Source organism: Ignavibacteriota bacterium (assembly GCA_016212665.1).
Classification (GTDB): Bacteria; Bacteroidota; Ignavibacteria; order UBA10030; family SZUA-254; genus FW602-bin19.
In genome coordinates, this window is record JACREZ010000011.1 from 1 (window position 1) to 57,671 (window position 57,671).

Here is a 57,671-nt window from a genome sequence, read left to right on the forward strand (position 1 = left end):
AATTGGGATACAGACGCACGACGCGAGCAATACCGTCAACTACGTGTTCAAAGCGATGAAATCTATAACAATGCAAATTTTGTTATTGCCGCAATTGTGGTGAACCATGTTGTCAGCGCGATCAATGCCGCACGTACGACTGTCAGTCACAACGAAGCGCTTGACCAAACCGGCTCGCTAAAATTTCAGGCACGTCCGCTCGGAACACTTGCCCATCCGAATGGAATTATGTTTTCCGCTTCCTACCAATTTTAATTTTTTCATTCCCATTCGCGTGGAGTATTCTACGCAAATAGAACAGTGAGCATACAATTGTGAATCGCTTAGTTTCAGTTACAAAATCGGAAGATATTTTCCCGATGTATAGGGAAACTCCTATCGGTCGTTTGCTCGAGTATCATAATCTTGCACGGGCACACGATGAATATTCGAAGGCGGAACTGCTCGTCGGGATGTGCATGGATAATAGAAAGCAATTACATATTCCCGATAATTTCGCATTCATCATTCGCACAGGCGGCGCAAATCTCCGGTACAGTGAATTCAAAGTTTCATTTGCAATTGCAGTTGGCGGAGTAAGTGCGCTTGCTTTAATCGGTCACACGCAGTGCGGAATGGTAAATCTCATCGCACGCAAAGAACAATTTGTAGATGGATTAGTTGAAAAAGCAGGATGGCAGTCCGACTCAGCGGAAGAACATTTTTATCATTACGCGCCCATGTTTGAGATCGGAAATGAAATTGATTTTGTGTTGAGTGAAGCGAAACGAATTCGTTTACGATACCCGAAAATACTCGTCGCGCCGATGTTGTATCGGGTGGAGGATAATTTGTTGTATCTTCTTGATGAATCGAAGTGACCAATGCGTAACATCATACTTACAATTGAATACGACGGTGAGCAGTACGTCGGATGGCAGAGACAGTTGAACGGAAAAAGTATTCAGGGCGAAATTGAAAACGCACTGAAGACAATTCTTCAGGAACAGGTGAATGTCATTGGCGCGGGAAGAACAGACGCGGGTGTTCATGCTCGCGGACAGGTTGCAAATTTTCAAACAAATACTTCGCTTGAATTGTATCAAATCAAATCGGCATTGAACAGTTCGTTGTCGGATGATATTGTTGTTCATGATGCAGTTGATGTGGAAGAAGATTTTCACGCACGGTACAACGCAAAACAACGCGTGTATAAATATTTCATCCGTCAAAATGAAAGCGCGCTGGAAAGAAAGTATTCGTGGTTTGTACGATACGAGTTGGACATCGAACGAATGAGAGAAGTCGCACAGACGATTCTCGGTGAACACGATTTTGAAGGATTCGCGAAAGTCGGTTCTGATGTGAAGCATTTTGTCTGTCATGTTTCGATGTCGGAATGGCAAGTAGGCGAGAAGCGATTAACATACACAATCTCGGCAGACAGATTTTTACGCGGAATGGTTCGCGCTCTCGTCGGAACAATGATTGATGTCGGTCGGGGATTTCTTTCGCCTGATATTTTCAAAGAGCGGCTCGATAACCGATTGAAGTATGAACCGCGTTCAGCCGCCCCCGCGCACGGTTTGGTTTTGGAACAGGTATTTTATTGATTACAATTTGTATAGCCCACACCTTCAGGTGTGGGTGGCAAAAACTCGTAGAGCGGTTTCAAATAATACAAATGAATTTTATTAACAATTACAGGAATCTATGAAGCGTTATTTACAACTTCGATATTTCATTTTTACATTTACATTATTGTTTGTCATCGGGTGCGGCGTTGCACTGAACATGTACACCGACTCGGATGAAATCAAGTTAGGACAACAACTCGACCAACAAATTAAAAGTAACCCGAAAGAATATCCGATTCTTCAGGGACGACCGGAAGTGAAACAATACGTGATGAACATCGGAAATCAGGTGCTTGCTTCATCGGAAGTGAAGAAGCGTGGTGTGTATGCGTATCAATACGAAATCATTCACGATGACAAAACGATTAACGCGTTCTGCACTCCCGGCGGATACATTTACGTTTATACCGGCTTGTTGAAATTTCTCGATAACGAAGCCGCGCTCGCCGGAGTGCTTGGGCATGAAATCGCACATGCTGAACGAAAGCACGCGACGAATCGAATGACGAAGGCGTACGGTATTCAATTTATCCTTGCTATCGCATTGGGTGAAAAACCTTCACAGATAGTTGAAATCGGGGCAAACTTATTTAGCGGACTCGCGTTGCTTGCAAACAGCCGTGCCGATGAAACCGAATCGGATGAGTTTTCGATGAAGTATCTTTCTTCGACAAAATATTATCCCGGAGGTGTAACATATTTCTTTGAGAAGATTCAAAAAGAGCAGGGGAGAAGCGGCGGCGCGCTTGAACGATTACTCTCAACGCATCCGCTGCCGCAAGACCGCGTTGACCATGTAAACGAACTTCTTCGCAACATGGGAAATCCTCAGCCGACGGAAAACAATACTTTTTCCAAATCCTATCAGGAATTCAAAAAGAAACTTCCGTAACATGACAACGTTCTGTTTGAGTAATATTTTTCATAACAAAAATTGATATGTCTGAACTCATTGGAAATTTTGTTTTCGTTTTATTACTTGTGTTGGCGAACGCTTTCTTTGTTGCGGCAGAGTTTGCGATTGTAAAAGTTCGTTCATCTCAGATTATCGAACGACTTCGTAAGGGGCATAAACAAGCCGAATTAGCAAAGCATATTATTGATAATTTAGACGCATATCTTTCTGCAACTCAACTTGGAATAACACTCGCAAGTTTAGGACTTGGTTGGGCAGGCGAACCCTTACTTGCCGATATGATTCAGAAGCCGTTGATGTCCATAGGAATCGTTGATGAAAAAATTCTGCATGGAATTGCCTTTGGAATAAGTTTTTCAATTATTACGTTTCTCCACATCATTCTGGGGGAATTAGCGCCAAAATCATTAGCAATCCAATATCCTGAATCAACAACTCTCATTATTTCATTTCCGCTACAATTATTTTATCGGATTTTCAAACCGTTCATTTGGCTCTTGAATACTGTTGCAAACCTTCTTTTGCGCGGATTCGGTATTCAACCTTCTTCAACAAGTGAATTGTTACATACATCTGAAGAGTTAGAAATCATTGTTACGGAGGGAGCAAAGAGTGGCGCTCTGACAAAAACCGAGCAGGAACTGCTTTCAAGTATTTTTGAATTCACTACGACAACGGCAAAAGAAATCATGGTGCCACGAACAGAAATGATTGCGCTCGATATTGATTTGCCGCGCGAACAACTGATTCGTAAAGTTATCGAAGAAGGTTATTCACGTATGCCCGTTTTTAAAGATTCGCTCGATAACATTGTCGGAATTATCTACTCGAAAGATTTGATTACGATGATGGAACATCGTGACCTGATTATCCTTCAAGATATTATGCACACGGTCCATGTTGTTCCCGGAACGGTGAAAATCAGTGAACTGATGCGCGACCTGCAACAGCGAAAACTGCACATGGCAATTGTTGTGGATGAATTCGGCGGCACACAGGGACTCATCACGATGGAAGATATTCTCGAAGAAATCGTTGGCGAGATTCACGACGAGTACGATGAAGTGCTGAAAGAAGTAGAGCACTCGACGGATGGTTCGGCATTAGTTGACGCGAAAATCTCCATCTCGGATTTCAATGATAAATTCTCTGCAGAGATTCCTGAGGATTCCGAATATGAAACTCTGAACGGATTTTTATACAAGCAATCGGGCAAAGTGTTGAATCAGAATGATGAAATATCATTTAAAAATCTTCATTTCCGTGTGATGAAAACGAGCCAACGAAGAATTCGTCAGGTGAAAGTGAAGAAAGTTTCCGGTATTCAACATGCTCAGACAACAAGCGAGTGATGTTGAGAAAATTTATAACTGAACTCAAACGCGAAAGCGAACACCTGAATTGGGGAAGGGAAATTGTCGTTGAGTTCGCTTCCAACTACGAACAGTTTGCTGCAACCAATTCCTTTTTTCATGTTCTTGAAACCAAAGGCGCAAACTTCTATCCGTTTCCTGTTTCCATAGCAAAAATTCTTAGCAATATATTTCCTTCCATGTCGGTGGGATTATTTTTTTGTTTGAGGAGAACACAAAAACAGGGAGCGTTCGTTGAAGTGTTGCAACAGAATTTCTTCCAAACCAATTACTTTGACGGAACCACTCGCTGAACGATGTCGCCGGATGTTTCCATAATTATTGTCACGTACAACTCGGCGTCGTATATCGAACAATGTATTCATTCAATACACGAGCATTCACAACAAACTTCTTTTGAAATAATAATTGTTGATAATTGTTCATTAGATACTACCGTTCAAATTATAGAAAGTAAATTCCCTCAGGCCAAAATATTCCAAAACCAACATAATGTCGGATTTGCATCAGCGAACAATCAAGGCATCGAAGCAAGCGAGGGAAAGTATATTCTTCTCCTCAATCCCGACACAGAGTTCAAATCAAATCTCTTACAGGAAAGTTTGACGTTTCTGAAACATCATCCTGATGTTGGTTGCGTGGGTCCACAGATTCTGAACGTTGACGGAAGTATACAACGAACCGGAGTTAGTTTTCCGTCTCTGTGGAATAGTTTTGTTGAAATATTTTTCCTCGAGCAACTTTTTCCATCTACTCGAATCTTTGGTCGTCATCGCCGCTTGTTTGATAATCCAAATGAAGAACATATTGTGGATTATCTTCAAGGTTCTTGCCTGATGTTCCCCAAACAAGTATTACAGAAACTTGCTGGGATGGACGAACGATTCTTTCTCTATTTCGAAGAGACGGATTTGTGCTACCGTTTGAAACAGGAAGGATGGAAGACGGTCTATGTTCCGCAAGCAAAACTACTACACTACGGCGGAAGCGGGAGCGAGTATTACAATGAGTTTCGACTTTTGAACTATCACAAAAGTTTTCTGTTGTTTCACTCGAAACATTATTCACAGACAAAACAGATTGTCTTTCGTTTGATTCTGTTTGCGCGAGCGTTCGTTCGGGGGTGTACATTTGTCGTACTTTCATTTCGTCCGAATTATGTTGAACGCGCTGTTGCCTATTTCAAAACAGCGCTGTACTTATCGGGAGTGAAGAAATGAGTTCATCGGTTTTCTTCTCAGTCATCATCCCTACATTTAACCGCAAAGAAAAGTTGATTGAATGTTTGCAATCATTGGATGCTCAAACATTTCCTAAAGAACGATTTGAAGTGTTAATAGTTGATGATGGTTCGACTGATGGGACGGAAGAGGCGGTTCATCAGTTCACGGGCAAATCAAAATTATCCATTCAATATTTACGGCAGAATAATTTAGGTCCCGGCTCGGCACGAAATACTGCCGCCCATAAAGCAAGCGGAGAAATTCTTGCGTTCACCGAAGATGATGTAGTCATAGAAAACAATTGGCTCGAACGAGCATCAACATATTTTCATGAAGAATCGCTTGCCGGATGCGAAGGACGGACGACGATTCAAAACTCAACGCGTCCGCTCAGAATTATGGAACAGCACGGACATCTCGGTTTTCTTCCTTGCAATTTATTTGTTCGAAAAAATGCATTTCTTGAAATAGGCGGTTATTCAACGGAGTACTTTGACCAAAATACCAAACTCTATTTCCGCGAAGATGCTGATTTCGGTTTCCGACTGATTGAGCGAGGTTTAAAATTCGTCTATGCAGATGATGTTGTTGTAGCCCATCCGCCGCAATTCACAACGTGGCAATCTCCGTTTCGTCACGTCAAACGGTTCTTCTTTGATGCTCTCTTAATGAAACGACACCCGAAATTATTTCGTGAAACATTGGAGGTGAAACGAATTGGTTCATTAAAGATTCACCGTCCGTTTCATTATTTATCGTTATCGTTTTTCGTTTTCTGTCTCTTCTTTTTTGTTTCGATTTTCAGCGAAGGTAACTTTGCGTTTCTTCTCTTCATCGGGATGGTTATTTCAATCAGTGGAATGAGTTTGCGATACATCCAAAACGACACGCCGTTAGTACTCAGGATTCAGATATTGCTTTCCATACCATTCGTTTCTTTTTCCTACTTGTATTGGTTTGTGAAAGGATGTTTTCGTTTCAAAAACTTTCGAGCGTTGCTCTGATAGTGAATGCGCACGATGAACGAAAGTTTGCTGTGAAACAAATTCTTGTTTTTTAACTCAAAGCTTTCTATTATCAAAGAGAAAAAACAACGAGAAAATTTTTTTATGTATGTTCGAAATAAAAAAGCATTGGTGATATTCTCGAAAGCGCCTGAACTTGCTCATCGCGCTCCCGATGAACCATACGCAGGTTTGCCGTGGACAGACCTTGATGCTCTTTATTCTGCAATGTTTGATGATGTTCTTGAAACAGCGCTCACCTTGCCTTCGATTGATGTTTATATCTTAAAAAATGACCCGGAATTTTCCAACGAATTTCTCATCCGCCTCAATCCTAAAGTTCAAATTTTAGAACACCCGAATACTGCACTACATGAACGTGTGCACTATGCATTTGAAACATTGTTTTCATTGAAGTATGAACAAGTTGTTCTTTTGCTGGAACCCAATCCGCTTATGACAAAAGCAGATTTACGGAATACATTCGAACTGCTTCATTATGACGATGATTCTGTCGTCGTCGGACAAAATAGTAACGGGAAATGTTTCCTTCTTGCTTTGAAATCTGACCATTCTGATTTGTTTGAAGCGATGGGAGATACGGATGTATTTTCCAATGAACAATGTTTTTTTGAACGGATTTGTGAACGCGAATTAATGGTGTTTCCTATTCCGCCTAAATATCCGCTTGATACAGGTTCATCGCTTCATCGCTTGAAAGTCGAATTGGAAGAGTTGGCTGGCGGAAACGGGTTTTCTCAACACACGCGGACAATGTTTCGCTCCATTGATAAAAAATACAGGCTTCGTAAGTTCCGTTGAAACGTTTCGGAATTTATGGTGGCACCTTTAACCCGCCACATCTCGGGCATCTTATCGTGACGGAAAGTGTTCAAGACCAGTTGCAGTTTGATAACGTGTTGTTTATTCCTGCTGCAATTCCGCCGCATAAAATCGAGAGTCAAATTGCCCCGGTTCGCGCCCGGCTCGAAATGACAGCGCTCGCGATTTCCAAGAACAGGTCGTTTGAAGTTTCAGATATTGAAATTACCCGGACGGGTTTTTCTTACACAATTGATACAGTGAATCAGTTAAAAGAATTGTATCCACACACGAATTTTTCTCTCATCATCGGCGCGGATAATTTTCTTGAAATTGAATCATGGAAATCCCCCGAAAAAATTCTTGAGCAGGTTGAACTTATCGTGATGAATCGTTTTGGATTTGAACCGGCGCTGATGAACTCGAAGTTTATGAAAGAAGCAAGGTTTGTTACGGTTCCTAACATAGGAATTTCGAGCACGGAAATACGCAGACTGGTGAAGCAAGAACGTTCCATCCGTTATCTCGTTCCTCCAGAAGTGGAACAATATATCTACGTCAATGGTTTGTACAGAACGTAGAGCAATTTTCGATCAACAATAACTAACACAGGTACATTATGTTATCTCTCAAAAATATTCTTTGCAGTATTGCACTTGTATGTTTTTTTCAGGTTTCTGCATTCGCATCGAATTCTTTTCAAGTCAGTAAATCATCCAATCCAAGACCTTCGCTTTTCAGCAAGACGAAGGAGAATAGTCATTATTTACATGATAGAATTATTATCAAACTGAAAAGCACCGTGACGCTTTCAAAAGGAGCGAAAATATTCGGGCTTTCAAATGTAGATAAAGTATTGTCAGAATTTTCAACCACCTCGGTTGAAAAAATGTTTGAGGAAACGAATTTGTCCCAAGCGAAAGAATCGCCGCTTACCGGAGTATTTGTGGCAAAGTTCACCGCCCCGGTGGATGCGTTTGAACTTGCAAGCGAAGTCTCACAACTTCCTGAAGTTGAATATGCGGAACCATGGTTTATTTATCCTGTTGGCGCTGATTCCATCTTTCGTCCTAATGACACGCTTTATACCAAAGGAAGCCAATGGGGATTGGGAAAAATAAAGGCTGACTCCGCATGGTATCATGCAAAGGGTGATGCTTCGGTCGTGATTGGTATAATAGATACAGGAGTGGAGTGGGACCATCCGGATTTGTATGGAAATATTTGGTTAAATCCCGGAGAAGATGCCTGGTCTAATCCGAACGACCCTTCAACCGGAAACGGAGTTGATGACGATGGGAACGGATTCGTAGATGATTGGCGCGGCTGGGATTTCGGAGGGGCGTCGTACCAAAATCCTGTTGCAGATAACAATCCAAATGCAAAAACCGGGAATATCGGGCATGGAACACATGTTGCCGGAATTGCATCTGCCTCGACAAATAACACAACAGGAGTTGCAGGAATAGGATTTAGTTGTAAAGTACTTCCAATCAAAACAGCTTCGGATAACGATGCTCGCGGTACGGGTGGAAATGCGTTTATTGTGTTTGGATTCCAGGGAATAAAATACGCGGCAGATGTTCACGCTGACGTTGTCAATTGCAGTTGGGGCGGCGCAGGGTATTCTCAATTCGAGCAAGATGTTGTTGATTACGCAACTGAGCGAGGAACGGTAGTCGTTGCCGCCGCAGGAAATTCAGGGTTAAGAGAAGCGCAGTATCCTGCAGCGTATCGAGGTGTTTTTTCCGTCGGGGCAAGAGTAAATGCAGGGACCGGCTATGAACTGAAAGCCGGTTACTCAACGTATCACACAAGTGTAGATGTAACTGCACCCGGAGGAAGCGGTTCGGGAATTAGCGAGATGATTCTCAGTACGTATGTTGATAGTTCGTATGCGTATATGTCCGGTACCTCCATGGCGGCGCCGTTCGTTGCAGGATTGATTGGACTAACAAAAGCCAAATATCCTGATTTGAATTCTGAACAAGCGGCAGAGCAAGTACGAGTTACTTCAGACCCGAAAGAAAACACTCCTAATTATAGATACTTGCTCGGGAAAGGAAGAATCAATGCGTACCGTGCTGTGAAAGATAGTTCACCTGTTTTTCCTTCAGTTCGATTACTCTCCTACGCGCTTGATGATGAATCCGGAGGCAATGGGAATGGAATTCCTGATCCAGGTGAAACTATAAATTTACTCTGCACATTTAAAAATTATTTACGTGAAACTTCTCCAACCGCATCCGTAACACTGGTGTCTACCGATGCGAATAAAATTCAAGTGATTAACAATTCATTTACTCTTGGGAGTATCACTACGCTTGGAACAGTAAATAACTTTTCTATTCCGTTTACAATAAAAATAGGAAGTTCTGTTGCAACAAATCTCCTTCATGAATTGAGGTTTGATTTTAAGGATGGTACTACGTACTCAGATTTTCAGTGGATTGAGTTGCTTCTGAATCCTCTTTTTATTACACATAAAGTCGGAAATGTTGCATTTTCAGTATCAAATTTCGGCTCACTTGGGTATTTTGATTACGCACAAGGTTCTGGTGTTTCGTACGGCGATGGTTTCCAGTATCCAATCGGCGACCCGTCATCACTCTTCCATGCTTCGCTGATGGTTGCAACCGATTCAAACCACGTTGTTGATAATGCATTCGGAAATCCCAGCAATTCAAGTGCAGTTGATTGGAAAGTAGCATATGATGGTAAATTCAGTTTACCTCAAATACCAGGTACAGACCAATTAATACAAGCCGCTTATACTGATTCAAGTGCTGGAACAAGCAGAATAGGTTTAAAAGTAAGACAAAGATCTTATGCTTACTCAACTTTTCCTGATAACGACTATATCATTATCCAATTCGATATAAAGAATATTCGTACAGATACTATCAAAAATGCTCTTGTAGGCATCTATGCCGATTGGGATATTGGCGATGTAAATGAAAATAAAGTACGTTATGATGGAACAAAGAATTTAGGATACATGTGGGATTCAACAGGTTCAAATTATTTTGGCATTTCATTGTTGACTTCAACTGTCGCTTCTTCCTTCAGAGCAGTTAATAATCCGATTTATGTTTATAATGGTTTTACTGAAGGAAACAAATATCGGTTTTTAAATGAAGGTTTTGTGTTGACTGAAGGTACTCCGATAGGAGATTGGTCATTTGTTATTAGTGCGGGACCATTTACAATTCCTCCAGGAGATAGTAACAAAGTAGCATTTGCATTTCTAGGCGGTGATAATTTGAGTGATTTGAAAGCGAATGTCGATGCGGCAAAAAATAATTGGTTAGCTTTAACGAGTGGATTAGCCATTCCAGAACTCATTTCGCCTGAAAACGATTCTGCATTTTTAAATCCTTCTCCGACATTATCTTGGGAATCAACTTCACTTGCAACAGAGTATATTTGTCAGGTTTCAACTGACCGTCTTTTCTTTCATAAAGTTGTAGATACAACAGTAACAGATACCACTCTTCAAATCGGGCCACTTACTGATAGTACGAGGTATTTCTGGAGAACCCGTGCAAAAAATTCAACGAGCGTAAGTCTTTGGTCTGAAATTCGAAGTTTCGTTTTATCTGTTCCGTTACAAAAACCTCAGATAACCATTTCGGTACTACAAAATCCTGTTCTAACTAAATATTTTGATGTAATAATTAGTTCTCACATGGAATTAATTCAAAATCCATTAGTACAGACAGTCTCTGCTAATGAACGAGATACAATTGATATGACTGAAATTTCACCCCAACTTTATAAAGGTAGTTCTGTTTTTAAGGCTACTGGTAGCTTAACTTTGCTCGTTTATGTTAAGGCAACCAATGGACAAGATTCTGCTGCCTCAAAGACCATCAATGTAGGATTAGTTAAAAAAGGAGAGATTACAGAAATTGCTAGTGTTGATGGCGATGCAAGAGTAATTTTCCGTGAGAATACAGTTACTGAAGATATATATGTCGTTGTTTCAAAGGAAACCCCAATTAAATCAGAGAAAATTGTTTCTGCTCTATTTACCGTAAGCCCAGATAGAAAATTTTCAAAAGATTTATCAGTAGAATTTGATTATTCAAGACTTATTATCCCCAAAGAGAAAGTTCCCCATCTTTGTGTCTATCAAAAGAAAGAGAATGAGCTTGTACAACTCGAGTCGTGGATAGACCATAAGTCAAAAAAAATCATTGGTAAAACTCAGCAGACAGGAACTTTCTTTCTTGGATTAAGTGCTATTAATGTAGCACAAATATTGCCAGAGAATTATCAATTGTATCAGAATTATCCTAACCCATTTAATCCTTCTACCAAAATTTCATTTGATGTGGTTCAGCCCTCGCATGTGAACATAAAAATATATAATTATCTCGGACAATTAGTGAGCACACTAGTAGACGAGGATTTTATGTCTGGAAACTATAATGTGGTTTGGAATAGTAAAAATGAAGGAGGTATTTCTATGGCTAGCGGAGTATATTTTTGCAAAATGGTAGCAGTTAATCTCCAAACTGCTACTGTTGAATATCAACAAACAATTTCAATGACAATTATTAAATAAGGTAAAGAATCATGGTGCGAGAGTATTTTATTATAATATTAATTTGTTGTGCTTTAATAGCATGTAATGAAGAGGGAACGACACCTCCAACAGAAAAAACTGCTTCCCAACTGATTCAAGAAGGATGGACAGCGTATATCAATAAAAATTATCAGATTGCGATAAAAAGATTTGTTGAGGCTATTCAAAAGGACGGAACTATCTCAGATGCGTATAATGGGACGGGTTGGACATTGAGCAGGATGGATAGTCTTGCCCAATCCGTTACGGCATTTCAGAATGCTTTAACAATAAATGGGAATAATTATGAAGCACAATCCGGACTTGCCTTCGATTTGAATGCCCTGAAACAATATAATCAATCGAACTATTATGCTCTTGAAGTACTTAATCAAAATGGTAACTGGACATTTAGTCATGATACCACGATAAATAAAAAAGATTTACACATTGTGATTGCCCAAAATTATTTTGCACAGGCAAAATTTGATTCCTCGCTCAGTCGAGTTCAAATTATTGAAGGAAGTTTTAATGCGGATATTTCAACCCTCAATGGGCAGAAACAATTGGCTGCAAAAATTGAGGAACTGTTCGAAGAATAGATAAGTAAGAAAATTTGAGACATCCACATCGTGTCAATTATAAGCAGTATGAAGTTTAACACTGCCTTTGGCACACCGTGAACATCTTTCATTAAAAGTCTATGACATGCTTGGGAAAGAAGTTGCAGAAGTTGTGAATGAAGAACAGACAGCCGGGCTTCATGAACTAAGTTTTAATGGCGCCGACTTAGCATGCGGTGTGTATTATTATCGTTTAATCAGCGGGAGTTTCGTTGATACGAAAAAGTTCTTGCTGGTGAAATAAAGAATTCTTTTTCAAGTGTGGCCCCGCCTGATAATTTTCAGTGCGGGGCTTTTTTATTCGATAATTCGGTGGAAGGTGAACAAGCAGGACTTGGAAAAAGTACAATCCGAATATCTATTTCTTCTGTTCCTCATACCACTTCATCCACGCATCATATTCTCCGCCAAAATTATTCGAAGTGATTTTAACCAACGAGCGAGTGGCTTCGCGGCGAACATCCATGCTTGGGTCTTTCAGCGCGGAGATGAGCGGCTTCACTGCTTCGGAACTTCCAATCATGCCAAGAGCAATTGCGGCACTTTGGCGGACTTGAGCGGATTGTTCTTTTATCCAATCGAAATCTAACACTTCCTGCAGGCTACGCACTAACGCGTCAACTGCATTTGCATCTTTGTATTTGCCAAGCGCAAGCGCGGCGCGTTGTCGAACAGTAAAATTATTGTCTCGCAACAAACTCATCACTCCGTTGAATGTTGGTTGTATTTTCAAATCGCCGCAGACTTCAATCGCGGCGGAGCGAACATCTTCGTCGTTATCATGAAGCATGGATGATAACGCTGAAGCGCCATACAACTTGTACATGAGTTCGATGAGTTTCGGAATGTACGAGCCGTTCGCTTTGAATACCTTTGCAAACGGTGCGGAAGTACCATTCGTCGAGTTCTGAACGGGCGAAGACAATTGAGGCGGTTCAATAGTGCGTGCAAATACTCGTTTGAACGAAGGATACCCCGGCAAATCGAACGATAATTTGCCACTTAAAGAAGCGCCGGTGTAGTGCATCAACTCAGTTCCATACGCACTGCCAAGTGCAACACCTGCTGTTTTTACATTCAACGTTGCCGAAAAAGATTTCGCATCGGGTCCTACGGCGGTGACATTGGCATGTTCTGAAAGCAAGCGACGTGTGAGAGACTCAATAGGAAGCGAGACGCCGGTAATTGCCGAAGAATCACCATCGGCATTTTTCTGATAAAACAACTGTGTTGCAATTACCTGTACAATTTTTGCCTGACGATACGCGAGGGCAATATCTTCTATGTTATGCTTTGCAACTTCAACATACATTCCCTGGGGATACTGACGGATGTATTCTTCGTACGCTTCAATCGTCTGCTCTTTATTCGCTTTCCGGAACGCAATCAGTTCGATGCGACCGAGCGCATCGGCTTTGAACGCGCCATCAGGATAGCGCTTCAAATAATTGAGATAAACAGAATCAACGTCTTCATTTTTCAATTCCTCGAAACTGAGAAATTCAATCATCGCCCGTGCAGAGTCGGCATACTTTCCGTCGGGATAATCTTTCAGATAACTTTCGTACGCGGTGACGGTGTTCGCGGTGCGAATTTGTGTATTGAAGTAGAGATGTTCACGGCGGGAGCGCGCCTCGTTTGCGAATACTCCGTTCGGAAATCTCTGCAAAAAATCATCATACCCGTTGACGGAATTTTCCGCTTCAGTCTGTTTATGAAAAAATAATTTTTCCAACCGTTCATTTACTTCTTGTGCAAATTCACCCCGCGGAAATTGCCGGAGGTAACGGTCGTAGGAAGAAATCGTATGTTCTTCTTTTGCACGAAGGAAGGAGAGGGTATCAATTTTCCAGCGCGCTGAGTCGGCAAGTTCTTCCGAGGGATTCGAATCCAAAAAGTTTTGGTATGCTTCCAAGGTATTGATTGCCTGTGCTTCTTTCCATCCGGTCGTGGACGAAGCGCAACCGTTCAGAAGCGATGCAAGAAGTACATGCAATGCAACGGCAACGATGACTATTTTGAATTGAGAGAACATGGGCTTTTTCTTCATAACTAACTCTACATACTTGATTTCTGGTCTAAGGGTAAGAAAATTCCGAAAGAAATCAAATAGATTAGACAACCGATTCGGAAATATACTTCCGTGCTGAAAAAAGACTTCCGAGAACACCTAATCCCGAACCTGCAACAATGACCATCAGGTAAAACCGGAATGAGGCTTGAACGAGTGAAGTCAGTTCAAAGGAGAGAAGTTCTTTTGTCGAGGTGATGAAATAAAAAAGCAATCCCGCCGCAACAAGCCCGCCGAAAAATCCAAGCAACATTCCCTCAATCAAAAATGGAGAGCGAATGAACCAACGGGTTGCGCCGACAAGTTTCATCACTTGAATTGCATTCTTCCGTGCTACAATGGTAAGCCGGATTGAATTGGAAACGAGAACAACTGCAGAGAAGGCAAGGAAAATTCCGAAAGCAAGCGCGAGCGAGTTTAATCCTTTCGTACGGTTGTCGAAAAATTCAAGCATATCTTTCCGGTACACGACGTCATCAATCCCTTTGATTGATTGGAGTTTTGTTTTTATCTCTTCAACTTGTCCGGCAGTTCGAAACTGTTCTTTGAGAGTAATCTTGAATGAAGGGGGGAACGGGTTAAAATCAAGCACGTTACCGATGTCGTCGCCAAATTCTTTCTTGAAAAATTCAGCCGCGTCTTCTTTGGAAAAATATTCAGCGCTGGCAATTCCTTCGACGGCTTGAATCTGTGCCTGAACATCAACAATTTTATTTTTCTTCAATGATTCATTGAGGAACACTTCCACATCCACTTGCTGACGGATTTGCTCGACTGCCTTCGATGCCTGAACCGAGAGGAGATAAAACATGCCGAGCAGTAACAGGGAAATTGTGATTGTGAGAATCGAGCCGACCGCCGCCAACTTCTGACGACGGAATCCGGCAATTCCTTCTTTGATTGTGTATTGAAAACTCATGCGTTTGTTCCGTTAATCGTTTTTCCTTCGGAGTAGCAGCCGAGGATTTTTAAGTGATGCGTAATTTCGCTCATATGTCGAAGCGCGTTTTTACAGTGTGTATCGTTCATACTTCCTTCGAAATCAATATAGAAAAGATATTCCCACGGCTTTCCCATAATGGGTCGCGATTCGATTTTATGAAGATTGATGTCACGCAATGCAAACACGCTTAACGCTTTGAATAACGCGCCGGGAATATCTTTGGTCGAAAAGACAATCGAAGTTTTCGCCCGTGTTGTTGCCGCTTCAAACTTTTGACTGAGAATGAGGAAGCGTGTGTAGTTGTGGTGATTGCTTTCAATGCCGCGCTTCAAAACAGTAAGACCATACAGTTCTGCCGCTTCTTCGTTTGCAATCGCTGCGGCGTTGAGTTTATTTTCTTCTTTGATGAACTTCGCCGCGCCTGCGGTATCATAGACAGCGACTGCTTCTACATGTTTCAGTTTTTTCAAAAACAATTCGCACTGAGCAAGCGCTTGCGGGTGCGAATAAATAAACCGAATGTCTTTCACTGTTGTTCCTCGGTGAACAATGAGAGAATGTACCACCCGGATTTTTATCTCTCCGACAATTTTCAGATTGTATCGTTGGAGTAAATCATAATTTTGAAGAATACTTCCGCCGAGAGAATTTTCAATCGGGATAATGCCGTACGTTGTCCTTTTCGTTTGAACCGATTTGAACACATCATCAAACGAATGAAAGGGGACGGACGTAACCTGCTTCCCGAAAAAGGTTAGTGCGGCTTGTTCGCTGAACGCGCCGTGTTCGCCCTGGAACGCGACAGAGACTTGTTTTGAGTTTTGATGTTTGAGGTTTGATTTTATTTTCATTTAATAATTCGATTCATCTCTCCAACGGACAATTTGCCAACTGTCGGTTGCCTGAGCGCGGGCGAGCGTGAGATTTGCGTAGCCATCAACACGATTGACTTCGCTTGGATTGAACGTCACCGTCAGATTGAACCCGCGAATAATTGATTGCATGGTATCGTTTCCGCTTGATGAAATAATGTTGTTCCAAATCAGTTCGAGCGATTGGACATTTTGAAATAATCCATACGTTGTGTGCATATCATCCGTCCTCCCCCACGATACATCTACGCCACGGTCGTAATCGCGGTACGTGAAGACGAAATTATCATCAAGAATTGAACTGTACAATGTCGTATCTTTGAACATGTATGCTTGACGGAATGTACAGAAAACATTTTCAATGTTCGTCAGGTCTGTGCAAAGTTGAGATGACGGTTCGGTGTCGAGGCGCGGGGCGAACGGATTCAAACAACTGAAACTGACGAAACTGAGAATACAGGCAATCGGAAGCATTTTAACAGAACTTGTCATTTAACTTCCGCTGAACACGGCTTTCCAATAACTCCACGTTGAATCGGAAACAGTTCGATTATCCTGCCAACGATAGATTGACCAAAGCCGTTGTGCGTTTGCACCGATGAACATCTGCATGTTTCCTTGAACGAGTTGCGTTACACCACTTCTTCGATGCGGATAGAAAAATGTGTAGTCCATTGAATAAACAACCGAATCGGAACTGACAGCGAGCGTACTTGAATTTGCAAAAGCCAGATACGGAGTTCCGTTCGATGGTTGACCTAAGTTTTGAAAATACATTCGTTCTTGTTCCGGAGCCCAGGATGAGAAGACGCTTGAATACTGCGCGCTGATTTCAACCGACGGGAGAAAAAAGTACGTCCGCCCTGTAGTCGCATCAGAGAAACACCTGAAGTAATTATCGGCGTTACTCTCGGTGATTGATTTTTTCAAATTTTCCAACACAATATCCGCACTGACAGGTTGAATGAATGTTGAGTTGTTTTGTGCGGGCGGTTCCGGGTCTCGTGTAGAAAACAAATCGCATTGCATTGTGGAAAAAGAAAAACACAACATGATAATCACGATGTGAGTTTGTTTTCCCTTTTGCATTTTGAATTTTTCATTTATCATTGACCTACACTTCTGTTCGTGCTTGTAATGCTCGAACAAGCGTTGCTTCATCAGTAAATTCCAAGTCACTGCCGACAGGAATGCCTCGTGCAAGTCGGGTTACTTTCACTCCCAATGGCTTCAACAACCGGCTCAAATAAATCGTTGTTGCCTCTCCTTCGATGCTTGCGTTCATGGCAAGAATAATTTCCTGCACTGAGCCTTCGATGCGATGAAGCAGTTCCTTGATTTTCAAATCTTCCGGTCCGATTCCATCAAGAGGAGAGAGCGCATCGCCGAGAACATGATACATTCCTTTGTACTCGTGTGTCTTCTCGATAGCGATGACATCATTCGGGTCTTCGACGACGCAAATGAGCGAGCGATTTCGAGTATGGTTCGAGCAGATTCGGCAGGGATTTTCTTCAGTGAAATTCCAGCATATATTGCAGTAATTGATTCGTTCTTTCACGTTCACCAACGCTTCTGCAATTTTTATAACATCCGGTTTCGGAAGTTTGAGTATGTGCATTGCAAGCCGGTGTGCCGACTTTCTTCCGATGCCGGGGAGAGAAGAAAACTCTTCGACGAGTTGCTCGATGGATTCAGCAGTGTACATTAAAAGCCGGGGAGATTCAATCCGGGGATTTTTGGCAACATTCCGTTGGTGACTTTGTTCATCTCTTCCGATGCCATTTTTTGAGATTCATCAAGCGCTTTGTTCACTGCGGCGACGATAAGGTCTTCCAGCATTTCGCTGTCGTCAGGATTGATGACTTCCTTCTCAATTTGAATTTTAACAAGTTGCTGTCTGCCGTTGGCGGTGGCTTTAATCATTCCGCCGCCCGCTTCCGCGGTGATGGTTTTCAGTTCAAGTTCTGCATTGACTTTATCCATTCGTTCCTGCATTTGTTGAACTTGCTTCATTACATTTTGCATGTTAGGCATGCCTGATTTCATATTGTTCCTTTTTGATTAATAATGATAGAAATGTTGGAGAAATATAGTTTATTCGAGAGGAAATTCAAAAGGAACTATAATGTGGAACTACAGCGTGGATTCAGAAATCCAAACGAACGCGGCTTTTGTTTTTGCTCGAACTTTTGATATTTTAATCACCCTCAAATCACAAATCAATCATTTAATCAAGGAATTATTATGAAACGTTCATTCACGTGCTGGGCATGCGTGCTTACGGCATCGTTACTCGTTCTTTTTGTTTTGTCAACCAGAACAAACGCTCAGGAACATCCAACCGAACATCCCAAAGAACATCCGAAGGAACACCCAAAAGAACATCCAAAAGACGCTTCGAAGGATAAAAGTAAATCGGTTGAAGTTACCAAAGAATTACTGGCAGAATCCATCACAAGTTACATTGAGAAAGACTCAGATTTGAAAGGCGGATACTTTGTTTTCTTCGATAAGGAATCAAAAACACCTCTCGTTCTTACTCTTGATAAGGTTCATAAAGATAAACTCTCGAAAGTAGGAGAAAAAGAATACTTCGCGTGTAGCGATTTCAAATCAATTGATGGAAAAATGTATGACCTTGATTTCTTCATGAAAGAAGGGAAAAGAGGTTTGGATGTTAGTGAAGTCATTCTTCATAAGGTGGAGGGGAAGCCTCGCTATAATTGGTATGAGAAAGACGGAACCTGGATTCGGAAGTAATATATTTCGCAGACCGTTAAAGCATTTTTTTTGGAGTAAAATTTCGCGAGCAATGGAAAGGTGAGTGGGGAGAATTCAAAGAGTGAAATATTCTTTTGATGATTCTCCCTACCACAATTTCATCGTCTCAACAGCAACAAGCATGAAAATTTTCCTTACAATTCTAACCTTCCTTGTTCTTTCGCTCGAGATAACCGGCTCATCGCGCACGCTTGAGCCTTCAAGAAACCTGGAGTTTTCGTACGGGTTTACTCTGAAGAACATTTCGAAGGATGCCAAACGAATAAGTATCTGGATGCCGATACCGCAATCTGATAATCTTCAGACAATTAATAATCTTAAAGTTGATTGTCCCTATCCATACGTAATTGAGAAGGAGTCAGAATACGGTAACTTAATACTGAAAATAGATTTGAGAGAGCGTGTCGCAAATGATGTTTCGTTGAAATTGAAATTTCAAGCAAGTCGGAGTTCATTTATGTCGCTTGATAAAAAATCTCACTCTGTCTCTCTCACGCAGGAAGAACGCAAGCGATTTCTTTCTTCCGACAGACTTGTTCCGATAGATGGGAAGATTGCTGAAGAAGCAGAGAACGTTGTGGGGAAGAGTAATAATGATGTTGACAAAGCACGAGCAATCTATGATTATATTACTTCAACCATGAAGTATGATAAAAGCGGCACGGGCTGGGGACGAGGCGATGCGATTTATGCTTGCGATGTTAAAAGAGGAAACTGCACCGACTTCCATTCGCTTTTCATCGGATTTGCCAGGGCAAGTGGAATTCCCGCTCGATTTGTTATAGGGTTTCCGCTTCCCGAAAATAAAGTAAATGGAGAAATCCTCGGTTATCATTGCTGGGCAGAATTTTTTGCTGACGGTTACGGCTGGATTCCGGTGGATGCTTCCGAGGCCGTCAAAAATCCTGAGAAGAAAGAATTTTTCTTCGGAGGATTGGATGAAAACAGAATACAATTCTCCATCGGTCGCGACATCCGTCTTGATAAATCTCCCGATGTAGAACCGGTAAACTATTTCATTTATCCGTTCGTTCTCGTGGATGGAAAACCATTCGAGAACATTGAACGTCATATCACCTTTTCAGAAACACAGAAGAAGTAATGTCAACAAATCATAATTTTACGCTGAACAAGCATCGTCTTTCTCATATTTCTCAATTAACAGTCAGCAAGGATTTCTTTCGTCAATCTTTTGAAGGCGGTTGCTCGATGATGAACTGCAACGGGAAGTGCTGTAAGGACGGAGTTTGGGCAGACCTCACCGAACGAGACAAGATATTAGCTCATAAAGACCTGATTAAAAAGTACATGGAACCAACGCAAGACCATGACCACACCACCTGGTTTGATGAACAAGAAGTTGAAGACCCCGATTTTCCGTCCGGAAAAGCAATCGGCACTCAAACGAGAGGAAATGGTTGCGTCTTTCTTAATAGTAACGGTCATTGTGTGTTACAACGAGCCGCAACCGAAGAGGGAATGAGCAAATTCTTTCTCAAACCATTTTACTGTTTTGCTTTTCCAATTGCGCTTGAATTTGGTGAGTTGGTTCTGGATGACCCAGATTTTACTTATCAAACTCAATGTTGTTCAACGGTTGAAAACGGAAATCTCACGGCAATGGATGTTTGTGCCGAAGAACTTGAATTTATGCTGGGGAACGACGGCTTTACTGAATTGCAGTCCATCGCAGAAACAGTGAAGCAGGAAAGAAAATAAAGACTTTATGTTTATTGATGAAGCAACAATTGTAGTGAAAGCGGGGAACGGAGGAAACGGATGTATTAGTTTCCGTCGTGAGAAATATGTTCCGAAAGGAGGACCGGACGGCGGTACAGGAGGAAGAGGGGGGAGCGTTGTCATTCGAGCAGATAGACAACTAACGACATTGATGGACTATCGTTATAAACGACATTATCTGGCATTAAGCGGGGACAACGGTCAGGGTGCAAATAAAACAGGAAGAAACGGCGAGGATATTATTCTTCGTGTTCCTTGTGGAACGGTTATCAAAGAACAAGAAACAGAAACTATCTTGACCGATTTAGTGGAGGACAAAGATGAATTTGTGGTTGCAAAAGGCGGACGCGGCGGAAGAGGAAATGCTGAGTTCGCAACGTCAACGAATCAAGCGCCGCGTAAGGCTGAACAAGGCACGAAAGGAGAAGAAAGGACGATTCATCTTGAATTGAAATTGTTGGCTGATATTGGCTTGGTCGGATTTCCCAATGCCGGAAAATCAACGCTGATTTCAAGAATCTCTGCTGCGAAACCGAAAATTGCAGATTATCCCTTCACTACACTTATACCAAACTTAGGCATCGTTCGCTTTGGTGAATATAAAAGTTTTGTTGTTGCCGATATGCCCGGACTGATTGAAGGCGCACACGACGGGCGGGGCTTGGGAATTCAGTTTCTCCGACATATCGAACGAACAAAAGTACTTGTGTTTCTCATTGATTGTTTTTCAGACGATGTAAAAGAACAATACAATATTCTGTTAAATGAATTAGAACTTTTTAACAAAGAGTTAGTGAAGAAACCGCAAATCATTCTCATCACGAAAATGGATTCAGCAGATGATGAGTTTCGGAAAAAAATACTGAAGGTGAAATTCAAACGAGGAATACCTGTTCTCCACATTTCTTCAGTAAGTGGTGAAGGGTTAGAAGAAGTAATCAAGTTAATGTGGGAAAAACTTCAGAAGAGTAAACCAAAATCGGAGAAGTAAAACCGTTTGGTTAGGGGAACAAATCTTTGTATTTTTATTCGAGGTCAAGTCCTGTGCAACATAACAATTCCAAACTCCGCCAGGTCCGGAAGGAAGCAACGGTAGGAAATCCGTTGTGTGTGACATAGGGAAGCTTGACCTCTTTTTTTTTGCAAGTCACCCTCCTCTATCCGTCAGTTGTTTCTTTCATAACTACAGAGGAAAATTTGGATTACCCCCTTGTACTACTCACTCTATCGGATGAAAGGTGGACAATGAAATTCCTATAGTTAAAGGAGAGTAATACAAGCCAGTAAAAGTGATGTGGTTGAGTCAGCACGTGAAATTGGATGAATTGCGGGTGACAGAGATACATGAGCTTGTTCATTTGCAGAAGGAAGAGATTGCGCGGGTGAAGAAGGAGATAGAAGGGGTGCGAAAGACTTGAACGTATTATTGATTTAGGAGAAAGATTAGTATTTTTGCGGAGCGTTAAACTAATTACCTTCGTACAGTTACCATAAATGGTAACGCTACGAATTTCAAGTCCTGTAAATAGGACTGTTTACAAAGCCCGATTTATCTGGCTTGTAATTTTTAGCGTGACCGTTTACGGTCATGCGGAGATGCAATGTAATGTTAAACCAAATAGCTAACCGTAATCAAGAAAATGACAAAAGAACTTGATTATTTTCAAATAATCTTCTATCTTTACAGGTAATTTTTTCTATAACAAGGTCAATTTCAAACTATGGGTGAATTATCGCTCGTTATCGTTCTTAGTTATATCGTCGGCTCAATACCGACAAGCATTATTATCAGCAAGCTGACGCACGGCATTGACGTCCGAAATCACGGAAGCGGCAATGCGGGCGGTACGAATGTTTTTCGTGTGCTTGGCTGGAAGTATGGTGTTACTGTTATTCTCCTTGATATTTTTAAAGGATATGTAGCAACAATGCTTGTAACCAAGTTGATGCTTGGTCCGATTCCATTCGACAATGTAACGCCATTTGAAGATCTAACCGTCGTCCGAATTATTGCGGGGTGTGCGGCAATCCTCGGTCATATCTGGACAATCTTTGCAAGTTTTCGCGGTGGAAAAGGAATTGCAACCGCAGGCGGAGTTCTTCTCGCACTTGCAACCATCGAAATTCTTGTTACGCTTGGTGTCTTTATTATTGTGTTTGCAATCTGGCGGTATGTTTCGCTCGGTTCGGTTATTGCCGCGCTTTCATTCCCGGTAACAATGGCAATTCGACATAACGTGTTTCATGCCTATCTGGAAGGGTACAACACCCTCATCTTTTTCAGCATTGGCATTTCCTTGCTGTTGGTTTACACACATCGGACGAACATTAAACGTTTGATTGAAGGGACGGAGAATCGTTTGTCATCATCATCACTTTTGAAACGAAAGAAGAATGGGCGGTGATGCCCATTTTTCTTTCATACACATCTTTATAGTTTTTCGATGCGCATAAGTGTTCTGGGCGCCGGTAGTTGGGGAACGGCATTGGCAATCCTCCTTCATTATAATTCTCACCAAGTTGTACTCTGGGGACATAGACTTGAGCACACAGAAGAGCTTAAGCAACATCGGGAGAATGTCCGCTTACTTCCCGGTGCGCACCTTCCGAACGAAATAACTATCACAAGCGATTTAGAATTTTCCCTCGAACATGCAGAACTCATTGTATCTGCCGTTCCGTCACAGTTCCTTCGTTCTGTCATCGAAACGGTGAAGGGAAAAGATTTCAGAGAAACGTTTTTTGTGAATGTGGCGAAGGGAATAGAAAATCAATCGCTCAAAACAATGTCGCAGGTTCTGCGTGAAGTGTTACCGACTGCAAGAAAAGAAAACATCGCCACACTTTCGGGACCAAGTTTTGCAGAAGAAGTAGCAAAGAGAATTCCCACAGCAGTTGTTGCCGCCTCGGAGAATTTAGAGACAGCAAGGTTTGTTCAGCAAGTGTTTATGACTCCCAACTTCCGTGTTTATTCAAGTGATGATTTACGAGGAGTTGAACTTGGCGGTTCAATCAAAAACATTATGGCAATCGCGGCAGGGATTGCAGACGGCGCAAAGTTCGGTGACAATACCAAAGCCATGATTATGACTCGAGGAACGGTTGAATTAACCCGGCTCGGAGTTGCACTCGGTGCGAAACAGAAAACGTTTGCCGGTCTTTCCGGCATCGGTGATTTGATTGTTACCTGCATGAGCAAGCACAGCCGCAACCGTCACGTCGGCGAAGAAATCGGAAAGGGAAGGAAGTTGGATGAAGTTCTTGCCGAAATGGAGATGGTCGCTGAGGGCGTTGCAACAACGAAGTCGCTTCATAACCTTGCTAAAGGACTGAATGTCGAAATGCCGATTGTGAACGCTGTCTATGAAATCCTGTTTGAAGGGAAAGAACCGGTTCGGGCAACATACGAACTGATGACACGAGATGCGAAAGAAGAAACCTAACTTCAAATTCTAAATTCGAATATCCAAACTCTAAACAAACTCGAAATACGAGTTCTGAAACACCACCCTGCCCAATCATTTAAGATTTAGGATTTATGATTTGCTTAGGATTTCGAAATTAGAAATTAGAATTTTTCTCTCATTTCATGCCTCAATCTAAATTCACAGAACATAATCTTGAAACCCCCATCCAATATCTGAAAGGTGTTGGACCGAAACGTGCTGAGGCGCTGAACGAACTCGGCATCTGCACCGTTCACGATTTACTTTATTACTTTCCCCGCTCGTACATTGATTTAAGCCGCGTAGAAAAAATTGCCAAACTTCATCGTGTTGTTGATACGGGTGATTACGTTACGGTCATTGGAAAAGTACGTCGGGTGGATTTGCTCGGTCGCCATCCAAAACAACGCCTTGTCATTGTCCTTGGAGATGAAACCGGAACAGTGGCTTTAACATTCTTCAGGGGAGTCCAATTCTACAGAAAGTCATTTGAGGTCGGTGAAGCGCTGGCTGTTTCCGGCAGAGTCGGTTCGTTCATGAATCGTACACAGATGATTCATCCGAGCATTGATAAGCTTGAAGTGTCTGACGAAGAGGGAATGACGCTGGAAGGATTTCTTCACACCGGCGGAATTGTTCCGAAGTACAGTTCTACGGAGGAATTACGCAATCTCAATCTTGAGTCGAGAAGTTTCCGCCGTATTCTCAAAGCAATGATAGATGAGTTTGCAGGGTATGTTCAGGAATTTCTCCCGAAGTCAATCGTAGAGTCGTATAAATTCCTTTCACTGAAAGAGGCGTTAAGTTCAATTCACTTTCCACATTCATACGATTCACTTGAAGATGCTCGCCGTCGTTTGAAGTTTGATGAGTTGTTCGCGTTGCAATTGGTTCTGGCTCTCCGAAGAAAAAGCGTGAAAGTGGATTTGCCCGGAATTCCGTTCAATGTTCAGAGCAAATATGCCCGTGCTTTGGTTGATTCACTTCCGTTTCGACTGACAAATGCGCAAGTTCGTGTCATCAAAGAAATTGCTGAAGATATGAAAACCAACCGCCCGATGAATCGCCTATTGCAGGGAGATGTTGGGAGTGGAAAAACATTGGTCGCATTGATTTCTATTCTGATTGCAGTGGAAAGCGGGTATCAAACTGCTTTTATGGCTCCAACGGAAATTCTGGCTGAACAGCATTTCAAGACGATGCAGAGTTTTCTGAAAGATATTCCGGTCAACATTCGGTTGTTAGTCAGTGGTCAGAGAAAGAAACTCCGGCAGGATATTCTTGAAGATGTAAGACGTGGTTCGGCACAAATAGTTGTCGGAACTCATGCGCTCATTCAGGAAGGAGTGGAGTTTGCCAACCTCGGTTTGGCTGTGGTTGATGAACAACACCGTTTCGGTGTTGCTCAGCGGTTGGCTTTGAAGGAAAAACGGACAGGAAATTCCTCGACCGGATTCCCGGATGTGTTAGTTATGACTGCCACTCCGATTCCACGAACGCTTGCCCTCACATTGTATGGCGACCTTGACGTTTCAACCTTGAACGAACTTCCGATGAACCGCAAACCAATCAAGACCGTGTTGAAGGTGGAAGGAGAGCGGAAGTCGGTGTATCAATTTATCCGAGAGCAAGTAAAGCAGGGAAGGCAGGTGTATATCGTCTATCCGTTGGTGGATGAGTCGGAGAAAGTTGACTTGAAGGCGGCAACTGTCGCACATGAACAGCTTCAGAAAGAAATATTTTCCGATTTAAAGGTCGGACTCATCCACGGGAAACTTCCTTCCGATGAAAAAGACAACATCATGGCGGCGTTCAAATCGAAAGAGCTCGACATTCTTGTCGCAACGACCGTGATTGAAGTCGGTATTGATGTCGCCAACGCGACGGTAATGGTGATTGAACATGCCGAGCGATTTGGTCTGGCTCAACTTCATCAACTGCGGGGACGAGTCGGGCGTGGTTCTGATCAATCATACTGTGTTCTCATTGCACCGGATTGGTTGGCGAAAGTGAGAACGGAGAAAAAGCAACAATCAATTCTCGGAGAAGAGGATGACGAGAAACGAGTGGTCGAGAAACGATTAAAGGCAATGTTAGATTCATCAGATGGCTTCAAAATTGCTGAAATTGACTTGGAATTGCGTGGTCCGGGTGATTTTTTCGGAACACGACAAAGCGGGATGCCGGAACTTCAACTCGCCAATCTTGTTACCGATGCAGACTTACTCGCGCTCGCTCGGCATGAAGCATTCAAGTTGATTGACCTCGACCCGCATCTTCGCGCGCCCGAACATCAGAGATTGCGCGTACATTACCAAGAGAGGTTTAAGGATTCGCTCGCGTTTCTTCAAACCGGGTGAAGATAGTTTTTTGTTTTTAGTTTTTGGTTTCGGTTGTAAGTTTCAAGTTACAGTTTACTTGTTGTTGGTTACGTCATCACCCTAATGACCAATGACTACTGACAAATGACTGATGACAAGTGTAAGTTGATGACAAGTGGAGAGAAAGAGAAATTTTTTCCGTTGGAGAGTAGTCGAGGTGAAAAAAATATTTTTCAAAAACGCGCGTTTTTTCTTGACTAATTCTAAAAAAAGATTATATTACGGCTGTGCAATATGATACAACATATCTTCAACACAACTCAAAGCAACTTTATGTCGAACTATTCGCGAGGATTGTATTAGTTCTTTGCTAACACTTCCTCCACGAGTAAAGTCTCTACGAGTCGCGCTTGTGTATAATCAGAAAAAGGAAGTTTCTCCCGCCACCGTTGTCTCCAACGAACCCGATTCACTCAGTTTCAACTCATCAACTAACGACACTGAAACAGTTGTTGTGTCTCCTCAGCGCGCGAATGATAAATATGCTGAGTGGGATTCGTGGGAAACAATTCACGCAGTCGAACTTGCTCTTGCCGAACATCATGATGTCACGCTTATTGAAGCGGACGAACATGCTTATCAAAAATTTCTTACAACCAGACCGGAAATTGTTTTCAATATTTCGGAAGGAATGAACGGTGTATCGCGTGAAGCACAAATTCCCGCGATGCTTGAGTATCTCGGAATTCCATATTCCGGTTCTGACCCGCTCACGCTTGCAATTTGTCTCGATAAATCACGCGCAAAAGAAATTCTGTCTTACTATCATATCAGCACGGCACAATTTGAGGTTATTCATTCGCTCAGCGAACTTACTTCGTGTTCCATTTCAACGCCTTGCATGGTGAAGCCGCTTCATGAAGGTTCAAGCAAAGGAATTTATGATTCTTCGTTGGCAAAAAGTCAAGCGGATTTAATCAAAGAAGTTGAAACAGTCATTTCCGTGTACCATCAACCTGCGCTCATTGAAGAATTTCTTTCAGGAAGAGAGTTCACGGTTGCAGTGATGGGGAACGATGACGAAGTAACATGCCTGCCGATTGTTGAAATCAAATTCGATTCACTACCGGAAGGTGTGAACCCGATTTATTCGTACGAAGCGAAATGGATTTTTGACAGACCGGAATCACCGCTTGATATTTTTGAATGCCCGGCGAAGATTCCGTCATCGTTGAAAAATGAAATCGAACAACTTTGTATCAAAGCGTATAAAACTCTTCGATGCAGAGATTGGTGTCGGATTGATGTTCGATTAGATGCACAAGGCATACCTCACATTATAGAACTTAACCCTCTGCCCGGCATCTTACCGAACCCTAAAGACAATTCCTGTTTCCCGAAAGCCGCACGAGCCGCAGGGATGAATTACAATCAACTCATTCAAACCACAATGTGGCTTGCCGCCAAACGATACGGCTTATCTTAATCCACAAAACGTATGCAGAAAAAAGTTTCCATCGCCATAGTTTATAACGAACCGACAACCCCTGTCCGGTTAGAACAGCACAATGTTGTTTCTGCTTCAGGTGTGCTAAGACAAGAAGCAGTGGTTCCTATTGTAAACGGTGACTCACTTCTTGACCTTTCCGATGTGGGTGTGCTTGAACAGAAAGAACAGATTGCAAAAGTATTGGATGAGTTAGGGTATCAAACACGAGTCTTTAATGTTGATGGAGATATTGTCCGGCTTGTTAATTTTTTGAAAGATGAAAAGCCCGATTTGTTATTCAACATGTGCGAAAGTTTGTTGAACAAAGCCATCCATGAAATGCACGTTGCCGGCATTTATGAACTGATGGGCGTGCGTTACACCGGAGCGGGACCGTTAGTTCTCGGAACGGCGCTCCATAAATATCGAGTCAAAGAAATTCTTGCCTTTAATGGACTACCGACCCCTCGGTATCAAGTAGTCAAAACACCTTTAAATTTCGAACTTGACGAAAGCCTTCAATTTCCGCTTATTGTCAAGCCTTCCCGAGAAGATGCAAGTATCGGAATCAGCGCGTCTTCTGTAGTTTATTCAATAAATGATCTGAAAAAACAAGTTCGGCATGTCGTTGAACAATTCGACCAACCAGCAGTGGTGGAAGAATATATTGACGGACGAGAGTTGAATGTTGCAATCATCGGAAACCGAAAACCGATTGCAATGCCAATCTCCGAAGTAGATATGACAACGTTACCGGCACATCTGCCGCGTATTATCACCTACAATGCAAAGTGGGTGAAAGGCACCGACGAGTACGAATGTACGAAAGGCGTTTGCCCCGCTCTTCTTCCGCCAGAGTTGGAAGAGCGAATCAAAGCGCTTGCCGTAGATGCGTACCATTTGATTGGTTGCCGCGATTATGCGCGCGTGGATTTCCGCTTGTCGAAAGACCATCAGCCGTTCATTCTCGAAGTGAACCCGAACCCCGACATTTCAGAAGATGCCGGGTTCATGCGTTCGGCGAGAGTGTATGGATTGGAGTTTGAAGAAGCAATCGGGAAAATCGTTGAGTTCGCATTGGAACGAGCCGCATAATGTTCAGTGAACAAGTTTCAGTTAGAAAATTTCAATCAGAAGATAAACCTGCAATCATCAAAATTCTGAGAGCGACAAATGTTTTCAGTGATGAAGAAATTACAATCGCAATTGAGTTGATGGACGATTTCTTACAAAAACCGAATCAACAAGATTATGATGTGTACACCGCAGTCAGCGAAGAAGGACAAGTACTCGGTTACTACTGTGTCGGTCCGACTCCACTCACGCAGGGAACATTCGATTTGTATTGGATTGCAGTAAATCCTGATTGGCATAAACAAGGTGTAGGTAGTTTGCTCAACCGTCATTGTGAAGAATTGGTCAAGTCACTCGGTGGGCGATTGATTGTTGCTGAGACATCATCGAAACCGAATTACGAAACCACACGACGGTTCTATCATCTGCAGGGCTACCAAGAAGTTGCAAATATTAAAGACTACTACAAACCGGGTGACAGTCTTGTCATCTTCGGAAAATATGTTCAACAATAGAGAAAAACAACTATATGGAACTCTGGCAAGAGTTACTTCGTCAAAGCGTTGACACAGGAAAAGATTTAGTCGAACGGTTCGGGTTTGATAAAGACCTCGCCGACCGGCTGAATAAATTTTTCCACATTCGAATCAATCCATATTATCTCAGTTTGATTCGCCACCCCGGAGACCCCATCTGGCTTCAGTGCATTCCCGATGCAAAGGAGTTGATGGATGACGGTTTACCGGAAGACCCGTTAGCAGAAGATTCACACAGTCCCGTGCCGAGCATTGTGCACCGGTATCCCGACCGCGTATTGTTTCTGACGACAAGTCAATGTTCGATGTACTGCCGATTCTGCACGCGCAAGCGGAAGGTCGGCGACTCAACGAAGATAAACATGAAGTACATTCAGGACGGAATTGATTACATCGCGAAGCATCCTGAAATCCGCGATGTCATTCTTTCCGGCGGCGACCCGCTCACGCTCACCGATGTGATGGTGGAAAAAATCCTGAAAGGTTTGCGGCAGATTCCTCATGTTGAGATGATTCGTCTTGGAACGAAGATTCCGTGTGTGCTTCCTCAGCGCATCACTCCGAAACTTTGCAAGATTATCAAGAAGTATCATCCGGTGTATGTGAACACACATTTTAATCATCCGTGGGAATGTACTCCCGAAGCAAAGCGTGCATGTGAAATGCTTGCCGATGCCGGAGTTCCTATTGGCAATCAGGCAGTGTTGATGCGCGGTGTGAACGATGACGCTGAAGTAATGAAAGAGTTGTTCAGAAAACTCTTGACGATGCGTGTGCGTCCGTACTATCTCTATCAAGCCGACATTACGAAGGGAACGGATTATTTCCGCACACCTGTCAGCAAAGGGTTGGAGATTATGGACAAACTTCGAGGGCATACTTCCGGCTTGGCAATTCCCGCGTATGTGATTGATGCGCCCGGCGGCGGCGGAAAGATTCCTATTCTTCCGCAGTACGTCATTGGTCGCGCAGGAAAGAATATTATTCTCCGAAACTACAAGTACGAGATTTTCACTTATCCCGATGTTGAAGAAAATCCTGTTAACCACAATCCACCTGTTGAAAAACCATTTCTCCGCAAGCGAAGAAATGGAAACGGCAAGCACGAGCCGGAACATGAGACGGTGGAAGTGATGGCGTAAATATAATGTAGGGCGACTCGGCGAGTCGCCCTACTTTTTTGACATTCCTCAGGAATTTTTCTATCTTTTGTCAAGTTAATTTGATAAAATGAAACACTCACACTCAATCTTTTGCACGTATGATGATTACTTAACACTTCCCAATGATGGGAGACGTTATGAAGTCATTGATGGAGAACTTACTATGGCGCCAGCACCATTTACCGACCATCAAGATGTATTAAGAAACCTTGAATTCATTTTAGTTTCCTTTTTGAGAAAAACTCGATGGGGAATTTTATATGCTGCACCGACTGATGTTGTCTTTTCAATGACCGACATTGTTCAACCGGATTTGCTTGTTGTAGCTCGCGAGCGAAAAGAAATTATTACAAAGAAAAATATCATTGCCGCTCCGGATCTCGTCATAGAAATTCTCTCACCATCCTCAACTCTTACAGACAGAACAACAAAGAAAGCTCTCTACGAAAAATATGGAGTAAAGGAATACTGGATTGTTGACCCGGATGAACAAGCGATTGAAGTGTTCAATCTTGAAAACAAGATTTTCATCATGATGAATGTATTCAAATCAGATGAACAATTAACGTCGAAATTACTTAAAGAATTAGTTGTTGATTTGAAGGAAGTGTTTGAAACATAATTTCTATGCCGTCAGGTTTTTCAACCTGACGACTTTCTTGTCGGGAGGAAACTCCCGACATCACATCGAAAAGTGAGTGATAATAATGGATAGTGCTACGCTCGATAGTTTGATCGCTTTGCTGAAATGCGATTCTCACAAAGCGAGGTTGGCCAAGAAGCTAGATATCAGTCTGACATCAAGACTTTCGGATGCCGATATGGACGCATTTGCAGATGTTTTACTCGATCAGACTGGCCGCATCGTTGGCGATTACTATTCACGACTTTTCGATTTCTATTTATCATGTAATCACAATGATGACGCAATTCAGGCAGTCGGCAATATTTGGTTAGCGACGTTTTCAAAAATAGATGATGAGCAAAAGCAGACTCTGCTAGATCACTTTGCCCGAACAGATAATCACTCCTTCTGGCCCCTTGTTCCGATTCTTAGCACAATTCTACTTTCTGTGCGATTCGAGCCCGAATACTTGGCTCACTTCTTTATTGAAATGAGCAACAAGATCAAGGGGGACATGGCAGGCGGAGAATTCTACAAAGTCCTCGAATTATTATGCAGAGAAAGAAGTGATCTTTCGTTGAAGATCGTTGAGAACATTTCACGTACAGCTTCATCAGATATAGATGTGCACCTCTTATCCATACTATTAGGGAGTTTACGAAACTCGTCTTCTGTTTCGTCAGAAACAAGGGAATCGATCTCATCGCTTGAAAGATCCTTCAAGTCATCCCCTAATCTGACACTGAGAAAGAGCTATTACTTCTCTTTTGCGTATTCCTCTCTCTCACGAGATCTATCGGCAATTCCAGTTCGTGAGCTAATCGATGAGATTCTCCAAGGACAATCCGGCAATCCAAATGACTCGTTAGAATTCTTAGCCCGCATTTCAAGAACTCAGGTTGGGAACCCAGCATCTCAAACAATATTGCTGAATCACCTAAGATCAATCGCACCGAACATCATACGGTCTGGAATTCAGCAGTATTTATCCATTCTATCCAGTGCGATACACTCTGCAAAAAGATTACCTGACCAAGCCATCGTTGCGGAAGTGTTGGATTCATTGTCATCTGCTTCTGAGATGTTCATTCCTGACCAAGCGAATGAGCACGGACTTGTCTCTCTCTTGGGCGACATTCTATTCAGAAGCGCTTCTTATCTAGACAGGATTCTCGATGTTGTGGCTTGCCTTGATCGCGATTTGACCAGGCGGATTCTTTCAAATAATTCCTTTGAATATCACGCGAGCAAATTAGGCGGGCCAGAATTGTCACAATTACTAGGCAGGAGATTGGTTTCCACAAACTCTAGAGAGCGTTTTCTTGCTCTTGCCATGCTTGAGACCAGAACGAGCCTTGGTTGGGAGTTGGATCTATCCACTTTTCAACCGGACGAAACGGCACTTGCGATCTTATTGCTTGAGATAAAGAATCACACACTTTTGGGAGAAGCAACTTCTCAACTATTGATTTCTGTCCTTCCGCTTTTCGAAAAAGCGCCGGAAGCGATCAAGAGCGAATTCTTCCACTATCTATTCTTTCAAGCCGGCAACTATCCAGGGGCTTGTTTAGAAACATGGAAAGCTATTGGATCTCCAAGTCCTATCTTGGCTGAAGTCATTAAGATGGCGGACCATTACTTCGAGAACCTAAGAAAGAATGAGCTGAAGTTTATTCCCCAGACCTTTCCCAGCTTGGATGAGATATCAAAGCGAGGTGCGAGAGAGCAGTCAAGAAAGATAAGCGAAGAAGTAGATAAGCGATCGGTGTTTGTTGCGCTTGCGCATAAAGTGGCAATTATCTACGGGGAGAGTTGGGCTACAATTTCTCAAGGGCAACTTGGCGCTGAATCTACACCCCAACCGATATCACATTCTGTAGAGTTTCCTCGTATGGAAGAGATTGACCCTGAAGGAATGATGCTCCAACGGATGGATGCCGGCGGACGTATTCATGCGATTGAGCGAGAGGGATCAAAACAGTGATTCCGGACCATTTCAAATCATTTTTGACTGATTATGTCGGGTCACTCAAGGAGCGAACCCGTGGTGAAAAGGGTGGGAACAAGTTTGGCCTAGATTGGCTGATATATAACTATGGTTTGCTGAACGGCCTGATACCAATTAGGCTGCCATTCAGACGCCAATCGGGTGCAGAGATTGCACAATCTACGGCTGGAACTGAGTTCGGGATTGACGTGGCTTTTCTGACGGCGGACGAACTCACATTAACGATATTTGTGCTTAAAGATGAGGAACTAACAAACCAAACATGGACGAAGCATTCGTTTGGTGATGACCTTGAAAAAGCAAAATATCCCGATTTGTCCAGATCTGAATTGAGTAAAGTCAATTCGGTTGAAATCATTCTTGCATACAACAAAGATGAAAAAGTTGAGGGAGTGCAGTTATTCGAGAATTTAGCGAAAGGCTCTAACCCTTCAATTCATCATCCTGTCGCCGGGGAAATTCCACTTAGTTTTGTCAGGTGGAATCTGAGCAAGATTGTCGACGAGATAGCGACTACGGCGCTAGATCCGACTATTCTTCCGCAGCACTTATCGGGAACGCTTGTTCACTTAAGCCATTTAGTGGCGCGTGTCGAGTATGGGACAAGTGAATGGAAGAACATGGTTGCCCCGGCGTGGGATTCATACCTGGATGAAGTTCTCTCAAGGTCTGGAAAAGTAGGCACACTTCAGACTATACCGATTAGCCTGATTGTGTTGAAATCATATCTTGAGACTTCGACATTCAATCAACTGTGCGGATGGATCGAACTTATTGAGTGGGCTGTAGTTAAAAGCTGGGGATATTTTGAAGATTCTGATGCCGAAGGTAAACAGATAATCTTTGGGCTTTTATCACACCTATATCTCCAAGAGTTGCTTTTCTACATTGGAGAGGCAGATAATTCACTCGGCGTCGAACATTCACTCTCTAAACCTAGAAGAGCCTTCAGCTATATCAACACAATAAATGATGCCAATCGTGCATATTGGTTGATTGCGCGTATCGGAATTCTGAGCTTGGCTTTACAGGATTGTATTGACACAGCAAGTCCGGCAGGTAAAAAGTTCGCAACCGATACAATACAAAAACTGGGCAAGACGCTCACCCGTCTTATTAACAACAATCCGGCCTGCTACCGTCCACTTATCGATCTCCATCATATTCAGATCTTCTTGGCTTGGCTCCTATTCTGGCAAACCGGTGCTCGGGACGAGATGTTTGCCTTGTTGCATTCCATAGCCACCAGGCTGCTTCTCCGAAGGACTGGTAGCCTCCCAATTCCATTTCCGGATGGTTGGAACCAAATTGATGTTGTGGCCGAATATGTAGCACTTGGTAAGCGTCCCTACGGCTATTGTGCTGAAAGCTCCTATCTCATTCTCATGCTTGCAGAGTTATCTTTCTCGTTTGAACCTGAAACTCGTGATCAGCTCTTAGAGAAGGTCTATACTCGCCTTACACTTGGTATTTCGCCTAGTGGCGAACAGTATATGTTCAAGCCGGACGGGTCAGACATACGACAACTGGATCTATTGTGGTGGTCACCGGATGACAAATGGATGAAGGAGCTCTTCAAAAAGAAATCACGAAATGGAGTTGCGGTAAACCTAATGGAGCTTGCTGACGATCAAAGCACAGAATCGTTGGCTGATAAATTCAGCCGGTTTGTAACTTCTACCCGGACCAAATATCCTTTTACGGTCGCAGCACATATTCCAAAATCTGTTCTTATTCTTGGATGCCTTTGGAATGAGTCTCCATTGCCTTCTGAATTTTGGAGAAGCGTAATCTTCCCAATCGAAGAAGAAGCATCAACGGATGCCCATGTCCATGTTGTCTAAGACATATGATTGTCTTGTTTCCAAGCTCTCAGACTTGGTGAGAGTTCCAGTTACGTTGTATGTCATCATCCGCAATTTACTACCTGCAGCTGAGTAAAATAATTTTAGATTGCGTGCGTCCGTCTGGGTAAAAACTTTCAATACGATTGTAACGGATTGCCTCAAATGTTCGATTGCGAATCGGACGCTACGATTAAGACTTATTAAAACCCTCCTGTGTTGGTGTTTAGGGGAAACTCGTACACTATTTCGAGTTTGTTTCCCTTCCTCTTCTTTCTTACATTTTCATACCAACAAATTAACCAATCACCAATTAACTACTCACTAAGTTGAGATTTGCTCCCGACAAAATAGAAGAAATCCGTATTGCAACCGATATTATTGAACTCATCGGTGCGCATGTGCAATTGAAGCGGCGCGGGAAGAATTACACCGGGTTGTGCCCATTCCATGTCGAGAAGACTCCGTCGTTTTCGGTTTCATCAGAGAAGCAGATGTTTTACTGTTTCGGATGTGGAAAAGGAGGCAACGCATTTTCCTTCATGATGGAATACGAAAAGGTGTCGTTTCAGGAAGCGGTGCGTGCGTTGGCGGAGAAAGCGGGCATCGCTCTTCCCGTGTATGAATCAGAACAGGAAGCGCAAGCAAATCAATTCGAGGAACTCTACCTCGTTTGTCAGAAGTCGGCGAGATTTTTCTATCAAAACTTAACCGAAACGGTGGAAGGGAAATTCGCTCTTGAATATTTCCGTCACCGGGGATTTCGGGATGAAACGATTCGTCAGTTCGGACTTGGTTATTCGATGAATACGTGGGACAGTCTTATCAAGTTTGCTGAGAAGGAAAACATCTCAACTGATATGTTGCATCAAGCCGGACTTGTGCGAAAGCGGGACGATGGTTCGTTCTATGATTATTATCGCGGGCGTGCGATGTTCCCGATTTTTTCTCCGACAGGACGTGTGATTGGTTTCGGCGCGAGAAAGATGTATGAGGATGATGCGATTGCAGGAAAATATATCAACTCGCCTGAGACACAAATTTACAACAAAAGCAGAGTTCTCTATGGACTTTTTCAAGCGAAGGATGCGTTACGTGAACATGACAATGCAATCTTGGTTGAGGGCTACGCTGACCTGATTACATCGTTTCAAGCCGGCGTAAAAAATGTTGTCGCATCAAGCGGAACAGCGCTGACGCCGGAACAAATTCATTTGCTCAGTCGCTACGCGAAGAAAGTAACGATTGTGTATGACGCCGATTCTGCCGGCTCGAATGCCGCACTGCGCGGTGTTGATATTATTCTCGAACGTGGAATGGATGTTCGCGTTGCATCGCTTCCCGAAGGAGATGACCCGGACAGTTTTGTGAAGAAACAAGGTGGCGAAGCATTTCAGGAATTGCTCGATGAATCGGTTTCGTTCATTGATTTCATGGCGCAATCGTTCGAGCGGAAGGGATTGTTTGATTCGCCGGAAGGACAAACGCAGGCAGTCCGTACGATTGTACAATCAATTGCAAAAATCAAAGACGAACTGAAGCGTGATTTCTTCATTAAAAATCTTGCAGAAAAATATCGTCTGTACGAGACGACGTTGTATCGTGAGTTGGAGAAATCTCTTGTAGAAGAACAGAAGCGTTCGCGAGTTGTTGCAGAATATGATAAGACCACAACAACATTCTCCCAACCTGCGATTCAACCGAATTCTGTCAAGTCTCAAGAATTAATCATCCCGAACAATGAGAAAGAGTTAACACGAGCAATGTTGGAGGGGGGCGAAACAGTTACCCGATTTGTGTTTGAACATCTTACTCTCGACGAATTTTTACATCCGAAGACACGGGCGATTGCACAACATCTTCTTTCCGTTATGGAAGAAGGTCGCACTATCGAGCCGTCATCGTTCATTAATGAATTGGAAGATGAACAACTCAAACAGTTTGTGACAACGATTGTCTTTTCAAAATACCACATCAGCAAGCGATGGGAAGAATCGGGCGCAAACTTAGAGCAAGGCGAGCCGATGAAAATCGCTGTTGATGCAATCATCCAAATGAAAAAACAACAGATTGAAAAACTCATCGAACAGAATCAACAGGAACTCAGACAAGTAGCGCAACGAGGTGACGATGTTGTTCCGTACCTCGAACGAAATAAGGAATTGATTGAGGCGAAGCGGAACTTGGAATCGAACGGATTGGTGGAGAGAAAGGCGTTTGAATAGTGAGTAACTCATTGCAAATCACTCCCCTTCACCGTATATTAAGCCGGTTTTTGAAACTCTCATTTGAAACAACACGAACAACGATTTCTCATCATCCGAACTGACCGCATTGGAGATGTTCTTCTCACGCTTCCGATGGCGCAAGTCATCAAACAGCAATTTCCGAACGCGCATGTGGCAATGCTCATCCGAACATACACGAAGGAACTTGTCGAGGATAATGAGTTCGTTGACCAAATCCTGTACTATGACGAAGATGACGGTGTGCTGACTCCCTTTGCTCAGTTGGTTAGTTCGTTGCGCTCACAGAAATTCGATGTGGTGATTCACACGCAACCGCGACCACGACTTGCATGGGCAACTTGGTTTGCCGCAATTCCCGTTCGCGTCGGAACGGGTTACCGGTGGTATTCGTTTCTGTTCAATAAGAAAATGTATGAGCATCGGAAAACAGCACAACGGCATGAACTTGAATACAATTTACAGTTGTTGTCGGTTGTCGGTTGTTCAGTTGATGGCTTACATATTCAACCATCATTAATCGTACATCCTGAATCAACGAATCGAGTCAACAACATTCTTGAGCGACTTGGAATTCAACCCGAAGAGAGAGTCGTTGTGCTTCATCCGGGAAGCGGCGGTTCTGCGCGGGATTGGAGCGCGAAAAAGTTTGGCGAGTTGGCTCAGCGACTCGGAAACATTCCGAATGTTCGTGTGGTTATTACAGGAAAGAAAAATGAAGAGCAACTTGTGAATACAGTGATGAATTTAGCCGGTACGAATGCAGTTCCGCTCATCAATTTTGAATCGTTGCGTGATTTTGCCGCGATAGCAAAACGTGCGACGTTGTTTGTCGCCAACTCAACGGGACCGATTCATATTGCGGCGGCAGTCGGAACGTATGTGATTGGATTGTATCCACAAATAACGGCACTCAGCGCTGCGCGATGGAGTCCATACACGAATGCAAAAACAATTTTTTCTCCGGATGGAAAACCGGCAGATTGTAAAAAATGTCTTCAAGCAACAACGTGTGAGTGTATGGAGACGATTTCAGTTGAAGATGTGTATCAGAAAGTAAAAAGAGTTTTAGGGAAAAGTTAAAAATGAAAAGTGAAAAATTAAAAGTTCTTTTGTTGTGTTTGATATTTCTGTTTGTTTTGCAATCATTTGCACAAGAGCAGAAGGATTCACTCAACGCTATTTCATCGGACACGCTTCGGAAGATACCGAACAAGGCGTTCGCCGCAGGTGAAATTCTGAAATTTGATGTGAACTATGGATTTGTCACAGCGGGTGAAGCTGTCATCAAAATATCGGATGTCATGCACAACGGACGTAAGTGTTTCAAGGTGGATTTTGAGGTTGACTCAAAGCCGTTCTTTGATTGGATTTACAAAGTGCGTGACCGTTACTCTACAATCATTGATGCGGAGGGATTGTTCCCTTGGAGATTTGAACAGCACATTCGCGAAGGCGGGTACACGAGAGATTTCATTGCAGACTTTGACCAAGTTCATCACTTCGCACACACAACGGAAGGAAGCCACCCGATTCCGCCGTATGTTCATGATATGCTCTCTGCGTTTTTCTTTGCTCGTGTCGTTGACTTTTCAAACTACAAGCCGGGAGAAAAACTTCGCCTGCAAAATTTTTATAAAGATTCTACCTACGAACTCGATGTGAAGTATAAAGGGAAACAGGAAATTGAAGTTGAGGCGGGAACATTTAATTGCATCGTGGTTGAACCGTTGGCGCGTGAAGGCGGACTGTTCAAAAGCGAAGGAAAGGTGAACGTGTGGCTGACTGATGATGAACGAAGAATTCCGGTTCAGGTCAGTACGAAAGTAATCATCGGTTCGATTGATGCCGAGTTGATTGAGTACAGCGGCATCAACGGTCCGATTCCATCAAAGATTGATGATTGAGGAACATACGAATGGCATATCAACAAATTGATTTGAAGAAAGTCAAGACAATTTCAATCAAAAGCAGGAAGAGTAAAGTCAAGGCAAACCAGTTTGCTCACGTGTTCGACCCGAAGCAACAATCGTTTGATGATTTTGTTCGGTCGTTGCCGCACATTCTCGTTGCAGAAGATTTGAGAAAGTTTGTAGATGATGTTGAAAAATCGGTGAAGCGAAAGAAACCGGTTGTTGTCATGCTCGGAGCACACGTGATTAAAGTCGGATTGAATCCGTTGTTGATAGATTTGCTCGAACGGAAAATCATTTCCGCCGTTGCGATGAACAGCGCGGCGGCAATCCATGATGTCGAAACGGCGATGTGGGGAACGACTTCGGAAGATGTCGAGGAAACTATTGTTGACGGAACATTCGGTATGTCGAAGGAAACAGGTGAGTTCATTAACGGCGTTCTCACAAATGCTTCGAGGAAAAGTACAATCGGATATGGAGAAGCATTAGGAAAGAAATTGCTCAAATCTCGAAACTCGAAACTCAGCATTCTCGCTTCCTGTTACCGACTTCAAATCCCTGTGACTGTTCACGCGGCAATCGGAACAGACATTATTCATCAGCAACCGACGATGAACGGAGCGGCAACAGGTGAAATGTCATTTCGGGATTTCAAAGTTCTTTGCAATGTTGTGAAAGATTTGCAAGGCGGCGGAGTTGTCTTGAACATCGGCTCGGCTGTCATTTTGCCGGAAGTATTTTTGAAAGCAATCACTGTTGCACGGAATCTCGGTTACAAAGCGAAGGGGTTTACGACGGCAAACTTTGACATGCTTCAACATTACCGCCCGCGCATGAATGTATTGTTCCGCCCGACAAAAGGCCATGGCAAATCTTATGCTTTTACGGGACATCATGAAATCATGATTCCGCTTCTGTGTGCGATGATAAAAAATCAACTCTCAAACCAACCAATGAACTGAATCTTTCGGTCAGGTTAGATTTGAAAATCTCAGTATATTATCAGGAACTATAAATAAGGTATCTATGGAAATGACACTTCGTATGAATGCGGGTCAACTTAATTCCGAACTTCTTGAGAAGATTCAAGACATGTTTCGGGATAAGGAAATCGAAATTACCGTGAATGAGATTGACGAGACAGAGTATTTATTCCGTTTTTCAGAAAACAAACGACGCTTGCTGAACGCGATTGAGAATGTTGAACTCGGGAAAAACCTTATTCATGTACCGCTGAGTGATATTGAGAAAGTAGCGTGAGGAATATTTTCTTTGAAAACAGCGCGTTCAAGGATTTTACTGAATGGGGAATCCATGACAGGAAACTCCAACAGCGCATTGCACAACTTATACTTGAAATTACGCGAACTCCTTTTGAAGGGAAGGGAAAACCCGAACCGCTCAAACACATAAAAGGAGGCTACTGGTCACGCAGAATTAATGATGAACATCGTCTCGTTTGCAAAGTTACTGAAGAGGCGATAATCATCGTATCATGTAAATATCATTATGATTTGAAATGACCGAGCCGGAACTTCCTCTTCAGGAAAACGTTGAACAACCGCAACTCGTTCAACAGTTTCTTCCTCGAACATTTTTGGAGCGGCACGGAATTCATCCGGTACTCTTCGCTTTTATTTCTCTCATCTTGATTTTTATTCTCTATCAATTTGTCGGAAGTCTGATAACGTTCTTGATTTTCGGAATGGACCTGACGAAAGCAAATGTTACGGGATTACGAATTGCGACAGGAATCGGTCAGATACTTTTTATTTTGGTTCCGACATTTTTCCTTATTCAGTTCGTTACGTTTCGCCCGACAGAGTACATGCGGTTAAAGGCGCCAGACCCGCTTGCAATTGTTCATGCCATTGTCGGAGTGTTTTCCCTTCAGCAACTTCTTCAAGTCTATCTCTACTTTCAGGAAAAAATACCTCTCCCCGAATTCGTCCGGGAATTTCAGGACAAATTCAAGGTGATGTATGAAGAGACGTATAAAATGCTCGCGGGTTCACAGTCGGTTCCTGAGTTGCTGTTCGTTATTCTTATCATCGCCGTGTTACCCGCAATTACGGAAGAATTTTTCTTTCGAGGACTGATTCAGCGAAGCATGGAGAAGGGATTAACGCCGACGGTCGGATATGTTCTGACAGGATTAATTTTTGGCGCGTATCATCTCAATCCTTTTACCTTGATTCCGCTTGGCGCGTTGGGAATATATCTCGGATTTCTCACCACAAGATCGGGAAGCATTTGGGTCTCCTCAGCCGCGCATTTTTTCAACAACGCTCTCGCGTGTATTGCGCTGTACCTAAACATTGACGACGAAGCAATTCTTACAAGTGACCCCGAAGCGATGACAACGAATGATGTTCTCATGTTGTTTGTGCTGATGCTCTTCATCTTTTCTGTCTCCACATATTTATTTTTGAAAACCACCGCGACGAAGGAAACAGTTGTGCAAGAACCAAAGGACATGTGGACATGAGCAATCACCTGAAACGACTTCTTGTCGCGCTCGTTGCAATTCCGGTTATCATCTATGTGACCATCAAAGGTGGATTTGTTTTCTTTCTGTTTGCTACCTTGATTTCTTCATTTGCGTTGCTTGAATTCTACGGACTTGCCAAAGCAAAAGGAGCGCGTCCGTTAAGAGCACTTGGTTTGATTACCGGGTGTTTTGTCTTGCTTGCATTTTTCAACAATAACTTGTTTGAATTGTTTGGCAATTGGTTTGGTAGCGCACCCAAATCCGAGTCACAATTTTTGTTGATTGTTTTTCTTACTGCAATTCCTGTGATTGGTTTGGTTGAGTTATTTCGGAACAACGGTTCGGCGCTCAACAATCTTTCGACAACAATCTTCGGGGTTGCGTACGTCTCGTTGTTTTTCGGAACGCTTGTCGGTGTGCGAGAAGTGTTCACACCGCTCCATGTTCCTGTAGTGCGGTTGATGCCGTCAGAATTTATGAGCACTGAACTGAACGAACGATTGTATCTATGGGGCGGCTACACGGTTGTCTCAATCTATACAATGATTTGGGTGTGCGATTCTGCGGCGTATTATGTCGGTAAATCAATTGGAAAGCATAAATTATTTCCACGCGTCAGTCCGAATAAGAGTTGGGAGGGTGCGATTGCCGGATTTTTGTTCGCAGTTGCAACTTCGATTGCGGCAAAATATCTTGTGCTTGATTATCTACAACTTCAACAAGCGATTGTGCTTGGAGTGATTGTCGGTTTATTCGGTCAACTTGGTGATTTATTTGAATCGCTCCTGAAGCGGGACGCAGGTGTGAAAGATTCATCGAATATCATACCCGGGCATGGCGGCATTCTCGACCGTTTTGATAGTTTGCTTTTCGTCTCGCCGATTGTGTATCTTTATTTAGATTTTGTTGTCTTTAGTTTTAATTGATGTCCAAAAAAGAAAAAGTTCACGTCCTTACGTTGGGTTGTGAAAAAAATACTGTTGATTCCGAAGTGCTGATGAACCAACTCAGGTTGAACGAGATGGAATTGACGAACGACCCGAATCGCGCAGACACGCTCATCATCAACACATGCGGATTTATTCAGGATGCGAAGAACGAATCCATCGAGACGATTCTTCAAGCGGTTGAACGGAAAAAGCATGGCAAACTTCAGAAAGTCGTTGTCATGGGTTGTCTTTCGGAACGATACTCGATTGAATTGCAAAAAGAAATTCCTGAAGTAGATTTGTTCATCGGCGCAAACAAGATGGACAAAGTCGTGCAAGCGCTCGGTGGAGATTACAAATATGAACTCCTCGGCGAACGGATTCTTACAACGCCAAAACATTTTGCCTACTTGAAAATCTCGGAAGGATGCGATAGACCGTGCGCGTTTTGTGCAATTCCGTTGATGCGTGGAAAACATCAAAGCAAATCAATTGAAAAACTCATAAGCGAAGCAGAAAATCTTGCGTCAAACGGAGTGAAAGAACTTATTCTCATCGCTCAGGAAAGCACCTACTATGGTCTTGACTTGTACGGCAAGCGAACGCTTCCGCAATTGCTTGAGCAACTAAACGGAGTAACCGGACTCGAATGGATTCGGTTGATGTACGCGTATCCATCGCAATTTCCGCTTGAAATTTTAGATGCGTTCATTGCAAACGAAAAGATTTGTCGCTATCTCGATATGCCCGTTCAACATATTTCTGACTCTGTGTTGAAATCAATGCAACGCGGAATCAGTTCACGAGCAACTCGAAATTTGATTGAAACAATTCGAGCGAAAGTTCCGAACATCGCGTTGAGAACCACAATCATCGTCGGCTATCCGAACGAAACAGAAAACGATTTCAATGAACTTGTTGAATTCATCAAAGAAACAGAATTTGCCCGGCTCGGTGTTTTCACCTATTCACAGGAAGAAGATACATCGGCGTTTCCACTCGGCGACCCGATTCCTTTTGAAGTGAAGGAAGAACGAAAACGAATCATCATGGAAACTCAAAAAGAAATATCGCTACGGAAGAACGAAGAATTGACAGGAAAGCAACTTCGTGTTTTAGTTGATGAAAAGCAGGGCGATGTTTCGATTTGCCGAACGGAACGAGACGCTCCGGAAGTTGACAACTCAGTCATGGTTCATTCTTCCAACGAGTTTGCCATCGGCAACTTCTATGAAGTTGAAATCATTGATGCGGAGGAGTATGATTTGTTTGCAATACCTGTTGGAAAAGAAGTTCGAGGAGAAGAAACTAATGTTCTACAAAATTCGTTGAGAGAGGAGAAAGTGTTTTGGGTATGAAAAGAGTTTATTGTTTTTTGTTTGCAGTTTTTTGTCTGACAACATATTCAATCGGGCAGGATAATCGCCCGCACGCGATGATAGAAGCAGACTTACCGCATTTCTTCCTCGATATTTTGAACTTCGGCTCAGATAGCGTAGGCGTGAGTAGGGTGGATGCGTATGTTCAAGTGCCGCACGAAATGTTATCGTTTGTAAAATCCGACAATCTGTTTCGTTCAAGTTACGAAGTGACAATAGATGTCCTTGATAAAGAGGGAAACCTTGTCAATGAGAAACTCTGGACGGAAGAACTTTCAACTGAAGATTATCAGGAATCCGTTTCTCCGACAACCGGGAAGATGAGTCAAAAAACATTTTATCTCAAACCGGATTCGTACGAATTTGTAGTGCAAATCCGGGATGTGGAAACGCGGAAATTGAATCAGGTCAAGAGAGCTGTGAAGGTCAGGGAGTTTTCAGAGAACCTGACGCTCAGTGATGTCATGGTTGTCAAACAACTAAATAAGGAAGAGGAGAAAACGGTTGTCGTACCAAACATTGCCGCTACGATTGGAAGCGCACCGGAAATGATTTCGTTTTTCTTCGAGGCGCGTTCGAAAACTCTTCCGCTTGAAGCAAAGTTTATCCTTACCCTTTCAAGTAAACTCGGTGTTGTCGTGCGAACCGACACGTTGAAAAAATCGCTGACGAAATCCAAGCAATCGTGCTTCATGAATATTTCAAGCAACGCGCTGTTAGCCGGGGAATATACGCTTGACGTGAAAGCATACATTCCCGACAGTTCTGATAGTTCGTTGATGAAAGAAGTGAGTAGTGTTTCGAGGAGACTTAATGTTCGGATTCAAGGATTGCCTGTATCAGTGAATGATATTGACCTTGCGATTGACCAACTTCAATATGTTGCGGAGAAGGAAGTGATTGAAGAAATGAAAGCGGCAGTCGCGGAACGGAAGCGCGATTTATTTGTAGAGTTTTGGAAGAAGCGTGACCCGACGAAAGAAACGGAAGTCAACGAGTTGATGCTCGAATATTATCAGCGTGTCGAATTTGCCAACAAAAATTTCAGCCACTATCAGGAGGGCTGGAAGACGGACAGAGGAAATGTGTATATCGTTTTTGGAGAGCCGAACAACATCGAGCGGCATCCGTTCGATATTGATTCGAAGCCGTACGAAATCTGGACCTACTTTGAAATGAACCGGGAATTTGTGTTCGTGGATGAAACCGGCTTCGGCGATTACCGCTTGCGAAATCCTATTTGGGATACGTGGCGAACGCGCTACCGCTAATTCCTGACTGAATTGTTATTGTCGCACTGTGAATCAGAAAATAATATTTTTGTTGTTGGTTTGCTGGTTGACGGTTGACGGTTATTCTCAGGGAGTTGTTGGCGAAATAATTTTGGAAGGCAATTCAACACTTTCCACAAAATTTCTTCTGGAACGATTTGAAACGCGTGAGGGAGATTCTCTTCAAAAAGAATTGCTTGAACAGGATATTGATGATTTGATTTCTGAGTATGAATCAATCGGGCATCCGTTCGCGGCAATTTCCGTCAAATCAATTGAATCCTATCAAGAACAAAACGAAACCCGACTTAGAATTACCTTAAAAATCGAAGAAGGAGAACTTGTTCACATAAAAGAAGTTCGTGCTTCCGGAAATAAAGAGACAAAGGAATATGTCATCGTTCGGGAGGCGAAGATAGGTATGAACGAAATTTATGATGAGCGGAAGGTAAAAATCATACCTCAACGATTGAATCGGCTGAACATATTTTCCCAGGTGAATGAACTTGTATTGACTATGAATGATTCGGGAGGAGTTCTCACAATTCCTGTGGAAGAAGGAAATACAAATACGTTTGACGGGGTGCTTGGATATGTTCCGGGTTCTTCCGGTGAGGATGGATTTCTCACCGGCTTGGCAAACGTTTCGATGCGAAATCTTTTCGGAACTGCGCGCAAGTTGAATGTTCGTTGGCAGAAAGAGCGTACAGACGTTCAGGAAATTATTCTTCATTATGTCGAGCCATGGTTTTTCAATTTTCCTGTTGATGTTGGAGGAACATTCAAGCAGAGACAACAGGACACGTTGTATGTCAGCAGACAATTTGAAGTTACGGCGTATGTCCGTTTGTTTGATGAGTTCACACTCGGAGGAGTCTTTTCACATGAATCTGTAATCCCATCGAATAATAATGCAGGATTGCAAATTGTTGAATCGAAAACGACAACAACAGGAATAGAACTGCACTATGATACTCGTGATGATATGTTCAATCCAACAAAGGGAGTTTATTATCGAAGCGATTATCGTATTGGAAACAAAACTTTCGGTGCAAACGAAGCGGCGGTTCAGAAACTTGCTCTGGATGTTGCGGTGCCTGTTGAAATATTTCAACGACAAGTGCTTTCAATTGAATTACACGGAAAAGAATTGCTTGCCGATAACATTGGAATCGGTGAAATGTACCGACTTGGAGGCACGACAACATTGCGCGGTTATAAGGAAGGTCAGTTCATCGGTTCACGTATCGCATGGACGAGTGTGGAATATCGTTTTTTGTTGAGTCGGCGTTCATTTTTCTTTGGATTTTTAGACGGAGGATATTACTTTCTTCCCGACAATCAAGCACAAGGAATTGCATCTTCACAATCATTCAAATATGGTTACGGCATCGGAACGCGAATCGAAACGGGAATCGGTTTGCTCGGAGTCAGTTTTGCTTTTGGAGAAGGAGATTCGTTCTCGCAGGGGAAGATACACTTTGGGATTGTTAATGAGTTTTGATTCGCTTGGTTACAGGTTGCAGGTTTGTGGTTACTGGTTTCATTCTTACATTAAACCACCAATGACAAATGACCATTGACGAATGACAAGGAATAAAGAACGAAGAACAAAGTACAAAGTACTAAGTACAAAGTACGAACAGCAATATTGGAACGATGGAATATTACATGTTGCAGGTGTTGATGAAGCAGGACGTGGACCGCTTGCGGGTCCGGTGGTTGCCGCGGCTGTAATCGTTCATAAAAATATCTCGATTGATGGAATTGATGACTCGAAGAAATTGAATGGTAAAAAGCGTGATGAACTATTCGAGTTGATTCAAGAAAAAGCATTGAGTGTCGGTGTGGGAATTGTTTCTCATGTGCTCGTTGATGAAGTGAACATTTTGCAAGCAACATTCAGAGCAATGCACGAAGCAATCGAACAACTGAAGCCGAAGCCACAGCAATTGCTCATTGACGGGAACAGATTTTCCGGAAAGGGAATACCGTTTCAGACAATTGTGGATGGCGATGCAAAATGTTTTTCCATTGCCGCCGCTTCAATTATTGCCAAAGTTACCCGTGACAGGTTAATGATTGAATACGACGAGCAATTTCCCCAATATGGATTCGCACAGCACAAAGGCTACGGAACGAAACAGCATATTGCCGCAATCAGGAAATATGGATTGTGTGAAATTCACCGGAAGAGTTTTCATCTTCATGATAAGCAACTAACATTATTCGAGCGAGAATGAATCGTCGAAGACAAGGCGCACAAGGCGAAGCACTCGCTGTTGAATATTTGCAGAAAAAAGGTTATCGTATCCTCCGACAAAATTACAGATACGAACGAGACGAGATAGATATCATCGCACAAGAGAATGAAACACTCGTCTTTATCGAAGTGAAGGCGCGTCGTTCAACAAACTACGGTGCGCCGATTGAAGCAGTGACAGAATCAAAGCAGAAAACAATTCGCGCTGTTGCCGAAGGCTATCTTGCAGAAAATGAAATAGAAGATATCTCTTGTCGGTTTGATGTCATTTCGATTTTATACAAGAACGGTAAGCCGGAAATCGAACATTATGTTGACGCCTTTTAGTCAAGTCAAAAGTCAAAAATAAAAAGTAAAAAAATATCCGTTTTCTATTACTGGTTATTCGTTTTTACAAATGACGAATGACAAATGACTATTGACAAAAGCAGTTAAATAGTAAAGAACAATGAACCAAAAACCAAGACCAAAAACTAAAAACCCAAAACTCAAAACTGAATGAATGCTTTACCATTAATTATTGTTGCCCTTTTGGTGATGGCGATTGCCTATCGTTACTACAGCGCGTTCATTGCGGCGAAAGTTGTTGCTTTGAATGGCTCGCGGGAAACTCCGGCGCATACGCTGAATGATGGACAGAACTATCATCCGACAAACAAGTGGGTATTGTTCGGTCATCACTTCGCGGCGATTTCGGGAGCGGGTCCGCTGATTGGCCCGGTGCTGGCGACGCAGTTTGGGTTTCTTCCGGGATTCCTGTGGTTACTCATCGGTGTTTGTCTCGGCGGCGCAGTTCATGATTTTGTTATTCTTGCCGCGTCTATCAGACGAAAAGGAAAATCGCTTGCTGAAATTGCAAGGCACGAGGTTAGTCCGCTTGCCGGGTTGATTTCTTCGATTGCCATTCTCATCATCGTTGTTATTGCTCTTGCGGGACTTTGACTTGCAGTCGTCAACGCGTTGCGTGAAAGTCCTTGGGGAACATTTACAATCGCGGCGACAATTCCCATAGCGCTGTTTGTCGGATTGTGGATGTACAAAATCCGTCCGGGAAGAGTTGCAGAAGCAAGTATGATTGGTGTTGTTGGAGTGTTTGCCGCTGTCATTGTCGGCGCGTGGATTCCCGAATCTCCGCTTGCTGAATATTTTACGTTCTCGCGTGAAGGAATCATTATCGCAATTGCGGCGTATGGTTTTATTGCATCGGTGTTGCCTGTGTGGTTGCTTCTCTGCCCGCGTGATTATCTTTCATCATACATGAAAATCGGAACGATTGCCGCGCTTGTTATCGGTGTCATTGTTGTCCATCCTGAATTAAAAATGCCTGCAATTACCGAGTTCATTCATGGCGGCGGTCCCATAATTCCCGGAAAAGTTTTCCCGTTCGTTTTCATCACGATTGCGTGTGGAGCAATTTCGGGATTTCATTCGCTTGTCTCATCAGGCACGACGCCGAAAATGCTCAACAAAGAAACCGATGCCCGAATGATTGGTTACGGCGCAATGTTGATGGAAGGATTGGTCGGAGTGATAGCGCTGATTGCTTCAAGTTCGTTGTTTCCCGGAGATTACTTCGCCATCAATCTTTCACCCGAAAAATTCGCCGCGCTTGGTATGCAGACAGAAAATCTCGAAATGCTTGCACAGGAAGTCGGAGAACAAATTGCCGGACGACCGGGCGGAGCGGTTTCGCTTGCTGTCGGTTTCGCACAAATTTTTTCAGCAATCCCCGGAATGGCTGGGTTGATGTCGTATTGGTATCACTTCGCGATTATGTTTGAAGCATTGTTCATCCTCACAACAATTGATACAGGCACACGCGTCGCCCGTTTCCTTGTTCAGGAATTTGGTGGCCGAGTCTGGAAACCAATGGAGAAAACAGATTGGCTTCCCGGTACACTTCTCTCAACCGGTTTGGTTGTGTTTGGCTGGGGATATTTTATCTGGACAGGAAACATCAGCACGATTTGGCCCATGTTCGGAACGGCAAATCAACTGCTTGCGGCGGTAGCGCTCGCAGTTGCTACAAGCGCGATTATCAATGCAGGAAAAGTTCGATATGCTTGGGTAACGCTTGCGCCGATGCTGTTCGTTGCCACTACAACTCTCGTTGCCGGCTTCCTCAACATCACTGATAATTTTTTGTCGTTGACTTCAAACCCGAAAACAGCGACTCAAGGGTACGTTAATTCTATTCTTACAGGAATAATAATGGTTTGCGCTGTTATTATTCTCGTCGAAGCAGTGCGGCGTTGGTTTGCCGTGCTGGTGAAGAAGGAAATTATCAAAGACGGAAAACCTGTATCTCTCAAAGAAAGTGGTTATATTCCGTCTGAATATGGAATGAATTAACACAACCAATTAATCACGCAATTACATTGTCCGCACAACTTGTAATGTCATCATGCTCTACTATTATGTTTCGATAGCCTATACGATAATCAACCTGCTGTTGGCAGGAATTATTGTTGTCAAATCTCCGAAGAATCTGCTCAATCGCTTCTACGCGTTTTGTGTCGGTTGTTTGATTGTCTACGGACTTGGGAAGGATTTGCTCAGCGAGGGAGTGTTGCGCGGCGATGTGTTTGTGCGGCTCACCGAATTTCTCTTCTGTTTGATTCCATTTTTCTTTCTCCACTTCGTTGTCATTTTCCTGAGACGCTACGATATTCTGAAATCAAAAGTAGTCGTCATTGCAATTTATTCGGCTGGACTTTTGAGTTACCTGATGCTCGCAACGGGAATTGTCAGTCAATCGGAGACTGAAACAATTTCATCGTCGGGATTTATTTTTTACATCACGTGGATGTCGGTGTTCTTCAGCATCGGAGTCACGTTGTTGTATTCGTTGGTGAAGGGATTTGCCGAGCGAAAAGTTCAATCGAATCTTCTCTTATCAGGTTTTACTGTTCTCCTCGTTGTTCTTCCGGGACCGCTAACCTATTCTATTGCTCAAATTCTGACCGTTGGAGGTGCAGAGTGGTATGGAATAACTTCTGCTATTGCGTTACTCGTGACCGTGTATTTACTCTTCCGCCATAAAATCATGGTGACGGTATATGATTCCATCAAAGCCGCGTTGGTGGTGATGAATGATTTGTTCATTATGACTGACGAACAATTTCATATTGAAGTGGCAAACGGCTCTCTGACTTCAACACTCGGCATCTCTGAATCCGATATGCTCGGCCATTCGTTGATTGATTTTATCGAACCGAAAGATTACATCCCGACGTACCTGCATTATGTTCAAAAAAATAAAATGAGGGAAGGGCGATTCGACGCCGAGATGAAATCGAAAAATGGAAAAATTCATACGGTCAATTTTTCATTTTCTCCTGTGTTTGAGAATGAACAACTTGTCGGTTTCGTCGGGATGGGAAAAGATATTACCGAGCAAAAAGTGCTGGAACAACATCAGCGCGAAGCACAGAAACTCGATAGTATCAGCACGCTTGCTTCCGGCATTGCGTATGATTTTACAAAACTTCTGTCTGTTATCATGGGTTATGCTCGCCTGATTGACCTTGCCAAAACAGATGCAGAGACGCTTTCAAGCAGTTCGGACGAAATAAAAAAGAGTGTGCAGAAGGGTTCGGAATTGGTGAGACAGATTTCTGCCTTTGCCAGACAAACAGCGGACAATCTTGAAACAATTCAAGTAAAAAATACCCTTGATGAACTTTCAGTTTGGATGAAACAAACCATACCAATCAATATCAAGACATCATTACAAGTAGCAGACGAACTTCCTGTAATCAAAGCAGACAAATCCGTGTTGCTCCAATCTCTCCAAAATTTATGTTTGAATGCGCGCGACGCGATGATGCCGAATGGCGGAACTCTGATGATTTCAGCATCCGTAACATTCGCTGAAGAACTTTCACATCGTTTTGAAAGTACAACGGCGAAAAAGTATATCGGCATTTACGTGAAAGATACCGGGGTAGGAATGAGTAAGGAAGTCATTGGGCGAATCTTCGAACCATTCTTTACAACGAAGGAAAGCACGCAAGCCGCAGGCTTGGGACTTGCCGTTGTTTACGGAGTCGTCCGCAGTCACGGCGGGCATATTGATGTTGAGAGCGAGTTGGGGAAGGGGACGACGTTTTCGATGTTTTTGCCGATAGGATAAGATATTTGGTGCGACTCACTTATACCTCGAAGATTTAGAAAATGTTGGAGATGAAGACAAGTTTAATCGGAAAGTGAGTCGCACTTTCTAAATTAATAATACTCATTCTCATATTTAATGAGATACAGTGGCGTATTAAAAATATTCAGCCGTATTTCCTCGTCCATGTTGCCGTACTCATCAACAACATATTCATAATTACCGGACACATTCCCGTCAGCATCGGAAACACGAGCGTGTGTTTCAAAGCCGTCTTCATCATAAAAGGATTCAACTTTGCTGGTAAAGTTATACTCGACTGATGAAATACGTTTTCCTGCTTCGTTATATTTGTAAGTTGTTCTGCTGATAAACTTCCCGGAATTATCTGTTCGTTTCTTTTCGATGAGATTTCCGTTCGCATCGTGGAGATATTCTTCATACCAGAATACTTCTCCGAACGACGTCAGGTAAGTTCCAATCGTCACATTGCCGCGTACTTCAAACGTGGAGATGAGTTTACCTATCAGGTCTGATCCTTCACTGATAAAAACTTCACCGGAAACCGGGTTGTTCTCATCATCATAGGAAAGTTTAAATGAATTTTCCACTTCTCCCTCGTCGTTGTAGAATAGTTGTTCGATATGATTTTCCCGTTCATCGAAACGACCGACTGAACGGAGTTTTCTCTCTTCCCGTACTGTTCGATTTTCGAAATAATATTTCCATCCTGTGGATGATTTGAGGATAGGAAAGCGTGTCTTTGGTTGAGGCTGTGTGGAAGATGTTACGGCTTGATAGCGTTTGATTCCATCACTCGTAATTTTAACGATAACATTTTCTTTACCGATACGACGCTCAATCAATCGGAACGTGATGAGATTTCGTTTGGCAAGATACTCGGCAAAATCTTTTACCCGGCAGTATAATTTTCCCTCATAAACTTTATCCATTTGCTCAATCATCCTGAAGCGACAGCAATCAATTAACGACAGATGATTTCCTCGTTCCATCAAGTCGGACAATACCATGTCGGTCATTTCCTGCAAATCGTTGCTGATTGCTTCGATACCTTCGAGGGTGATTTTTGAAAAAAGAAAATCTTCACCCTTTTCAAATTTATGAATAAGTCCTGTTTCCTTTAAGGATTCACTGCACTCAAGCAATTCTTCCTTCGTAAATGAAGGAAAACTTTGGATGCGCGCATACAAATTCGACGTGCTGGTTGGATTGTTTTTATACATCGAATAAAGATGTTGTAAAAATTGTTTTTGTTTGTCGGTGAGGTTCATAGTTTTCCTTGTTCCCAAGTTTCCGCGTCTTAAACTTTACAAGTTATATTTTTCATTACTACGAAGGAGCTTGAGCGTCTTGCTTGACTCTGCCACGCGGGAGGGTAATGAAATTCATCTTATTGTTTCAAGTCCATCAATTTATTGGGTGATTTTCCATCTTTTGGATTGGAATGGCCCTTCAACTCCGAGTCAAGAATTCGAAGAAGTTCTATCGAGAACGCTCTGTTGATTCGGACTGGAACCCCGCCCCGAAGTGAAGTTTTCTCCCATCCCTCTCTTATCATCGCAATTACCTTACCAAAGCGATCGATGACTGGGCCACCTGAATATCCAGGGACAGCTTGTCCTTCAAATTCAATGAAGTCAACTTTTGTACCCTCTTCCACAAGTACAGATCCTCGTGCAGAGACAGTTGCCAACCTTATGATATATCTTGCGAGGGGTGTATCCCAACCAATGTAGTGGATTGTATCGCCGGGCTGTACTCGCGAAAAGTCCCCAAACTGTAAGGACGCAGGTTGAGATCCACCAGTTCTAATAAGGAAGGCGACATCGTAACTTGGGAGATTGTACTTAACAGTAACTCGGAACAATTGTTCCGGAGATCCAATGTAATTGAACCACAACGTGTCAGCCACAGCTACGTGGGAACAAGTATAAATTGATTTTGAATCGCCGGCAACAAATGCTGTCCCAATAGGAATTGAGTCTGTGGGTTCAAGGAAAACTCGGCCGATTGCATTTGATTCTAAGGTAACTTGACCCGATGCTGACTTGATACATAACAGAATATAGAGGCATACGATAGAAAGTATCTTCATTTGGAATCTCCATATGTTTGATTTTTGAACTTGTGGTTTGTTTATTTTGGTTTTGGTTGTCTTTTATTGCCTTGCAAATATACATCATTCACATTTTCAATCAAACAAAAAGCATACATCAGATGGAGTCCACCCGCGAGGTGGACTCCATCTTTACCGCTTTCTTCTTACGCTATCACCGCACTAACAATTTCGGTTTTTGGTCCGGCTTGTCCGGTGGGGTTTTGCCACCAACCGAGATAGTAAACAGTCTTGCCAATATCCGATGCATTGAATGTTACAACATACGGCGTTGCTGTATCCAAGACTAAAAAGCTCATCTCGGATTCATCTATCGGTGCGGGTCCGCCAACCTTTTTGTAAATCATACAGCCCAATACTCTTTTCGGTTTTGCTTTACTCTTGGGTGTAGTCTCATCAAAAAAGTGTATGGTATGTTGCAGATGAGCGCTCGTATCTATCCGAAACATCGGACGGGTAGTCGGTCTCGGCGCGGCAGTCGGTATGTTATCCGCCGGCGTAATTCCGACTTTCGTCTTCTGGTCGGGAGAGATAGAACTGTTGAGGTTGACTTTCTTCAAGACCGCCGAAAAAGTCTTTACCAAAAGCGCTCTCGTCTCATCTTTCTTCACCGTTGCCGCCCGTGCCGCAGTCTGTGCAAGAAGATGACTTCCGTAATCTCCATTCCACGCATTCACCGCATCATCAAGCGCTTGTTTATCGGCATCGGTAACTCCGTACGTTGCTGAATTATCAACAAGTTCTGTTTTTAATCCTGACAAAAGAGAGTTAAGCTGTTCGTCAGAAATGTCTCGTAAGTTTGGTAGTGCCATAAGTTTTTTCTCCTATGTTATTATTATTAAAAAAATCATTACGACTTGCACTACAAGCGTAAATGATTATGTGTTTGATGACGTACAAAACTCGTCTGCGGGAAAAGATTTCCCGAGCCCGGGAAATGAATTCCCACGCGCGGGGGAAGATTTCCTGAACCCGGAAAAAGTTTTCCCACATGCTGGGGAAGTTTCCCTGAACCCGGAGAAGATTTCCTGAGTCCGGGAAAAGATTTCCTCCATGCGGGGGAAGATTTCCTGCACACGGGAAAAGATTTCCCGCATGCGGGAGAAGATTTCCTGAACCCGGGAAATCATTTCCTGCATGATGATGTTGCTTATTTTCGGCTGTTTTCAACAATTATGTTGATTTACAGCCATTCGCAATCTGAAGATTGCGGCTACAATTATATTGTTGGGGAATAGATGGTGGGGGAGGACATCTAATCCGAACAAAACGTAATTCACCCTAAGCATACCTCACATGCTTTGGATTTTCTTAAATTATTTTGGTGGATTAGATTTTTTTACCCGGTTGCTGGGACCGAGTGGTGCAATGATACGAAAAGTTTTTTTGAAAGTCAAGAAAAAGAAAAGAGAAAAGAAGATGTTTTAAGTTTCAAGGTTAAAACCGTGTCACGGCAAAAGCAACAAGGTGCGACTCACATATTCTACAATACTCGACCAAAAAATTGAATAGTCTACAAATCTTGAAATGCGAGTGAGTCGCACGTCTGAACAATTACTCTGGAATTTTCATGTTGTGATACACAGCCTGCACGTCATCATCATCCTCAATCTGGTCAAGGAGTTTCTGGATTTCTTCTTGTTGTTCGGGCGAAACTGCATTTGTGGAGAGAGGAATTCGTTGTAACTCTGCGCTGAGAACTTCCACGCCTTTATCTTCCAACGCTTTTTGCATTTTCCGAAAATCAGCATACGATGTGTTGAGATAGGCTTCATCTCCATCAACAGTGAATTCTTCCAAGCCGAAATCAATCAGTTCTAACTCTAACTCATCCTTGTTGATATTTTTTGCAGAAATGGTGAACATGCCTTTTCGTTCAAAAAGAAAATCGAGCGAGCCGGTTGTACCAAGCGCACCGCCTGCACGAGTGTAATACATGCGGATGTTTGCCACTGTTCGTGTCGGGTTATCGGTCGCACATTCCGTAACGATGGCAATGCCATGCGGTCCGTATCCTTCGTATACCACTTCCTGAAAATCCGCCGCATCTTTTGATGCCGCCCGTTTAATTGCCGACTCGACATTGTCCTTCGGCATGTTCACATCTTTGGCATTCTGGATGACGAGACGGAGTCGCGCATTGCCATGCGGGTCAGGTCCGCCGGCTCTTACTGCAATTGCGATTTCTTTCCCGATTTTGGCAAATGTTTTTGCCATCTTTGCCCAACGTTTCTCTTTACGCGCCCGTCTGAATTCAAATGCTCGACCCATGGTATTTCAAGTTCCTTTGTTACTGATTATCTAAAATGTGTGCAAATATAGGGAAAAGCGAGGAGAGAGAGAAATTGTTTTTTTTGGTTCCGAGTTGGAAGTTGGTTGAAGAAAATAGTTTTGAACTGACAATCCTCAGGATAGTTGTACAGTCTTTGATTCAAAATCTAGTAGCAAAGTTGTCCCAACAGAAGCAATGAACTCCATTCCTAAGAGTGAGTCACCGGGGATAAACCAAGTCTCAACTTTTTTCTTCTTCACAAGTACAGTTCCGTAATACATCGGTAACTCAACTTCTTCACCTGTTGCCAAAGTAAATGTATCATAACCCATGAATTCTATTTTGAGAGTTTCCAAGATTTCTTTTGGCAAAGCGATACCACCACTGAATCCCGTATCAACTGTAAACGAAATATTTCCTTTTTTATGGAAGACGAGTATTCCATCCTTCCTGAAGGAGCCAAAAAATGATGGAGAATTATTAGTGATGTTTCCTTCGAGGATTTTTTCATCCTCTTTTTGGTCCTGCATGATGAACATGTGCCGAAGTATATCCTATTCTTACAAAATAAAAAGTTCCGGACGGGTATTTTTTCTTTCCTTTTTTGAATGCTTCCAGAACATCTTTTCCTAAAAACCAATCTCCGCTTTCCGGTTCAACAGCCGCAAGCATTCCTCTCTTTTGTTTTAAGGAATGTAATTTAGATAAGACAGATGCTGAAGGTCGTCTTACTTTCGGTATTTTGAGCATTTCGATTCCTATTGTTTTCTTAATTACTTTGCTGTTTTAATATAAAGGATTCAGATTTGTAAGACAATTTTATACTATTGTCTGATATGCCTTCCACGCCAAATACAACCACCCCGCAAGAAAGCAAAGTCCACCAAAGGGCGTAATCGCACCGAGCCATTTTATTCCGGTGATGCTGAGGAGGTAAAGACTTCCTGAGAAGAGAAAAATCCCAACGACAAATAACCACCCCGCAATTTGAGCGTTGGAAATATGTGAAGCCGCCCACGCAACAACAAACAATCCGAGAGCGTGGTACATGTGGTATCGTACACCGACTTCAAAAATGCTGAACATGTCGGGAGTAAGTTTTTGTTTGAGCATGTGAGCGGCAAATGCGCCGAGCGCAACACCCAGAAAAGAAAAAAGAGATGCAAGAATGAAGAAAAATTTATCCATTGACGATTTACGATTGATTCATTGATGATTGGTTTTAATGATAATATCAAACTCAAAATAGAAAAGCAAACATCTTTGGATTTGAGTTCAAGCGTTTGTACATTTTCGCCGCATTGTATGATGATATCAAATACCCCAATACTCCATTACTCCGATGAGGGATTTGCATGAAAAGTAAACCAATAGTCGGCATTACAATGGGTGACTACAACGGCATTGGACCGGAGGTTGCAATCAAAGCGGCTATTTCACTTCAGGTTCAAAGTATTTGCCATCCTGTCCTCTTTGGACTGATTGATGTATTTGAATATTATGCGAGACTTCTGAAGATGAATATCCTATTAAGGGAAATTGACGAACAAAATTTTTCATTTCAAAAGAAAGGGATTCCGGTCTTTCATT

Annotated in this window: 57 protein-coding genes, 1 other RNA gene and 1 pseudogene (1 of these 59 running past the window's edge); 44 read left to right on the forward strand and 15 right to left on the reverse strand. The window is 42.8% G+C overall.

Annotated elements, in window-relative coordinates; genetic code table 11:
* From HY960_03625 to HY960_03685, 13 genes are all read left to right on the forward strand, one after another.
* Positions 1-255 (forward strand): hypothetical protein (locus tag HY960_03625; protein ID MBI5214818.1); only part of this gene is annotated, 255 nt, incomplete at its 5' end.
* Positions 256-314: 59 nt separating this feature from the next.
* Complete coding sequence (locus HY960_03630; protein ID MBI5214819.1) at positions 315-860, forward strand: carbonic anhydrase; 546 nt, start codon at positions 315-317, stop codon at positions 858-860.
* A gap of 3 nt (positions 861-863) precedes the next feature.
* Positions 864-1,592, forward strand: a complete 729-nt coding sequence (truA, locus tag HY960_03635) for a tRNA pseudouridine(38-40) synthase TruA (GenBank protein MBI5214820.1) — start codon at positions 864-866, stop codon at positions 1,590-1,592.
* 100 nt (positions 1,593-1,692) lie between these two features.
* Positions 1,693-2,508, forward strand: coding sequence for a M48 family metalloprotease (locus tag HY960_03640; protein ID MBI5214821.1), 816 nt, complete (start codon positions 1,693-1,695; stop codon positions 2,506-2,508).
* A 47-nt stretch (positions 2,509-2,555) separates the two neighbouring features.
* On the forward strand, positions 2,556-3,884 hold the full coding sequence (locus HY960_03645; protein MBI5214822.1) for an HlyC/CorC family transporter: 1,329 nt from the start codon (positions 2,556-2,558) through the stop codon (positions 3,882-3,884).
* The gene (locus HY960_03650; GenBank protein MBI5214823.1) at positions 3,884-4,198 is read left to right on the forward strand and encodes a hypothetical protein; all 315 of its coding nucleotides are present in this window, start codon (positions 3,884-3,886) and stop codon (positions 4,196-4,198) included. The genes HY960_03645 and HY960_03650 overlap by 1 nt, the downstream gene beginning before the upstream one ends.
* Before the next feature lie 3 nt (positions 4,199-4,201).
* Positions 4,202-5,125 (forward strand): glycosyltransferase family 2 protein, encoded by a 924-nt coding sequence (locus HY960_03655; protein ID MBI5214824.1) that lies wholly within the window; start codon positions 4,202-4,204, stop codon positions 5,123-5,125.
* Positions 5,122-6,132 carry a glycosyltransferase family 2 protein gene (locus HY960_03660; GenBank protein MBI5214825.1) on the forward strand — a complete coding sequence of 337 codons (1,011 nt, stop codon included), beginning with the start codon at positions 5,122-5,124 and terminating at the stop codon, positions 6,130-6,132. Before HY960_03655 ends, HY960_03660 begins: the two co-directional genes overlap by 4 nt.
* 105 nt (positions 6,133-6,237) lie before the next feature.
* Positions 6,238-6,954 (forward strand): DUF2064 domain-containing protein, encoded by a 717-nt coding sequence (locus HY960_03665; protein MBI5214826.1) that lies wholly within the window; start codon positions 6,238-6,240, stop codon positions 6,952-6,954.
* On the forward strand, positions 6,951-7,535 hold the full coding sequence (locus HY960_03670; GenBank protein MBI5214827.1) for a nicotinate-nucleotide adenylyltransferase: 585 nt from the start codon (positions 6,951-6,953) through the stop codon (positions 7,533-7,535). Before HY960_03665 ends, HY960_03670 begins: the two co-directional genes overlap by 4 nt.
* 38 nt (positions 7,536-7,573) lie before the next feature.
* The gene (locus HY960_03675; GenBank protein MBI5214828.1) at positions 7,574-11,524 is read left to right on the forward strand and encodes a S8 family serine peptidase; all 3,951 of its coding nucleotides are present in this window, start codon (positions 7,574-7,576) and stop codon (positions 11,522-11,524) included.
* An 11-nt stretch (positions 11,525-11,535) separates the two neighbouring features.
* A complete protein-coding gene (locus HY960_03680) occupies positions 11,536-12,126 on the forward strand; it encodes a hypothetical protein (GenBank protein ID MBI5214829.1) in 591 nt (196 codons plus the stop codon).
* A gap of 67 nt (positions 12,127-12,193) precedes the next feature.
* Complete coding sequence (locus HY960_03685) at positions 12,194-12,391, forward strand: T9SS type A sorting domain-containing protein (GenBank protein ID MBI5214830.1); 198 nt, start codon at positions 12,194-12,196, stop codon at positions 12,389-12,391.
* A gap of 114 nt (positions 12,392-12,505) precedes the next feature.
* On the opposite strand, the gene HY960_03690 is transcribed toward HY960_03685, so the two are convergent.
* From HY960_03690 to HY960_03720, 7 genes are all read right to left on the reverse strand, one after another.
* Positions 12,506-14,197 (reverse strand): HEAT repeat domain-containing protein, encoded by a 1,692-nt coding sequence (locus tag HY960_03690; GenBank protein MBI5214831.1) that lies wholly within the window; start codon positions 14,195-14,197, stop codon positions 12,506-12,508.
* A 64-nt stretch (positions 14,198-14,261) separates the two neighbouring features.
* The gene (locus HY960_03695; GenBank protein ID MBI5214832.1) at positions 14,262-15,137 is read right to left on the reverse strand and encodes an ABC transporter permease; all 876 of its coding nucleotides are present in this window, start codon (positions 15,135-15,137) and stop codon (positions 14,262-14,264) included.
* Positions 15,134-16,012 carry a prephenate dehydratase gene (gene pheA / locus HY960_03700; GenBank protein MBI5214833.1) on the reverse strand — a complete coding sequence of 293 codons (879 nt, stop codon included), beginning with the start codon at positions 16,010-16,012 and terminating at the stop codon, positions 15,134-15,136. The genes HY960_03695 and pheA overlap by 4 nt, the downstream gene beginning before the upstream one ends.
* The gene (locus tag HY960_03705; protein MBI5214834.1) at positions 16,013-16,507 is read right to left on the reverse strand and encodes a hypothetical protein; all 495 of its coding nucleotides are present in this window, start codon (positions 16,505-16,507) and stop codon (positions 16,013-16,015) included.
* Between the two features lie 18 nt (positions 16,508-16,525).
* Positions 16,526-17,122 (reverse strand): hypothetical protein, encoded by a 597-nt coding sequence (locus HY960_03710; GenBank protein ID MBI5214835.1) that lies wholly within the window; start codon positions 17,120-17,122, stop codon positions 16,526-16,528.
* 25 nt (positions 17,123-17,147) lie between these two features.
* Positions 17,148-17,741: a recombination protein RecR gene (recR, locus tag HY960_03715; protein MBI5214836.1), complete on the reverse strand. Its 594-nt coding sequence runs from the start codon at positions 17,739-17,741 to the stop codon at positions 17,148-17,150.
* Positions 17,741-18,070, reverse strand: a complete 330-nt coding sequence (locus tag HY960_03720) for a YbaB/EbfC family nucleoid-associated protein (GenBank protein MBI5214837.1) — start codon at positions 18,068-18,070, stop codon at positions 17,741-17,743. Before HY960_03720 ends, recR begins: the two co-directional genes overlap by 1 nt.
* A gap of 273 nt (positions 18,071-18,343) precedes the next feature.
* On the opposite strand from HY960_03720, the gene HY960_03725 reads away from it, so the two are divergent.
* From HY960_03725 to HY960_03870, 30 genes and pseudogenes are all read left to right on the forward strand, one after another.
* Positions 18,344-18,796: a hypothetical protein gene (locus HY960_03725; GenBank protein MBI5214838.1), complete on the forward strand. Its 453-nt coding sequence runs from the start codon at positions 18,344-18,346 to the stop codon at positions 18,794-18,796.
* An 82-nt stretch (positions 18,797-18,878) separates the two neighbouring features.
* Positions 18,879-19,919, forward strand: a complete 1,041-nt coding sequence (locus HY960_03730) for a transglutaminase domain-containing protein (GenBank protein ID MBI5214839.1) — start codon at positions 18,879-18,881, stop codon at positions 19,917-19,919.
* Positions 19,919-20,536, forward strand: coding sequence for a DUF3109 family protein (locus HY960_03735; protein ID MBI5214840.1), 618 nt, complete (start codon positions 19,919-19,921; stop codon positions 20,534-20,536). Before HY960_03730 ends, HY960_03735 begins: the two co-directional genes overlap by 1 nt.
* Before the next feature lie 7 nt (positions 20,537-20,543).
* Positions 20,544-21,548 carry a GTPase ObgE gene (obgE, locus tag HY960_03740; protein ID MBI5214841.1) on the forward strand — a complete coding sequence of 335 codons (1,005 nt, stop codon included), beginning with the start codon at positions 20,544-20,546 and terminating at the stop codon, positions 21,546-21,548.
* A 42-nt stretch (positions 21,549-21,590) separates the two neighbouring features.
* Positions 21,591-21,691, forward strand: an RNA gene (gene ffs, locus HY960_03745) — signal recognition particle sRNA small type.
* A gap of 587 nt (positions 21,692-22,278) precedes the next feature.
* Positions 22,279-22,962 (forward strand): glycerol-3-phosphate 1-O-acyltransferase PlsY, encoded by a 684-nt coding sequence (gene plsY / locus HY960_03750; protein ID MBI5214842.1) that lies wholly within the window; start codon positions 22,279-22,281, stop codon positions 22,960-22,962.
* A 39-nt stretch (positions 22,963-23,001) separates the two neighbouring features.
* Positions 23,002-24,000 carry an NAD(P)H-dependent glycerol-3-phosphate dehydrogenase gene (locus HY960_03755; protein MBI5214843.1) on the forward strand — a complete coding sequence of 333 codons (999 nt, stop codon included), beginning with the start codon at positions 23,002-23,004 and terminating at the stop codon, positions 23,998-24,000.
* Positions 24,001-24,146: 146 nt separating this feature from the next.
* Positions 24,147-26,363, forward strand: a complete 2,217-nt coding sequence (gene recG, locus HY960_03760) for an ATP-dependent DNA helicase RecG (protein MBI5214844.1) — start codon at positions 24,147-24,149, stop codon at positions 26,361-26,363.
* 475 nt (positions 26,364-26,838) lie between these two features.
* Complete coding sequence (locus HY960_03765) at positions 26,839-27,810, forward strand: ATP-grasp domain-containing protein (GenBank protein ID MBI5214845.1); 972 nt, start codon at positions 26,839-26,841, stop codon at positions 27,808-27,810.
* 12 nt (positions 27,811-27,822) lie between these two features.
* On the forward strand, positions 27,823-28,908 hold the full coding sequence (locus tag HY960_03770) for an ATP-grasp domain-containing protein (protein MBI5214846.1): 1,086 nt from the start codon (positions 27,823-27,825) through the stop codon (positions 28,906-28,908).
* Positions 28,908-29,402: a GNAT family N-acetyltransferase gene (locus HY960_03775; GenBank protein ID MBI5214847.1), complete on the forward strand. Its 495-nt coding sequence runs from the start codon at positions 28,908-28,910 to the stop codon at positions 29,400-29,402. The genes HY960_03770 and HY960_03775 overlap by 1 nt, the downstream gene beginning before the upstream one ends.
* A 14-nt stretch (positions 29,403-29,416) precedes the next feature.
* Complete coding sequence (locus HY960_03780) at positions 29,417-30,565, forward strand: KamA family radical SAM protein (protein MBI5214848.1); 1,149 nt, start codon at positions 29,417-29,419, stop codon at positions 30,563-30,565.
* A gap of 88 nt (positions 30,566-30,653) precedes the next feature.
* Positions 30,654-31,208, forward strand: a complete 555-nt coding sequence (locus tag HY960_03785) for a Uma2 family endonuclease (GenBank protein MBI5214849.1) — start codon at positions 30,654-30,656, stop codon at positions 31,206-31,208.
* An 85-nt stretch (positions 31,209-31,293) separates the two neighbouring features.
* Complete coding sequence (locus HY960_03790) at positions 31,294-33,195, forward strand: hypothetical protein (GenBank protein ID MBI5214850.1); 1,902 nt, start codon at positions 31,294-31,296, stop codon at positions 33,193-33,195.
* On the forward strand, positions 33,192-35,063 hold the full coding sequence (locus HY960_03795; GenBank protein ID MBI5214851.1) for a hypothetical protein: 1,872 nt from the start codon (positions 33,192-33,194) through the stop codon (positions 35,061-35,063). The genes HY960_03790 and HY960_03795 overlap by 4 nt, the downstream gene beginning before the upstream one ends.
* A 329-nt stretch (positions 35,064-35,392) precedes the next feature.
* Positions 35,393-37,288: a DNA primase gene (locus tag HY960_03800; protein ID MBI5214852.1), complete on the forward strand. Its 1,896-nt coding sequence runs from the start codon at positions 35,393-35,395 to the stop codon at positions 37,286-37,288.
* Positions 37,289-37,351: 63 nt separating this feature from the next.
* Positions 37,352-38,392, forward strand: coding sequence for a glycosyltransferase family 9 protein (locus tag HY960_03805; protein MBI5214853.1), 1,041 nt, complete (start codon positions 37,352-37,354; stop codon positions 38,390-38,392).
* A gap of 2 nt (positions 38,393-38,394) precedes the next feature.
* Complete coding sequence (locus HY960_03810) at positions 38,395-39,216, forward strand: DUF3108 domain-containing protein (GenBank protein MBI5214854.1); 822 nt, start codon at positions 38,395-38,397, stop codon at positions 39,214-39,216.
* Between the two features lie 11 nt (positions 39,217-39,227).
* Positions 39,228-40,187 carry a hypothetical protein gene (locus HY960_03815; protein MBI5214855.1) on the forward strand — a complete coding sequence of 320 codons (960 nt, stop codon included), beginning with the start codon at positions 39,228-39,230 and terminating at the stop codon, positions 40,185-40,187.
* A gap of 64 nt (positions 40,188-40,251) precedes the next feature.
* Complete coding sequence (locus tag HY960_03820; protein ID MBI5214856.1) at positions 40,252-40,485, forward strand: hypothetical protein; 234 nt, start codon at positions 40,252-40,254, stop codon at positions 40,483-40,485.
* Positions 40,482-40,748, forward strand: coding sequence for a Txe/YoeB family addiction module toxin (locus tag HY960_03825; GenBank protein ID MBI5214857.1), 267 nt, complete (start codon positions 40,482-40,484; stop codon positions 40,746-40,748). The genes HY960_03820 and HY960_03825 overlap by 4 nt, the downstream gene beginning before the upstream one ends.
* Positions 40,745-41,713, forward strand: coding sequence for a CPBP family intramembrane metalloprotease (locus HY960_03830; protein MBI5214858.1), 969 nt, complete (start codon positions 40,745-40,747; stop codon positions 41,711-41,713). The genes HY960_03825 and HY960_03830 overlap by 4 nt, the downstream gene beginning before the upstream one ends.
* A complete protein-coding gene (locus tag HY960_03835) occupies positions 41,704-42,642 on the forward strand; it encodes a phosphatidate cytidylyltransferase (GenBank protein MBI5214859.1) in 939 nt (312 codons plus the stop codon). Before HY960_03830 ends, HY960_03835 begins: the two co-directional genes overlap by 10 nt.
* Positions 42,642-44,003 carry a 30S ribosomal protein S12 methylthiotransferase RimO gene (gene rimO, locus HY960_03840; protein ID MBI5214860.1) on the forward strand — a complete coding sequence of 454 codons (1,362 nt, stop codon included), beginning with the start codon at positions 42,642-42,644 and terminating at the stop codon, positions 44,001-44,003. Before HY960_03835 ends, rimO begins: the two co-directional genes overlap by 1 nt.
* The gene (locus HY960_03845; GenBank protein MBI5214861.1) at positions 44,000-45,295 is read left to right on the forward strand and encodes a GWxTD domain-containing protein; all 1,296 of its coding nucleotides are present in this window, start codon (positions 44,000-44,002) and stop codon (positions 45,293-45,295) included. Before rimO ends, HY960_03845 begins: the two co-directional genes overlap by 4 nt.
* A 28-nt stretch (positions 45,296-45,323) precedes the next feature.
* Positions 45,324-46,799, forward strand: coding sequence for a BamA/TamA family outer membrane protein (locus tag HY960_03850; protein MBI5214862.1), 1,476 nt, complete (start codon positions 45,324-45,326; stop codon positions 46,797-46,799).
* Positions 46,800-46,881: 82 nt separating this feature from the next.
* Positions 46,882-47,538, forward strand: coding sequence for a ribonuclease HII (locus tag HY960_03855; GenBank protein ID MBI5214863.1), 657 nt, complete (start codon positions 46,882-46,884; stop codon positions 47,536-47,538).
* A complete protein-coding gene (locus HY960_03860; GenBank protein MBI5214864.1) occupies positions 47,535-47,885 on the forward strand; it encodes a YraN family protein in 351 nt (116 codons plus the stop codon). The genes HY960_03855 and HY960_03860 overlap by 4 nt, the downstream gene beginning before the upstream one ends.
* Positions 47,886-48,056: 171 nt before the next feature.
* Positions 48,057-49,910 (forward strand): annotated as a pseudogene (locus HY960_03865) (carbon starvation protein A).
* Positions 49,911-49,962: 52 nt separating this feature from the next.
* On the forward strand, positions 49,963-51,693 hold the full coding sequence (locus HY960_03870) for a PAS domain S-box protein (GenBank protein MBI5214865.1): 1,731 nt from the start codon (positions 49,963-49,965) through the stop codon (positions 51,691-51,693).
* Between the two features lie 92 nt (positions 51,694-51,785).
* Here HY960_03870 and HY960_03875 read toward each other — a convergent pair whose 3' ends face one another.
* From HY960_03875 to HY960_03910, 8 genes are all read right to left on the reverse strand, one after another.
* Positions 51,786-52,964: a hypothetical protein gene (locus tag HY960_03875; protein MBI5214866.1), complete on the reverse strand. Its 1,179-nt coding sequence runs from the start codon at positions 52,962-52,964 to the stop codon at positions 51,786-51,788.
* A gap of 119 nt (positions 52,965-53,083) precedes the next feature.
* A complete protein-coding gene (locus HY960_03880) occupies positions 53,084-53,788 on the reverse strand; it encodes a trypsin-like peptidase domain-containing protein (protein MBI5214867.1) in 705 nt (234 codons plus the stop codon).
* Between the two features lie 167 nt (positions 53,789-53,955).
* Positions 53,956-54,621 carry a hypothetical protein gene (locus HY960_03885; GenBank protein MBI5214868.1) on the reverse strand — a complete coding sequence of 222 codons (666 nt, stop codon included), beginning with the start codon at positions 54,619-54,621 and terminating at the stop codon, positions 53,956-53,958.
* A complete protein-coding gene (locus HY960_03890; protein MBI5214869.1) occupies positions 54,590-54,979 on the reverse strand; it encodes a hypothetical protein in 390 nt (129 codons plus the stop codon). Before HY960_03890 ends, HY960_03885 begins: the two co-directional genes overlap by 32 nt.
* 384 nt (positions 54,980-55,363) lie before the next feature.
* Entirely contained in the window at positions 55,364-56,080 is a 717-nt protein-coding gene (locus tag HY960_03895; protein ID MBI5214870.1) for a YebC/PmpR family DNA-binding transcriptional regulator, read from the reverse strand.
* A gap of 135 nt (positions 56,081-56,215) precedes the next feature.
* Positions 56,216-56,620 (reverse strand): hypothetical protein, encoded by a 405-nt coding sequence (locus HY960_03900; protein ID MBI5214871.1) that lies wholly within the window; start codon positions 56,618-56,620, stop codon positions 56,216-56,218.
* Positions 56,589-56,831, reverse strand: a complete 243-nt coding sequence (locus tag HY960_03905; protein ID MBI5214872.1) for a hypothetical protein — start codon at positions 56,829-56,831, stop codon at positions 56,589-56,591. Before HY960_03905 ends, HY960_03900 begins: the two co-directional genes overlap by 32 nt.
* 69 nt (positions 56,832-56,900) lie before the next feature.
* Positions 56,901-57,269, reverse strand: coding sequence for a DUF423 domain-containing protein (locus tag HY960_03910; protein MBI5214873.1), 369 nt, complete (start codon positions 57,267-57,269; stop codon positions 56,901-56,903).
* Positions 57,270-57,436: 167 nt separating this feature from the next.
* Between HY960_03910 and pdxA the strand changes: the two genes are divergently transcribed.
* Positions 57,437-57,671, forward strand: the beginning of a protein-coding gene (gene pdxA, locus HY960_03915) for a 4-hydroxythreonine-4-phosphate dehydrogenase PdxA (GenBank protein MBI5214874.1). It continues 776 nt past the right edge of the window; only the first 235 of its 1,011 coding nucleotides appear in the window; the start codon lies at positions 57,437-57,439; the stop codon falls past the right edge of the window.

Excerpts from the sequence above, each read along its gene's own strand:
- truA (MBI5214820.1), top strand. The coding sequence starts at position 864 with ATGCGTAACATCATACTTACAATTGAATACGACGGTGAGCAGTACGTC.
- HY960_03640 (MBI5214821.1), top strand. The coding sequence starts at position 1,693 with ATGAAGCGTTATTTACAACTTCGATATTTCATTTTTACATTTACATTA.
- HY960_03645 (MBI5214822.1), top strand. The coding sequence starts at position 2,556 with ATGTCTGAACTCATTGGAAATTTTGTTTTCGTTTTATTACTTGTGTTG.
- HY960_03650 (MBI5214823.1), top strand. The coding sequence starts at position 3,884 with ATGTTGAGAAAATTTATAACTGAACTCAAACGCGAAAGCGAACACCTG.
- HY960_03655 (MBI5214824.1), top strand. The coding sequence starts at position 4,202 with ATGTCGCCGGATGTTTCCATAATTATTGTCACGTACAACTCGGCGTCG.
- HY960_03660 (MBI5214825.1), top strand. The coding sequence starts at position 5,122 with ATGAGTTCATCGGTTTTCTTCTCAGTCATCATCCCTACATTTAACCGC.
- HY960_03665 (MBI5214826.1), top strand. The coding sequence starts at position 6,238 with ATGTATGTTCGAAATAAAAAAGCATTGGTGATATTCTCGAAAGCGCCT.
- HY960_03675 (MBI5214828.1), top strand. The coding sequence starts at position 7,574 with ATGTTATCTCTCAAAAATATTCTTTGCAGTATTGCACTTGTATGTTTT.
- HY960_03680 (MBI5214829.1), top strand. The coding sequence starts at position 11,536 with ATGGTGCGAGAGTATTTTATTATAATATTAATTTGTTGTGCTTTAATA.
- HY960_03690 (MBI5214831.1), bottom strand. The coding sequence starts at position 14,197 with ATGAAGAAAAAGCCCATGTTCTCTCAATTCAAAATAGTCATCGTTGCC.
- HY960_03695 (MBI5214832.1), bottom strand. The coding sequence starts at position 15,137 with ATGAGTTTTCAATACACAATCAAAGAAGGAATTGCCGGATTCCGTCGT.
- pheA (MBI5214833.1), bottom strand. The coding sequence starts at position 16,012 with ATGAAAATAAAATCAAACCTCAAACATCAAAACTCAAAACAAGTCTCT.
- HY960_03705 (MBI5214834.1), bottom strand. The coding sequence starts at position 16,507 with ATGCTTCCGATTGCCTGTATTCTCAGTTTCGTCAGTTTCAGTTGTTTG.
- HY960_03710 (MBI5214835.1), bottom strand. The coding sequence starts at position 17,122 with ATGCAAAAGGGAAAACAAACTCACATCGTGATTATCATGTTGTGTTTT.
- recR (MBI5214836.1), bottom strand. The coding sequence starts at position 17,741 with ATGTACACTGCTGAATCCATCGAGCAACTCGTCGAAGAGTTTTCTTCT.
- HY960_03720 (MBI5214837.1), bottom strand. The coding sequence starts at position 18,070 with ATGCCTAACATGCAAAATGTAATGAAGCAAGTTCAACAAATGCAGGAA.
- HY960_03735 (MBI5214840.1), top strand. The coding sequence starts at position 19,919 with ATGTCAACAAATCATAATTTTACGCTGAACAAGCATCGTCTTTCTCAT.
- obgE (MBI5214841.1), top strand. The coding sequence starts at position 20,544 with ATGTTTATTGATGAAGCAACAATTGTAGTGAAAGCGGGGAACGGAGGA.
- plsY (MBI5214842.1), top strand. The coding sequence starts at position 22,279 with ATGGGTGAATTATCGCTCGTTATCGTTCTTAGTTATATCGTCGGCTCA.
- HY960_03755 (MBI5214843.1), top strand. The coding sequence starts at position 23,002 with ATGCGCATAAGTGTTCTGGGCGCCGGTAGTTGGGGAACGGCATTGGCA.
- recG (MBI5214844.1), top strand. The coding sequence starts at position 24,147 with ATGCCTCAATCTAAATTCACAGAACATAATCTTGAAACCCCCATCCAA.
- HY960_03770 (MBI5214846.1), top strand. The coding sequence starts at position 27,823 with ATGCAGAAAAAAGTTTCCATCGCCATAGTTTATAACGAACCGACAACC.
- HY960_03775 (MBI5214847.1), top strand. The coding sequence starts at position 28,908 with ATGTTCAGTGAACAAGTTTCAGTTAGAAAATTTCAATCAGAAGATAAA.
- HY960_03780 (MBI5214848.1), top strand. The coding sequence starts at position 29,417 with ATGGAACTCTGGCAAGAGTTACTTCGTCAAAGCGTTGACACAGGAAAA.
- HY960_03785 (MBI5214849.1), top strand. The coding sequence starts at position 30,654 with ATGAAACACTCACACTCAATCTTTTGCACGTATGATGATTACTTAACA.
- HY960_03790 (MBI5214850.1), top strand. The coding sequence starts at position 31,294 with ATGGATAGTGCTACGCTCGATAGTTTGATCGCTTTGCTGAAATGCGAT.
- HY960_03810 (MBI5214854.1), top strand. The coding sequence starts at position 38,395 with ATGAAAAGTGAAAAATTAAAAGTTCTTTTGTTGTGTTTGATATTTCTG.
- HY960_03815 (MBI5214855.1), top strand. The coding sequence starts at position 39,228 with ATGGCATATCAACAAATTGATTTGAAGAAAGTCAAGACAATTTCAATC.
- HY960_03820 (MBI5214856.1), top strand. The coding sequence starts at position 40,252 with ATGGAAATGACACTTCGTATGAATGCGGGTCAACTTAATTCCGAACTT.
- HY960_03830 (MBI5214858.1), top strand. The coding sequence starts at position 40,745 with ATGACCGAGCCGGAACTTCCTCTTCAGGAAAACGTTGAACAACCGCAA.
- rimO (MBI5214860.1), top strand. The coding sequence starts at position 42,642 with ATGTCCAAAAAAGAAAAAGTTCACGTCCTTACGTTGGGTTGTGAAAAA.
- HY960_03845 (MBI5214861.1), top strand. The coding sequence starts at position 44,000 with ATGAAAAGAGTTTATTGTTTTTTGTTTGCAGTTTTTTGTCTGACAACA.
- HY960_03855 (MBI5214863.1), top strand. The coding sequence starts at position 46,882 with ATGACAAGGAATAAAGAACGAAGAACAAAGTACAAAGTACTAAGTACA.
- HY960_03860 (MBI5214864.1), top strand. The coding sequence starts at position 47,535 with ATGAATCGTCGAAGACAAGGCGCACAAGGCGAAGCACTCGCTGTTGAA.
- HY960_03870 (MBI5214865.1), top strand. The coding sequence starts at position 49,963 with ATGCTCTACTATTATGTTTCGATAGCCTATACGATAATCAACCTGCTG.
- HY960_03875 (MBI5214866.1), bottom strand. The coding sequence starts at position 52,964 with ATGAACCTCACCGACAAACAAAAACAATTTTTACAACATCTTTATTCG.
- HY960_03880 (MBI5214867.1), bottom strand. The coding sequence starts at position 53,788 with ATGAAGATACTTTCTATCGTATGCCTCTATATTCTGTTATGTATCAAG.
- HY960_03885 (MBI5214868.1), bottom strand. The coding sequence starts at position 54,621 with ATGGCACTACCAAACTTACGAGACATTTCTGACGAACAGCTTAACTCT.
- HY960_03895 (MBI5214870.1), bottom strand. The coding sequence starts at position 56,080 with ATGGGTCGAGCATTTGAATTCAGACGGGCGCGTAAAGAGAAACGTTGG.
- HY960_03900 (MBI5214871.1), bottom strand. The coding sequence starts at position 56,620 with ATGTTCATCATGCAGGACCAAAAAGAGGATGAAAAAATCCTCGAAGGA.
- HY960_03905 (MBI5214872.1), bottom strand. The coding sequence starts at position 56,831 with ATGCTCAAAATACCGAAAGTAAGACGACCTTCAGCATCTGTCTTATCT.
- HY960_03910 (MBI5214873.1), bottom strand. The coding sequence starts at position 57,269 with ATGGATAAATTTTTCTTCATTCTTGCATCTCTTTTTTCTTTTCTGGGT.